This window comes from Candidatus Campbellbacteria bacterium (assembly GCA_016699465.1).
Taxonomy (GTDB): Bacteria; Patescibacteriota; Minisyncoccia; order Phycocordibacterales; family EsbW-18; genus EsbW-18.
Genome location: CP064977.1, coordinates 1 through 57,671, shown reverse-complemented (window position 1 = coordinate 57,671; position 57,671 = coordinate 1). Strand labels below are relative to the sequence as shown.

At 42.9% G+C, this 57,671-nt stretch carries 52 protein-coding genes and 9 tRNA genes (1 of these 61 running past the window's edge); 20 read left to right on the top strand and 41 right to left on the bottom strand.

Features of this window, described 5'->3' with window-relative positions:
* The 3 genes from IPJ70_00305 to IPJ70_00295 all read right to left on the bottom strand — a co-directional run.
* Positions 1 to 1,914: the 5' portion of a cation-translocating P-type ATPase gene (locus IPJ70_00305; protein QQR82549.1), read on the bottom strand. It extends 21 nt beyond the left edge of the window; 1,914 of the gene's 1,935 nt are visible here — the first part of the coding sequence; the start codon lies at positions 1,912 to 1,914; the stop codon falls past the left edge of the window.
* 14 nt (positions 1,915 to 1,928) lie between these two features.
* Positions 1,929 to 2,204: a metal-sensitive transcriptional regulator gene (locus IPJ70_00300; protein ID QQR82548.1), complete on the bottom strand. Its 276-nt coding sequence runs from the start codon at positions 2,202 to 2,204 to the stop codon at positions 1,929 to 1,931.
* A 63-nt stretch (positions 2,205 to 2,267) separates the two neighbouring features.
* Positions 2,268 to 3,587, bottom strand: a complete 1,320-nt coding sequence (locus IPJ70_00295) for a recombinase family protein (GenBank protein QQR82547.1) — start codon at positions 3,585 to 3,587, stop codon at positions 2,268 to 2,270.
* 354 nt (positions 3,588 to 3,941) lie between these two features.
* On the opposite strand from IPJ70_00295, the gene IPJ70_00290 reads away from it, so the two are divergent.
* Positions 3,942 to 4,859, top strand: coding sequence for a hypothetical protein (locus IPJ70_00290; protein ID QQR82546.1), 918 nt, complete (start codon positions 3,942 to 3,944; stop codon positions 4,857 to 4,859).
* Here IPJ70_00290 and terL read toward each other — a convergent pair.
* From terL to IPJ70_00270, 4 genes are all read right to left on the bottom strand, one after another.
* Entirely contained in the window at positions 4,843 to 6,372 is a 1,530-nt protein-coding gene (gene terL, locus IPJ70_00285) for a phage terminase large subunit (protein ID QQR82545.1), read from the bottom strand. The two genes, IPJ70_00290 and terL, sit on opposite strands and share 17 nt — an antisense overlap.
* Before the next feature lie 2 nt (positions 6,373 to 6,374).
* A complete protein-coding gene (locus IPJ70_00280; GenBank protein QQR82544.1) occupies positions 6,375 to 6,782 on the bottom strand; it encodes a hypothetical protein in 408 nt (135 codons plus the stop codon).
* Positions 6,769 to 8,043, bottom strand: coding sequence for a DNA modification methylase (locus tag IPJ70_00275; protein QQR82543.1), 1,275 nt, complete (start codon positions 8,041 to 8,043; stop codon positions 6,769 to 6,771). The genes IPJ70_00280 and IPJ70_00275 overlap by 14 nt, the downstream gene beginning before the upstream one ends.
* A 162-nt stretch (positions 8,044 to 8,205) precedes the next feature.
* A complete protein-coding gene (locus IPJ70_00270) occupies positions 8,206 to 8,619 on the bottom strand; it encodes a hypothetical protein (GenBank protein ID QQR82542.1) in 414 nt (137 codons plus the stop codon).
* A gap of 78 nt (positions 8,620 to 8,697) precedes the next feature.
* Between IPJ70_00270 and IPJ70_00265 the strand changes: the two genes are divergently transcribed.
* From IPJ70_00265 to tsaD, 5 genes are all read left to right on the top strand, one after another.
* Entirely contained in the window at positions 8,698 to 9,336 is a 639-nt protein-coding gene (locus IPJ70_00265; protein QQR82541.1) for a hypothetical protein, read from the top strand.
* Positions 9,337 to 9,349: 13 nt separating this feature from the next.
* A complete protein-coding gene (locus IPJ70_00260; protein QQR82540.1) occupies positions 9,350 to 9,577 on the top strand; it encodes a DUF2188 domain-containing protein in 228 nt (75 codons plus the stop codon).
* 2 nt (positions 9,578 to 9,579) lie between these two features.
* Positions 9,580 to 10,497 carry a nucleotidyltransferase gene (locus IPJ70_00255; protein ID QQR82539.1) on the top strand — a complete coding sequence of 306 codons (918 nt, stop codon included), beginning with the start codon at positions 9,580 to 9,582 and terminating at the stop codon, positions 10,495 to 10,497.
* A gap of 5 nt (positions 10,498 to 10,502) precedes the next feature.
* On the top strand, positions 10,503 to 11,093 hold the full coding sequence (locus IPJ70_00250) for a hypothetical protein (protein QQR82538.1): 591 nt from the start codon (positions 10,503 to 10,505) through the stop codon (positions 11,091 to 11,093).
* Positions 11,094 to 11,309: 216 nt separating this feature from the next.
* Positions 11,310 to 12,509 (top strand): tRNA (adenosine(37)-N6)-threonylcarbamoyltransferase complex transferase subunit TsaD, encoded by a 1,200-nt coding sequence (gene tsaD, locus IPJ70_00245; GenBank protein QQR82537.1) that lies wholly within the window; start codon positions 11,310 to 11,312, stop codon positions 12,507 to 12,509.
* On the opposite strand, the gene IPJ70_00240 is transcribed toward tsaD, so the two are convergent.
* From IPJ70_00240 to IPJ70_00230, 3 genes are all read right to left on the bottom strand, one after another.
* Positions 12,495 to 13,544 carry a CAP domain-containing protein gene (locus tag IPJ70_00240; GenBank protein ID QQR82536.1) on the bottom strand — a complete coding sequence of 350 codons (1,050 nt, stop codon included), beginning with the start codon at positions 13,542 to 13,544 and terminating at the stop codon, positions 12,495 to 12,497. The genes tsaD and IPJ70_00240 overlap by 15 nt on opposite strands.
* A 9-nt stretch (positions 13,545 to 13,553) precedes the next feature.
* The gene (locus tag IPJ70_00235; protein QQR82535.1) at positions 13,554 to 14,204 is read right to left on the bottom strand and encodes a class F sortase; all 651 of its coding nucleotides are present in this window, start codon (positions 14,202 to 14,204) and stop codon (positions 13,554 to 13,556) included.
* 151 nt (positions 14,205 to 14,355) lie between these two features.
* On the bottom strand, positions 14,356 to 17,964 hold the full coding sequence (locus IPJ70_00230) for a DUF642 domain-containing protein (GenBank protein QQR82534.1): 3,609 nt from the start codon (positions 17,962 to 17,964) through the stop codon (positions 14,356 to 14,358).
* Between the two features lie 570 nt (positions 17,965 to 18,534).
* Between IPJ70_00230 and IPJ70_00225 the strand changes: the two genes are divergently transcribed.
* The 3 genes from IPJ70_00225 (at position 18,535) to IPJ70_00215 (ending at position 22,018) form a co-directional block, all read left to right on the top strand.
* Entirely contained in the window at positions 18,535 to 20,733 is a 2,199-nt protein-coding gene (locus IPJ70_00225; protein ID QQR82533.1) for a valine--tRNA ligase, read from the top strand.
* Positions 20,734 to 20,788: 55 nt separating this feature from the next.
* A complete protein-coding gene (locus IPJ70_00220) occupies positions 20,789 to 21,475 on the top strand; it encodes a PrsW family intramembrane metalloprotease (GenBank protein ID QQR82532.1) in 687 nt (228 codons plus the stop codon).
* Between the two features lie 78 nt (positions 21,476 to 21,553).
* Positions 21,554 to 22,018 (top strand): Hsp20/alpha crystallin family protein, encoded by a 465-nt coding sequence (locus IPJ70_00215; GenBank protein QQR82531.1) that lies wholly within the window; start codon positions 21,554 to 21,556, stop codon positions 22,016 to 22,018.
* Between the two features lie 40 nt (positions 22,019 to 22,058).
* Here the strand turns inward: IPJ70_00215 and IPJ70_00210 are convergent, their stop codons facing one another.
* The 3 genes from IPJ70_00210 to IPJ70_00200 form a co-directional block, all read right to left on the bottom strand.
* On the bottom strand, positions 22,059 to 22,292 hold the full coding sequence (locus tag IPJ70_00210) for a hypothetical protein (protein ID QQR82530.1): 234 nt from the start codon (positions 22,290 to 22,292) through the stop codon (positions 22,059 to 22,061).
* Positions 22,293 to 22,499: 207 nt separating this feature from the next.
* Positions 22,500 to 22,572 (bottom strand) — tRNA-Phe (locus tag IPJ70_00205).
* A gap of 257 nt (positions 22,573 to 22,829) precedes the next feature.
* Complete coding sequence (locus IPJ70_00200) at positions 22,830 to 23,084, bottom strand: hypothetical protein (protein ID QQR82529.1); 255 nt, start codon at positions 23,082 to 23,084, stop codon at positions 22,830 to 22,832.
* Between the two features lie 52 nt (positions 23,085 to 23,136).
* Between IPJ70_00200 and IPJ70_00195 the strand changes: the two genes are divergently transcribed.
* Positions 23,137 to 23,208: transfer RNA gene (locus IPJ70_00195), tRNA-Arg, on the top strand.
* 222 nt (positions 23,209 to 23,430) lie between these two features.
* Here the strand turns inward: IPJ70_00195 and IPJ70_00190 are convergent.
* The 7 genes from IPJ70_00190 to rpmG all read right to left on the bottom strand — a co-directional run bounded on the left by IPJ70_00190 (position 23,431) and on the right by rpmG (position 29,291).
* A tRNA-Gly gene (locus IPJ70_00190) sits at positions 23,431 to 23,501 on the bottom strand.
* An 8-nt stretch (positions 23,502 to 23,509) separates the two neighbouring features.
* On the bottom strand, positions 23,510 to 23,881 hold the full coding sequence (locus tag IPJ70_00185; GenBank protein QQR82528.1) for a septum formation initiator family protein: 372 nt from the start codon (positions 23,879 to 23,881) through the stop codon (positions 23,510 to 23,512).
* 277 nt (positions 23,882 to 24,158) lie between these two features.
* A complete protein-coding gene (gene lepA / locus IPJ70_00180; protein QQR82527.1) occupies positions 24,159 to 25,946 on the bottom strand; it encodes an elongation factor 4 in 1,788 nt (595 codons plus the stop codon).
* A gap of 41 nt (positions 25,947 to 25,987) precedes the next feature.
* The gene (locus IPJ70_00175) at positions 25,988 to 27,667 is read right to left on the bottom strand and encodes a hypothetical protein (GenBank protein QQR82526.1); all 1,680 of its coding nucleotides are present in this window, start codon (positions 27,665 to 27,667) and stop codon (positions 25,988 to 25,990) included.
* Between the two features lie 781 nt (positions 27,668 to 28,448).
* Positions 28,449 to 28,898, bottom strand: coding sequence for a DUF192 domain-containing protein (locus tag IPJ70_00170; GenBank protein ID QQR82525.1), 450 nt, complete (start codon positions 28,896 to 28,898; stop codon positions 28,449 to 28,451).
* A 104-nt stretch (positions 28,899 to 29,002) separates the two neighbouring features.
* Positions 29,003 to 29,073 (bottom strand) — tRNA-Trp (locus tag IPJ70_00165).
* Positions 29,074 to 29,123: 50 nt separating this feature from the next.
* A complete protein-coding gene (rpmG, locus tag IPJ70_00160) occupies positions 29,124 to 29,291 on the bottom strand; it encodes a 50S ribosomal protein L33 (GenBank protein ID QQR82524.1) in 168 nt (55 codons plus the stop codon).
* Positions 29,292 to 29,368: 77 nt separating this feature from the next.
* Between rpmG and IPJ70_00155 the strand changes: the two genes are divergently transcribed.
* On the top strand, positions 29,369 to 30,124 hold the full coding sequence (locus IPJ70_00155; protein QQR82523.1) for a GGDEF domain-containing protein: 756 nt from the start codon (positions 29,369 to 29,371) through the stop codon (positions 30,122 to 30,124).
* Positions 30,125 to 30,202: 78 nt separating this feature from the next.
* The gene (locus IPJ70_00150) at positions 30,203 to 30,580 is read left to right on the top strand and encodes a cytidine deaminase (protein ID QQR82522.1); all 378 of its coding nucleotides are present in this window, start codon (positions 30,203 to 30,205) and stop codon (positions 30,578 to 30,580) included.
* Between the two features lie 115 nt (positions 30,581 to 30,695).
* Here IPJ70_00150 and IPJ70_00145 read toward each other — a convergent pair.
* From IPJ70_00145 to IPJ70_00130, 4 genes are all read right to left on the bottom strand, one after another.
* Positions 30,696 to 30,778 (bottom strand) — tRNA-Tyr (locus IPJ70_00145).
* Positions 30,779 to 30,819: 41 nt separating this feature from the next.
* Complete coding sequence (locus IPJ70_00140) at positions 30,820 to 33,537, bottom strand: AAA family ATPase (protein ID QQR82521.1); 2,718 nt, start codon at positions 33,535 to 33,537, stop codon at positions 30,820 to 30,822.
* 85 nt (positions 33,538 to 33,622) lie between these two features.
* Positions 33,623 to 34,381 carry a hypothetical protein gene (locus tag IPJ70_00135; protein ID QQR82520.1) on the bottom strand — a complete coding sequence of 253 codons (759 nt, stop codon included), beginning with the start codon at positions 34,379 to 34,381 and terminating at the stop codon, positions 33,623 to 33,625.
* 101 nt (positions 34,382 to 34,482) lie between these two features.
* The gene (locus tag IPJ70_00130) at positions 34,483 to 35,664 is read right to left on the bottom strand and encodes a cysteine desulfurase (protein ID QQR82519.1); all 1,182 of its coding nucleotides are present in this window, start codon (positions 35,662 to 35,664) and stop codon (positions 34,483 to 34,485) included.
* A gap of 108 nt (positions 35,665 to 35,772) precedes the next feature.
* On the opposite strand from IPJ70_00130, the gene IPJ70_00125 reads away from it, so the two are divergent.
* The 8 genes from IPJ70_00125 to IPJ70_00090 all read left to right on the top strand — a co-directional run bounded on the left by IPJ70_00125 (position 35,773) and on the right by IPJ70_00090 (position 40,616).
* On the top strand, positions 35,773 to 37,287 hold the full coding sequence (locus IPJ70_00125; GenBank protein ID QQR82518.1) for a GTP-binding protein: 1,515 nt from the start codon (positions 35,773 to 35,775) through the stop codon (positions 37,285 to 37,287).
* Between the two features lie 3 nt (positions 37,288 to 37,290).
* A complete protein-coding gene (locus IPJ70_00120) occupies positions 37,291 to 37,623 on the top strand; it encodes a hypothetical protein (GenBank protein QQR82517.1) in 333 nt (110 codons plus the stop codon).
* 8 nt (positions 37,624 to 37,631) lie between these two features.
* Positions 37,632 to 37,707 (top strand) — tRNA-Cys (locus IPJ70_00115).
* Between the two features lie 37 nt (positions 37,708 to 37,744).
* Positions 37,745 to 37,825 (top strand) — tRNA-Leu (locus tag IPJ70_00110).
* A 358-nt stretch (positions 37,826 to 38,183) separates the two neighbouring features.
* Positions 38,184 to 38,259, top strand: a tRNA-Lys gene (locus tag IPJ70_00105).
* Positions 38,260 to 38,420: 161 nt separating this feature from the next.
* Positions 38,421 to 38,502, top strand: a tRNA-Leu gene (locus tag IPJ70_00100).
* 705 nt (positions 38,503 to 39,207) lie between these two features.
* Complete coding sequence (locus IPJ70_00095) at positions 39,208 to 40,017, top strand: hypothetical protein (GenBank protein QQR82516.1); 810 nt, start codon at positions 39,208 to 39,210, stop codon at positions 40,015 to 40,017.
* Positions 40,014 to 40,616: a hypothetical protein gene (locus IPJ70_00090; GenBank protein QQR82515.1), complete on the top strand. Its 603-nt coding sequence runs from the start codon at positions 40,014 to 40,016 to the stop codon at positions 40,614 to 40,616. The genes IPJ70_00095 and IPJ70_00090 overlap by 4 nt, the downstream gene beginning before the upstream one ends.
* A gap of 90 nt (positions 40,617 to 40,706) precedes the next feature.
* On the opposite strand, the gene IPJ70_00085 is transcribed toward IPJ70_00090, so the two are convergent.
* The 17 genes from IPJ70_00085 to IPJ70_00005 all read right to left on the bottom strand — a co-directional run bounded on the left by IPJ70_00085 (position 40,707) and on the right by IPJ70_00005 (position 56,536).
* Positions 40,707 to 41,003, bottom strand: a complete 297-nt coding sequence (locus IPJ70_00085; GenBank protein QQR82514.1) for a hypothetical protein — start codon at positions 41,001 to 41,003, stop codon at positions 40,707 to 40,709.
* Between the two features lie 6 nt (positions 41,004 to 41,009).
* The gene (locus tag IPJ70_00080; GenBank protein QQR82513.1) at positions 41,010 to 41,357 is read right to left on the bottom strand and encodes a hypothetical protein; all 348 of its coding nucleotides are present in this window, start codon (positions 41,355 to 41,357) and stop codon (positions 41,010 to 41,012) included.
* A gap of 71 nt (positions 41,358 to 41,428) precedes the next feature.
* On the bottom strand, positions 41,429 to 41,851 hold the full coding sequence (locus tag IPJ70_00075; protein ID QQR82512.1) for a hypothetical protein: 423 nt from the start codon (positions 41,849 to 41,851) through the stop codon (positions 41,429 to 41,431).
* 16 nt (positions 41,852 to 41,867) lie between these two features.
* A complete protein-coding gene (locus tag IPJ70_00070; GenBank protein QQR82511.1) occupies positions 41,868 to 42,167 on the bottom strand; it encodes a hypothetical protein in 300 nt (99 codons plus the stop codon).
* A gap of 4 nt (positions 42,168 to 42,171) precedes the next feature.
* The gene (locus IPJ70_00065; GenBank protein ID QQR82510.1) at positions 42,172 to 42,591 is read right to left on the bottom strand and encodes a hypothetical protein; all 420 of its coding nucleotides are present in this window, start codon (positions 42,589 to 42,591) and stop codon (positions 42,172 to 42,174) included.
* An 11-nt stretch (positions 42,592 to 42,602) separates the two neighbouring features.
* Positions 42,603 to 43,028 carry a hypothetical protein gene (locus IPJ70_00060; GenBank protein QQR82509.1) on the bottom strand — a complete coding sequence of 142 codons (426 nt, stop codon included), beginning with the start codon at positions 43,026 to 43,028 and terminating at the stop codon, positions 42,603 to 42,605.
* A gap of 81 nt (positions 43,029 to 43,109) precedes the next feature.
* The gene (locus IPJ70_00055; protein QQR82508.1) at positions 43,110 to 44,405 is read right to left on the bottom strand and encodes an extracellular solute-binding protein; all 1,296 of its coding nucleotides are present in this window, start codon (positions 44,403 to 44,405) and stop codon (positions 43,110 to 43,112) included.
* A gap of 116 nt (positions 44,406 to 44,521) precedes the next feature.
* Positions 44,522 to 45,061: a methyltransferase domain-containing protein gene (locus tag IPJ70_00050; GenBank protein QQR82507.1), complete on the bottom strand. Its 540-nt coding sequence runs from the start codon at positions 45,059 to 45,061 to the stop codon at positions 44,522 to 44,524.
* 124 nt (positions 45,062 to 45,185) lie between these two features.
* Positions 45,186 to 47,654 (bottom strand): DNA gyrase subunit A, encoded by a 2,469-nt coding sequence (gene gyrA / locus IPJ70_00045; protein ID QQR82506.1) that lies wholly within the window; start codon positions 47,652 to 47,654, stop codon positions 45,186 to 45,188.
* A gap of 83 nt (positions 47,655 to 47,737) precedes the next feature.
* Positions 47,738 to 47,983, bottom strand: coding sequence for a hypothetical protein (locus tag IPJ70_00040; GenBank protein QQR82505.1), 246 nt, complete (start codon positions 47,981 to 47,983; stop codon positions 47,738 to 47,740).
* Between the two features lie 5 nt (positions 47,984 to 47,988).
* Positions 47,989 to 48,615 (bottom strand): MBL fold metallo-hydrolase, encoded by a 627-nt coding sequence (locus tag IPJ70_00035; protein QQR82504.1) that lies wholly within the window; start codon positions 48,613 to 48,615, stop codon positions 47,989 to 47,991.
* 68 nt (positions 48,616 to 48,683) lie between these two features.
* A complete protein-coding gene (locus tag IPJ70_00030) occupies positions 48,684 to 49,157 on the bottom strand; it encodes a hypothetical protein (GenBank protein ID QQR82503.1) in 474 nt (157 codons plus the stop codon).
* Positions 49,158 to 49,250: 93 nt separating this feature from the next.
* Positions 49,251 to 50,189, bottom strand: a complete 939-nt coding sequence (gene mltG, locus IPJ70_00025) for an endolytic transglycosylase MltG (protein QQR82502.1) — start codon at positions 50,187 to 50,189, stop codon at positions 49,251 to 49,253.
* Between the two features lies 1 nt (position 50,190).
* Positions 50,191 to 51,480: a hypothetical protein gene (locus IPJ70_00020; GenBank protein QQR82501.1), complete on the bottom strand. Its 1,290-nt coding sequence runs from the start codon at positions 51,478 to 51,480 to the stop codon at positions 50,191 to 50,193.
* A 62-nt stretch (positions 51,481 to 51,542) separates the two neighbouring features.
* Positions 51,543 to 52,613: a hypothetical protein gene (locus IPJ70_00015; protein QQR82500.1), complete on the bottom strand. Its 1,071-nt coding sequence runs from the start codon at positions 52,611 to 52,613 to the stop codon at positions 51,543 to 51,545.
* A gap of 60 nt (positions 52,614 to 52,673) precedes the next feature.
* The gene (locus tag IPJ70_00010; protein ID QQR82499.1) at positions 52,674 to 55,523 is read right to left on the bottom strand and encodes a leucine--tRNA ligase; all 2,850 of its coding nucleotides are present in this window, start codon (positions 55,521 to 55,523) and stop codon (positions 52,674 to 52,676) included.
* A 71-nt stretch (positions 55,524 to 55,594) separates the two neighbouring features.
* On the bottom strand, positions 55,595 to 56,536 hold the full coding sequence (locus IPJ70_00005; GenBank protein ID QQR82498.1) for a hypothetical protein: 942 nt from the start codon (positions 56,534 to 56,536) through the stop codon (positions 55,595 to 55,597).
* Positions 56,537 to 57,671: the final 1,135 nt, after the last annotated feature.

Sequence of the window (57,671 nt, the reverse complement as noted above, 5' to 3'; positions counted from 1 at the left end):
ATCAGAATGGTTATCTGCTACGGTTGTGCTGTCGTAGTTATAAAGACGCAACGAATTGATTACCACAAAGATCGTTACTCCAACATCCGCAACAATCGCCATAACAAGGTTAGCATTACCTGAAACAGCAAGTCCAAGGAATCCAACTTTAGTAATCAAGGCAAGCGCAATATTGAAGCGAATAATGCCATTTGATTTTTGTGCAATCGAGATAAGCTCTGGCAGAAGGGATAGTTTGTCGTTCATGATCGCAATATCAGCATTCTCAATTGCAACATCTGATCCAGTTGAAGCCATAGCAATACCAACAGATGACGTAGCCAATGCTGGAGCATCGTTGACCCCATCTCCAACCATGGCAACTGATCCGTATTTCTTTTTCAGCTCTTGTATTCGTGCAACTTTTTCTTCTGGTAGAAGTGACACATACACTTCATCAATACCAACGGTGTTCGCCACAGCCTGTGCCGGAGCAAGCGTATCGCCAGTAAGCATGATTGAAGTGATACCTATTTTCTTGAGTTCGCTAACTGCTCGCGCGCTGTCTTCTTTTATTTCATCACTCACTCCGACAATTCCTTTGATTTCTGCTCCATTGGAAACAAAAATAACAGTCTTTCCTTGTTTCTCAAGTCCCTCCGCCTTTTTAGTGATACTGTCGTCAATTGCTCCATGCTCATCTCTCATATATGCAAGCGTACCTGCACAGCGATGACTATCGGTACACACAAGACAAACTCCTTCTATGCCTTTGCCTGAAGTTGCTTTGTAAGAATCGAACGTATGCAAATCCATTTTCTTCTCTGTCGCATAGGCAATGATACTTTTTGAGATTGGATGTTCAGAAAATGTTTCAAGCCCTGAAAGGCATGAGATGACATCCTGCTCAGTATTCTCGCCAAAAGGAATAACATCAGTTACGATCGGCGTACCTTTGGTAATGGTGCGAGTCTTGTCGAATGCTATCGCTTTAATCTTACCCATTTCCTCCAAGAAGCGACCACCTTTAATCACAACTCCTCTGCGTGAGGCATTGCCTACTGCTGAGAATACGCTAACAGGAGTAGAGATGACTAAAGCACACGGGCAAGAAATAATAAGGAGGGTTAGAGCTTGAATAAACCACTTTTGAAATGGCTCGCCAAAAATGAGGACAGGAATGACCACTAAGAGCACAGAGGAAAGCAAGATGAGTGGCGTATAGTATTTAGCGAATTTTTCAATGAAGGCTTGAGCGTTTGATTTTCGTTCGGCTGCTTCATAGGTAAGATTTATTATCTTCTGCAACGTGCTTTCACCTGAAAGCTTTGTGACCCTTACTTCAAGATATCCATCACTTGCCACGCTTCCTGCGAACACAGCATCGCCAGCCACTTTTGTTTTTGGAAGCGGTTCTCCAGTGATTGATGATTCATCTACAAGCGAATTACCTGAAACAATCGTACCGTCAACGGGAATAATATCTCCGTGCTTTACGACAATGATCATATCTACTGCGAGTTCAGTTAGTGGCAAAACCGTTCCGTCCTTGAGAGTTGCTTGCTTCGGTGTCTTGTTTACCAACTCTTGAAGTGAAGATTTGCTACGGGAAATCCCAAAATCTTCAAGCACATTACCGAGAGAGAAGAGAATTATGACAATCGCTGCTTCTTCAAGCTCGCCAATTGCAACTGCGCCGATAACAGCAATAGTCATCAAAAGATTGATGCTTGAAAAACGGAGTCTCAAAAGGCTTATGATTCCTTTCTTGAAGACATCTCGACCGAATATAATGACAATCAGCCCCAATGCTCCCAGTTCAATAGGATACGGTAAGTGTTTTCCCGAAAGAGACAGGGCTTCAAAAGGAATAACCGCCACAAGAGCGATGAGTAAGTATTTAAATTTTTTGTTTTGTAAAAGTTGTTTAAACATATATGATTGTAGCTTTATTTCCTCTTAAGCTTGTAGACTTTCATGACCTCGCTTTTTGCTTTAACAAGCTTACCCGAAGACATATCATGTTCTACGCAATGATTCAGATGGTTTTCAAGCAACAAGTCTTCAATGTTGGAAAGACCTTGTTTGACTGCCGAAGTCTGCGTAATAACATCAATGCAATAAGTGTCATTGTCGACCATTTTTTGAAGGCCTCTGATTTGACCTTCAATAAGTTTGAGCCTGCGAACAATTTTTTCCTTACTCTTTTTGTCTAAGTATTCCATAGGCAAAAGTATACCCCTTAGGGGGTATACTTGTCAAAATGATGGGTCCTATTAGTTTTGTACTTATTCTTTCAAAGTAATCTTTTTATTCGCCAAACAGATCTTACTCTTCAAACATCCAAGTAGTTCTCGCTTTTCAATATCGGTTCCTTCTTTTAAGACATACTTCGCATATCCTCGTACGTCTATATTTGGGATATCAATTTTTTCTTTAGTCCCTAGTAAGAATTTTTGTAGTTTAGAAAATCGCTCAACATCATATTTTATCTTTTCTTTGACTTCTATTTCATTTAAATTTATCTTTTCGATTAGTTCGTTGAACTGCTTGAGCAATTCTCTTTCTTCTGTATACCCACATTTACAATCCACCCCGCGCGCTTTAGTACAGCCGTAATAGACGTATCGAGCAACACCACCATTCTTGATTTTCTTGAATTTCTCATCTGCTGATATGCCAGATCCGCATAATCCACAGAGCATCATTTTAGTAAAAGCAAACTCCTTGTTTTCTACTCTTAACACATTACTTTTTATCTGTGCTTGTACTAGATCAAACAATTCCTTAGTCACTATTGGTTCATGCTTTCCTGTATACCAATTACCTGATCGTCTTGGATACTCAAAAACTCCGTAATAAAAGGTGTTATCTAAAACTTTATAAATATTTCCTAAACTGAGATGTTTCTTTCCTACAGCGGTTCTGAGGTTTAAATCAAATTTGAGCCAATTATAGATTTTTCTACCACTCCAATGTTCATACGCCACTTTCTCAAACATCTTTTTAATAATTGGTGCTCGTTCTAGATCAAGGAGTGTCTCACACTTTCGATCCATTCGTTTCTCTTTCATATAGCCTGTTGGAGCAGGACCAGGCCATAATCCCATTTCTACTCTTGTTCGCAATCCTCGTTTTACGTTAATACTCTTGTTGTCGTTTTCAAGTTTTGCTTGAGAACACAAAATCATTAAAAGGAACTTTTCGTTCGGTGAGTTTTTAAACTGTTGACCGTATGTCCGAATCTCCATTAGTAGTTGCTGATCCATGAGATCGACAATACTTCCCAAGTCACCAGCGTTACGAGAAAGACGATCGGGTGCCCAAGTGAGGATTCCATTAAATCGTCCTCGTCGTACATCTTCTAAAATTTCCTTGTACACAGGTCGTTGTCCTGATTCTTTTGCACTATGCGATTCTCTTCGTATTTCTACGACTTCCAGTCCATCACGTTCGGCAAGCTCAAGCATTTCCTTTACTTGCGAATCAATCGAAAGAACTTGGCGTTCTTCTGATTCGGTTGATTTACGAGCATATAGAACGTACCTAATTTTTTGTACTGGTGCTATAACCTCCTTACCAATTCTGGCTGTGGTATATGTTTCCATACTATATTAATGACAGAGAACACTAGTCTTGCTAAGTCTATGCAGAACTAAAAAAACGTAGCGTACTCGCGTACTAGCCTTAGCAAAACTAGGGGTTTGCGATAGAATTTAAATTGAATAATAGGGTCAAAAATGTTATTATTCATTTACAAGTTAATACAGAGACCTAACCCCTGTAAGCAATTACAGGATATGGTCGCAAAATCCGTCCAAAGTAAAGAACTCCTAGTCAGAGTCTACTTTGGACGGTCATATCTGGAAACGGGTATGGGTATACCTCACGGGGTATATCGGATCTGGCTAGGAGCTTTTTGCTACCTATACGATCCTTCATAACAAAACCGTCCAAAGTTTATGAAAAATCTTTTAGAAAAGTTTAAACAATTATCTCTTTTTAAACAGATAATTATTGTTCTCGTTGTTCTTACTATTGTTATAGTTAATTTTGATTTATTTAAAAACCTCGTTTATATAGGTCTTATTGTCGGTGTAATCTATCTTTTATTTACCAAAGTATTCAGATCACCAAAAAGAAAAGGCTTAGATTTATATTCTCAGAAAATTAAAGAGCTATTAATTGACGGCAACCTCTCAGATGAAGAGAAAATAATTTTAGAAGAAATTAAAAAGGAGCATAATTTAACTGACAAGGATGTTGAGAAATACAACTTAGCAGGATTCAAAATTTTCTTTGACAAGATCACTGATGACTCACGAATTACAGAAGCAGAGCGAAAGGAACTAGTTAAAATTTATTCAGATCTAAATCTTTCAACTGATAATCTCGCTTACAATCAGAGTGATTTTAATAAATACCATACACTTTATCTAATCGACGAGGGTAAACTTCCAACTATTGATGTTCCTAATTTGAATGTTAATTTAAGTAATGGTGAAAAACTGCACTATGTTAGTAAGGCATTTATTATCAAAAACAAATCGATAACCAAGAGTTATAACTACAGTGGTTTTTCTGCATCTATAAAAATTGCCAAGGGGTTGAGATACCGAGTTGGTAATGTCAAAATTAATCCACAAAAAGTGAATGTCATGATGACAGACGATGCTGGTACTTTTTATCTAACAACAGAAAATCTTGGATATATTGGTCTTAATAAACACTTCAGTATTCCGTACGACAAAATATCCTCTCTAGATATTAGAGATGGATTTTTGTACCTATACAAGAAAGGTAAGGAAGGTCCATTCATTATCTCAATGGATGACTTTGAACTACCACTTGCGATTGTCTCTTTTAAGATAAACGAATAGGTTTTTCTACATCAACATAATCGCTGTAATATAAGATGTCATCGTCGTCACAGCCATAGTTACGATCTGTACTAACCCATGCCATAAGTACCGTACCGTCATGTGCGTGTTTGTCTAATGTCGAGTTAATAAGGAGCGAAAAAGCATCGGCTAAGTCATCATGCTTTTCAACACCGAATCCAACAAGCTCTTGGATCAGATCTTCACATCCGTGCCGCGGAAACTTAATGATTCCTGATTTGATAGAAGTCGAAGTGAGAGATAGTCTTGTTCTTTTGTCTCCTTTTGGCTTTACTGACTCTGCTTCAACACCGTTAAGTTCAAGCATTTGTGGTAAGGCTTCTTGATACGACACACTTTCAACAAACAGCGTATCTTGTCTTCTTGGCATTTGTGTATTCTTGAAGTTCTTCATGAGATCAACTTGTGCAGGAAAATTTAATTTCTGTTTTATTGGATTTGGAAGAATATAGATTCTCATTTTCTCCCGACGAGAATACACATGAGCAGACACGATAGCAGTATAGTCCGCTGAATCTTTGGTTGAGATTGCAAGATCCACTCCTGCATAGGTACCACGATAGCCCTTATGTTTTGTTCCAGGAAGTTCGTCATAGAATTGAATCCACTCTGGATAAATTACTTGATCGTCACTTGGAATAATACGGAGCAAGTATTCTCTCTGCCACGATATCTCACTCGCCACACTCATTTTCTGTTCTTCAACATCTTTGAGTTCTGGATATTTTCCAGGCCATAAACAAACATCTTGTTCATCTAAAAGTGGGTATTGTTTAAAGACACCTCTTGAGCGTTTGTTCTCAATATCATCCTTGATACGCATGAGAAGCGAATCTTCGTGTAAGAGGTTTCCAACAATGATCAATCGGGTCTTTCTATCTCCCGCAGGAATAACCTCGCCATAGAGCCATTGGTATGTCTTATCCCGCCCCTCGCGTGTTTTGGTGGACTGTACGTCTTCAACGTCGTCACAGATGATGAGATCGGGGCGGTGTTCATTGTGTCGTGACCCACGGATACTTTGTTCAGTTGAAGCAACTGTAATTCTGGCACCGCTTTTGTTGAACACAAGAGAATATGAACCCCATTCATCGCTCTCTTCTTGGAATGGTCCGAGGTCTTTCTTGAGCAGATCATTTCCCTCAAGTTCGTTTTTAATGTTCATCATGTGTTGCTTGGCTTGTATTCTGGTCTGACAGAAGATCATACAAAACTTCTTTTGTTGTTTTCCAAGGATCGCCCAGATCGGGTATGCAGTTGTCACCATGGTTGATTTTCCTGATCCACGAAATGCCACCACATACAAATTCTCTATGGCTGACTTTTCTAAATGGTGGATGATCTCTTTCTGGAAGTCCGCAGTCTCATACTTTACATAATGGGCATAATAGAAGTGGAAGAAGTACAAGAAGCTATCTTTAGTGATAGAGGTTCGCACTAACTTATCTTTCATCATTTTATTCACTAAACTGGTTTCAATTATTTTAGTCATAATTATTTTTCTTTGTTAATTCTTTTAATGGATTTGCTCTTGGTAATAGAAGCGAGTTTAAGAGCGTTGCGGACGATCTTTGCCTGTGACGGTGTGAGTGCTTCGCTTTCTTCTTTTGTCGTGATTTCGAGTTTATTTTTGTAGTTGTCATTGCGGTGACGGAGCCAGAAACTGATGGCGGGATAATTCTTTTCCTTAATCAAGGTGAGGAGCTGTGTCTCACTCATATCGTTCACCAACGCCACACCGTCTTTAAGTGCTTGATCCATTTTCTTGCAGAATGAAGCATCGTCTTTCCGCCAACGGTATACACTATTGCGAGAGACACCTGTTTTTTCACAAGCAACTTGTACAATCGGTACTTTTGTCAGTTCTTCAAAAAAATGATCTTGGAGTTTATTTTTCTTCATAGAAGTTTTTGATTATCTCTGCTTTCCGACCAGTCAGTTTTTCATAACGGCGAATTGCCAAATCACAAAATACTGGCTCGATTTCTAAGGAGTACACCTTGCGACCCAATTGTTCCGCACAGATCATGGTGCTAGCAGATCCCGAGAAGGCATCAAAAATAATGTCGCCAGGCTTAGTGCAACGCATAATGAACTTATGATGTAATTCTGGATTCTTGCTTGTTGGGTGCTCCATTTGATTCGATGGAAGTCGCTTCGTTGCCCAGAGGTTTGATATTTCTTCAAGCAATTGGTTTCCTGTGCTTAGATCTTTGTTTTGTATCTCATTGAGATTTTTTACCAAGTCAGACAAGTATGGAGATCCTTTACTTCCATAGACACAAAACTCTGTACATTTGTTGAAAGCAACCGTAGGGGTCGGTGATGAATTGTTCTTCACCCAGACATTCAAGCGTCTGTTCTTAATACCCAGTTCCATGTAGAGCGTTTGAAAAACCCACACCCAGGCTTCATCCGCCCAGAATGCGACATGCAAGTCTTCAACAGATACAGAAAGTGCAGACTTCAATACTTGTCGAATGAATTCAACGTACTCTTTTGGAGACTGGTTGTCGTCGAAAGATCCACCATAGTTTCTGGTGTTACCAACGCCTTTGTCATACGATAGCCCGATATTAAAAGGTGGATCGCTATAGATAGCCGTCGCCTTATGCTCTCCGAATAGTTTTTGTACGGCGTGTATGTCTGTTGAACTGGCACAGAGTAACTTGTGATCACCCATGATAATGAGATCACCTTTTTGCACCACAGGTGTCTTTATCTTTTTGATTTCCTTGTCGACGTCAAACTTATCGTCTTTTGTATCTTTGTCTTCATCCCAAAACTTTGCGATTTCCATGTCAGAAAATCCTGCAAATTTTATGAGATCTAAATCAAACGACTTAAGCTTTTCAAAATCCCACTCGCCATCGTTCACATTGCTTTCAAGTGCAATCTTGGTACGCTCATCATTAGTGAGTGTACGATCAGGAACGAGAACAGGGACTTCCTTGATTCCTAATTGAGTGAGAGCTACTTTTCTTTGGTTACCTGACAAAATAGTATTGTCGGTATCAACAACGATCACACTATGAAAACCACTTTGAATGATTTTGTCTTTTAATTTCTCAAGAGCGACCTTTGTTATTTTTCTCGGATTTTCTTTCCAAGGAACAAGATCTTTAACCTCTCGAATTTCTGCACGCCATTGTATTTTTTGCATAGCATTTTATTAATAATTTTTAATAAAATGTATGGACACAGGTATAGAAAAAGCCTATTCCACACACAAAATAAAAGAAGTTCGAAGCTTCTGCTATTTTTTGCGCGGAATAGGCATGTCCTAGGGAGCTACACTATTCGCTTGTTACTACGCATTATTGTTTTAAGCAATCTTTTCCTGTTTTTCTAATCTCCTTAAAATTCTTTGTCCCTTTATACTGTTTACGAATTCAACAGTATCTTTACCAGGAAGTAATGGTATTTTAGCTGTTGGTTTTTTAATAAAAACTCTTTTTCCTTGTTGATTATATTTTGTAACAAGAATTTTGAGTTGTTCGTAATCAAAAAATGGACCAGAAAACAACAATGTATTGTTTTCTATTATTTTCAACGAGCCTTGGCTCATTGGAGAAAATACTCGACCAGGCTTATTTGACTGCACGGAGCGATCAATAGTATTTGCTTGGGAAGTGGTCACACGAGCATTGGTGTGAAATTGAACATCGGTTATTTCGATGATAATATCACCCAATTTGGGTTCGTGAATCGCTTCGTGCAATACTAATTTCTGCTCCATGTCTCTATTCTATCAAGAGGGGGTGTAAAATGTCAAATCTTTATTTACACTTTACTTTGAACATGCTATACTACCCCTATGCATATCATACAAAAGCAACTTTTAGATCTTATTGCGACACACGAGGATTTTGGGTCATACAGCCTTAGAAAGATAGCTGAAATGGTTGGTGCAGAGGGAAAACCCCAGACTGCCAAGTACCACCTTCAGAAGCTTGCTGAGGGAGGATTGATCCAAATGAATCTTGAAGCTGGGGTTATAAAGCTCGTCAAAAGAGGTTATGCAAAAGCATCAGCAAGTCCGATCTACTCCCTCCCTGTTGTTGGGTCTGCCAACTGTGGTCCTGCCACAATATTCGCAGAGCAAAATATAGACCAGTATTTGAAAATTTCTTCTTCACTTCTTCCACGCAACAAAAGTAATTTGTATGCACTTATCGCTGACGGCGATAGTATGAACAAAGCAGAAATTGATGGAAAGACGATTGAAAGTGGAGATTTTGTTTTGGTTGATAGTGAATACAAGATTTATAAAAATACTGACATAGTTGTCGCTGTTATAGACGGTCTTGCTACGATCAAGCGATACAGAGAAGACAAGGTGAATAGAATGATTATTCTAGAAGCCGACTCAACTGAAAAATATCTACCAATATTTATTCACGAGGGTGATGACTTCCAGATAAGCGGAAAGGTTGTGGGTATTATTAAAAGTTAATCTTAAAAAACATATGGCAAAAAATATACATACAGTTTTCAATTCAGATCGTCACATGTGGGAAAATAAAGCAGAAAAATCTTCTACTCCACTTTCTTCACATCACACAAAAGAGAATGCTCTCAATAGAGCAGAAAATATTGCTGAAAAAGCAAAGGTTGAACATTTTATTCACGGTAAAGATGGAAAGATTCAGGAACGTAATAGTTACGGCAACGATCCATTCCCACCTAGGGGCTAAATATGTCTATACCTCTTTCTCAATTAGAAACATGGTCGAACCAAGGTGCTACTGTGTCATCTAAAACAACTCACGAATCTATACGTTGTGCACTTACTCACGATCTTTCGCCACTGAAAGATCGTATTAGTAGTGGTTCTGTAAAAATTTATTTACAAGGTTCTTATAAAAACGACACAAATATTAGGGCGGATAGCGATGTTGATGTTGTCGTTGAGCTTACAACTACGTTTGGTCATAATGCACATGAACTTCCTTATGAACAAAAAACTGCTCATGATCAAGCATACAGTAGCGCTATTTACGATTGGCAAGATTTGCGACGAGATGTTATTTCGGCACTCGAAAGCTACTATGCTGTAGCTAATGTTGATACAAGCGGAAATAAATCTATTAAAATTCTACCAACATCGGGTCGCTTAAAAGCGGATGTGGTACCAGTAATTAATTATCGTAAGTATGACTATTTTTTCGGATCTGACACACATAGTTCAGAGGAAGGTGTAAAATTTTATCACCGAACAACCAATAGAGCCATTGTAAATTACCCTGAACATCATTTCAAAAATGGTGCACAAAAACATCAAAATACTCAAAATCAATTTAAGCAGGTTGTAAGAATTATAAAAAACGCTCGAAATTATCTTGTTGACAAAGGTCTTCTAGATAAAGAAAAGGCACCATCGTATTTTTTACAAAGCTTAATTTACAATGTACCAAACTCTTGTTTCTCTAACGATTTATCTGCGTCAACAAGATCTGTTTTAAATTATTTATACACTAACCCAATTGACGATTTCATGTGTCAAAATGGTCTTATACCACTTTTTGGCACGTCAGGAGAGCAATGGAATACTGACGATGCTGTAGCGACAATAGTTGCACTTGTTGATCTTTGGGATAATTGGTACGAAAGATAATCTATATGCACCCATATTCAATAAATTCAGAAGAACATAAAAAGGCATCTTTCTACTTGGCAGTATTTGCAATATTGCTTGCTTGGGGGCTGTATTTATTCTCCAAGAACGTAATATCCCTGCCTTGGTGGATAGAAGCGCCATCAGTAATAGGGTTCTACGGAATTCTGTATAAATGGTTTGATACTAAGCTTTGGAGAAACAAACATATTCGTAAGCTACTTGGAATTAGAACGCCTATAGTTGATGGCTCATGGTCGGGTGAAATAAACTCGGCTTCTGTTTACTCAAAAGGACCGATACCAACAAAAAAGTTTTGTATTAAACAAACATGGACACATGTCAGTATTTACCTAGAAACAGAGACATCGGAATCTCATAGTTTTGAGACATCAATGAATGTGGATCAATTTGATACAGCCAGAATTCATTATCAGTATATGAATGTCCCAAAGGATAGTGCGCCTGAGACTATGCATATTCACTATGGATCTGCGACAGCCAAACTTACTGATGAAAATAGCCTTGAAACAGAATACTATTCTGGCAGAGATAGAAATAACACAGGTTCATTTAAAGTTATAAAGTTACAGTAGGGTGTAACTTTATATACCCCAAGTAGTGTAACTTTTGTCACTTTTTAGTCCGCACGAGACGCGTCGATTTAGTTTCTGAAAAAGTGCTAAAATAACCTTACTGGTCTTGTCCGACTTTGGTTCTAACACGAGACCGCCCGCATGAAAATACTAGCAATAGAAACAAGTTGTGACGAGACAGCGGTGAGCATCCTAGAATGCTCTGGAGAGGCGCATATGCCCTCCTGTAGCGTTTTAGGCACAGGACTCTACTCGCAGGCCTCAAAACACGCCGAATTTGGTGGTGTCTTCCCTAACCTTGCAAAACGGGAGCACCAGCTCAACTTGGTACCAATGCTTACACTTGCCCTTCAAAACGCAGGGGGCAATATCAAATATCAAATAACAAATGAAAAACACGACGCTTCCACATTCGACATTTTATCTTCCATCCTCGATCGTGAACCAGAGCTCCTCATTCAACTCAAACAATACTTCACAGAGCATCCTGAAAATCCTGGGTTTGATGCGATAGCGGTTACACAAGGTCCCGGTCTTGAACCCGCACTTTGGGTTGGTATTAGTTTTGCAAAAGCACTTTCTTTCTTTTGGAATATTCCACTTGTTCCTGTTAACCACATGGAAGGACACATCCTCTCCGTGTTGATGAACGGAGAAAAAAATCCGAAATCCGAAATCCGAAATCCGAAAATAGAATTTCCTACGGTTGCGCTTCTTGTGTCGGGTGGACACACGGAACTTGTTTGTGTGCGCGACTGGGGCACCTACGAACTCATAGGACAAACACGCGATGACGCCGTGGGAGAGGCGTTTGATAAAGTCGCACGTCTCCTCGGACTTCCCTATCCTGGCGGACCTCAGATTTCGGCTCTTGCCGAAATCTCGCGAACGAACGCACAAAAAACACAAATAAACACCAATACAAATTCGCGTGTATCTGCGTCTGATTCGCGTACATCTGCGATTCATCTCCCTCGTCCCATGATCAATTCTGAAGATTTTGACTTTTCTTTTGCAGGACTCAAAACCGCAGTACTCTACACTGTCAAAAAAATCGGCGAACTCTCCGATGATCAAAAAAAAGAAATTGCGAGAGAATTTGAAGACGCCGCTATTGAAGTGCTCGTTGCAAAAACAAAAAAAGCTCTCGAGCTCTACAATGCACCAACACTCATTATTGGTGGCGGTGTTGTCGCAAACACCTACCTGCGTGACGAGATGAAAAAAATGCTCGCACAAGAATTTCCTGATGTTACCCTACTTCTCCCTACGCACGAACTCTCGACTGACAACGCAGTTATGATAGGTATTGCTGGCTATATTGCCTATACAAAAAACTCCAATGGGTATGGAGTTTTTCTACCCGCACACGACACACTTCGTGCACACGGCACACTACGTTTACATAATGAGTAACTCTTTTGCAAGAAGTAGGTAGTTGAAGTACGACAAAAAGACAATCAAAATAATGAGTGCAATACCGTGTGAAAATTCACGCGAGTGCCTACGATGTACCTGATACCACACCATAAGCATCGTAACGAATGCGAGAGCGAGTCCAATGATAATGTATCCCCATCGAACAATGGCTCGTGGCTGTGATAAAAAGGTATCCCACGCATTTGCATGTACTATACGCTCCACAGGCATTACTTCATTTTGCGCCGATGCGCCCGCTGTGTTTGTTCCCTGTGCAGGTATACGCTCTTGAGCCAACGAAATGTCTTGTGTTGCCACAGGAGCAGATTCCGTTGGTTGTACTGACGCACTCGATGTGTTCGATTCAACTTGCACAACTGTTGCCCCTTGAACTTCTTGAGTATTTCCCAACGTTGACTGTGGCAGTGGTTCTTGCGCACTTAACGGCGTAGCAACACGTGCAGGTGTTCCAAAAAGTTGTACGACAAAAATAGTTTTTTTACCTTTGTAGTGTCCCGGAACAGCAGCAATACCAATTTCAGTAAACAATCCATTCATGATGTTTGCACGGTGCCCTGGAGAATTCATCCACGCTTTTTCAACATCACCTGAATCAACAAAGTTAACTGCCAAATTTTCTCCAGCATTCACAAAATTGTATCCTGCTCGATAAAACCAGTACCAGGGATTCAAACCATCAGGACTTGTGTGGGCAAAATACTCATTCGCCGCCATGTGCTCTGCTTTCATGCGTGCTGCTTCTTCCAAAATAGGACTTACAGTTAAGTCAGAGAGCCCATCTCCTTCTCGATCTTTATTTGCTAAATCAACAAGTACTGCAGGAACAACAGCTGCAGTAAACTCTGTACTTGTACGAATAAGCAGTGCCTGAAAAACAGAAAATCCAAACGTAAGAACCAACACGGTTGTCAACGCAACAATACTTACATCACGAACCATGTGTGGCTTGTGATCATTGCCCTGATGTGGAATAAAATAATCTTTGAGATGTTTTCGCATAGTATGTAGCATTAGTATATCCTACTTCGTACCATCGTTATCAACAAGTGTCGCATACACCACGAGTACTCGGTCATATTCGTGTGTCTCATGATTGTAGGTCCCTGAACACGTGATAAGACGCAACCCAGAAAAATCTATATCACCATAGACATCCTTCGTTGGAAACTCATTCCTATTGTATCGTTCAAGTGCTGTTACACGAAATAGTGCTGTCGTTCCATCAGCGCGATCAATGTACACATACTCACCCTGTGTGAGTTGTCCGAGTGACATAAACACACCAGGTCCTTCATATGAATCAACGTGCCCAAGAACAACTGCTGGTCCTAATTCACCGGGAGTTGGACCATACGTATACCATCCCACTTCTGTATATCCTTTTGGAATTTCAATTTCTCCAGTGTCTTGTAATCCAAGCGGAACAAAATTTGTATCTACATATATTTTTGGTATACGGATACGTACTGGCACTGATTCAGTAAGTGGTTGTGCTGGATCAAACATTGGTCGTGAAGATGTAGCACGATCGCTCGTAAGACTTTTTGAGAAACGGCCCTCCTGCACACCTTGTTTTGAGACAAGGAGAATTCCACACCCAACAACGAGAACTAGAATTCCTACAGATACGAGTAGTTGTTTTGTGTGTGTTTCTAGAGTAAAAGAAATCATATACGTTATATATGATAACTCTTTTTAGAGTTTATGTCAATCCCGTCCAAATACTGTATCTACAGCACAAAACCCGCCTAGATGGCGGGTTTTGTTTGATTTCTAGAAGCGAGGCTTCCCTTTCGGAGGCCGTGCTTCGTATCTTACATTTTTAGTAGAAACACATCTTGAGTCCTCCAAAACCTGTGTTTGGTGCTCCAACAGGGGCAAGGGCAACCTGATCGCCGAGCACTTGTTCACCAAGCACTTCTCCTGTGCTTGAAGACCTGTTTCGGTGACTGCGTCCTCCACCACCACTGCTTTGTCCTCCACCATCATCATCTCCATTATTTTTCTTATCTTGATCGTTTATGAAGGTGCATGTCACCACTTCACCATCGTGGAGAGTAATGTCTGATGTGATTTGTGTTTGTATCTCAGAGAATACCTTTGTTGGAGTTGGGTTGTCAGACACACATGATTCATTCGTGAGAGTCCAACCAAGCTTTTGAGCCTCATCAACACCGTATTCACCAGGGGCAAGAACGTAGGACTTTTCATCGCCACCAGTGAGACTGAATGTTCCCTCTTCTCCCAACCATGTTGCGTTGAAGAAGAAGTTTACATCACTGTCACTACCATCAGTTACCTCTTTTTTAATGATGATTGTTCCGCGTTGTTCGTCACCACCACCACCCTGCTCATCATTGTCTGATGGCCCGCCGCATGTTGTGTCTGATGGCCAGTCAGTGAATCCATCTTCGTCGTTGTCGATACCGTCTGAACACTGTGGAAGTGGATCTGGCGTACACGATCCATCTTCACCAGTAAGTGTAAGCTTGTAGAGTGCTCCGGCAGGATTTGTTTCTGCAGTAGAACCACCCAATGCCCAGTTCTTTACTTCAACAGTAATCTTGTTTGTACCATTCACGAGAAGTGATTTCACATCGTATGAATCTGCTGCGCTAAAGTTATTTTCATCTGTACTTGTACTTACTCCTTGATCATTGACCCATACGCGGTATGAGTTATCTGTTGCAAGATCAAGATTTGCACTTACGAGCTTTGTTGTATCTGTCCAGTTGAAATACTTTGTGAACGTGTATATTTCGTCACTTGTAGGATTCTCAACGTTGAGTGATTTCCAAATCCATGTTGCACCAGGAATTGATGTTGTCCATCCTGGGTGTACCCATGTTGCAACTGCATTAAGTCCTGTTTCAACAACAACGTTTGTTGTATCACTTACGACGTCAAGGCTACATGTCTTTGGTTCTGGGTTCTTCGTTGGAACCAAACAAACTGAGTCAATAAATGTTCCAAGAGAATCTGCCGACGAACCAATATCTTTAAATGCAAGGTTTGTCAATGATGATGTTGCAATAAAAGTAACTTCTGGAGACATATACCAGTCAGGATTACTTGATGTTACCCCAAAAACGTTACTATCAATTTGTTCGCCATTTTGTGTGACCCATACTGCGTTGTTTTCTGGAAGCGTTCCGGGACGTGTCGCACGCCAGTAGGTTAATTTGTATGCTTGTCCTGGAGTTGTCACAACATTTTGAGAAATCGTTGTTGGTGCTGTTGAGTCGAGTTCTGCATATTGGTCACCATTCTGCGCAACCCACCCTGAGTAACCTGCCTGAATCTCTAGAGGAGCATCTGTTTCTGTGTCTACCAGCTTTGCAATCCACTCAAGTCCCGGAGTAAGGTTTGCAAAAAGTTGCCAGTCGCCTCCGTTGTCAGTAACAATCGGTGCCTCAAAACTTCCGTTTTTGATGAGATTTCCTTCACAGAAAGGTGCTTCATCTTTTGTGTTTGTGAATGTACACGTGATGTCGTCGCCGTGTGAGAAGTCGAGCTCAATGCCACTTTCACCCATATCCGTTCCCACAAGTTGTTCCGCGTCGTTGCGACACTCCCAACCAGTGAGACCCCAATCCGGAAGACCGATTTCTGCAAGAAGGTGTGTTCCTGTTGCAACAGGTATTGCACCTGAGCCGTCGTCGTTGTCCTGAAGAGTCGCGAATGCCTCGCTATCGAGTGTGAAGTCAAAAGGCTGTGTAGATCCGTCAGGGTTCGTCATTTTGATGACGGTGAGTGTTGTGTCGTCAGCTGGTGGTTGCTCACACACACCTTCTTCACGTCCATTCACCACAAGCTGGTAGATTCCAGCAGCTGGATTTATTTCTGGGTTCAATTCACCATTTGCAATGTTTTCAATCTTAAATTCAATGGTATTCCATCCTGAGACAACGTTTGTTGTCACATCAGTAGGACCAGTGACTGCTCCATAGTTGAATTCACCTGTGTTTGAGATGATTGGATTGCCGTTGATAGTAACCCAGTAGCGATTGTCTGCTGCAAGGTTTAGTGTTGCGTCATTGACAGGACCGTCAACGTAGAAGTCTTTCGTGAATGTTTTTGATTCATCTACTGCAAGATTTTGTATCTGGTATGAATCCCAAATCCATGTGGCAACACTGTTGAGTGCTGTGGTCCAGCCAGAGTGAATCCATGCTGCAACAGCGTTTCCATTGCCAACACCTTGGTCACCGACTGCACTCACAACATCTACGCGGCAAGCTTGAACTGGAATACAACTGTATGGATATCCTGGGTCAGTGCCCGGTTCTTGTCCAGGTTCACACCAATTGCGAATCGCAATTTGGTAATCTTCCACTTCTCCATCAGAAGCAAGCCCGCTTGGAAGAAGTGCGCCATCTGTTGTGTGGAATCGAACTCGCAAGAAACTTTCAACATAGTTGGAGGCATTTCCATCAATTGGAACGGCGAATGTAAGCGTGTTGAGACCTGCAACAACAGGCTGGTTGTTGAAAATCCTATCGGTTGGTTCGAAGACACCGCTCGTACTCCAATCAACCCATGCATCAATGTATCCTGCAACTGATGCGGTTACTTCCATAGTTGCTGTCGTGCCCGTTACAAGGATACACCCGTGATTGGTTGGGCATGCCACAGGAGAGGATGTAATGAGAACCCCATCTTCGTCATCAATACCAAAGTTATCATCTTCAAGTGCGTCTGACCCGGGAACTACATCTGTCTCTGCATCAATAAGAGTTCCGAGGTATACGCCAGGAACAATCACGTGTCGTGCCCCGTCAGAAACAAGCCGTGTTGGGTAGCTGTGTCCTGGGTCTGGTGCATCACCAAAATCAAGATCTGGTGGGCACACTTCGCTATTCACGGTGAGCTTGTAGAGCAAGCCCGCGGGATTTCCCGGCCCATCTGGTCCGTCGTTGGTTGCTACAATCGTCAGTGTGTTTGTACCTGATAGAAGATCGCCCGCAGGAATGACGTATGATTCAACCGACTGCCAGGTGCCATCAGAACCAATCGCATGACCATTTATTGTTGCAACGTAACTATTGTCTGTAGTTATATCAAGAGTTGCTCCTGTTGGAGTATCTGTGATAGTAAACGTTCTCGTGAAAGTAAGTGTTCCTGCTGGATTTGAACCCGTATCATTCGCGGGTGTCTTGTCCGCATCCCAAACCCATGTCGCTCCTGGAATTGACACTGTTGATAGCCACACAGAGTGAGGAGTAACAGCTACTGCAGAACCACCACCTTCTACTTGTGTATCTGAATCACTGTAAATAATGTCTGGGTTATTTGGTTCACACAGGGGTGCGACCAGTGCATTTGCATTCAGTGCATTAAAAGAAAACACTCCAACAATAAGGAGCGCTGCCATGAACGTAAGACCGATACCTCGATATGTTTTATACGATGCGTTAGTAATGAAATTCATATATACGATTAATAACTTGCTGTATACGCAAGTTTAAAAATTACAAATAAAATTAATAAAGACTTTTCATCCTACTTTTTCCACAATTTAAAAATGTCTCCACCACAGAGATCAAATTTATATAAACACTACTTTACACTTACCCTTTGGTCAATATTGCTTTTTAAAGACATTATTTTGAAATTTGTAGATATCGCATATCACGCTATAAAACTATCTTTAAACATAGTCAATACTTACCATCACAATACTTTTACTTTTTTATCACACACCCCACGAATATCTCTGTCCAATACACACCACATATTCTGCAATACCAGCAAAACGAATACACCAAACCACCCAACCCATATCGTAAATGTCCTTTATAAAAGACATCATACTTATACCAGTGGACGCCGCAATCGTCGCGCATGTCCTTTATGTACAAAAAATGTCCTTTATACATGCTCGTCTTATTTTTATTGAACTCACAGGACTGAGTGTCCTTTATCCACACGTGTAGTTACATTCCCGTAAATGTATATATTCGATTTCTCTGTTTTCACTTCTGTTGCTAGAATAGCAAGTATGCCTCACGAGAAATTCCTCAAACCGTACGACCCAACACACACAGAAAAAGAAACCTATACAAAATGGGAAAAGAGTGGTTATTTTAATCCTGATGTATGTGTGGAAAAAAGTATTACATCTCCTAACGCAACTCCATTTTCCGTAGTCCTTCCTCCACCTAATGTTACTGGAACACTACACACAGGCCACGCCCTCATGCTTGCAATTCAAGACACAATTATTCGCTTTGAACGCATGCGTGGCAAAAAAGCTCTTTGGGTTCCAGGGACAGACCACGCTGCAATCGCGACACAAAGCAAGGTTGAAAAAATACTAGAAAAAGAAGGGGTGAAGAAACACGAACTAGGACGTGAAGCATTTCTTGAACGTGTGAACGCTTTTGCTCAAGAATCACACGACACCATTGTGGGTCAAGTCCGTTCAATGGGTTCGTCTATTGATTGGTCACGTGAAGCCTTTACGCTCGACACTGTTCGCACAAAAGCCGTGCAAACAGCATTTGTGCGTATGTACAACGATGGACTCATTTATCGCGGACACAAGGTGGTGAACTGGGATCCAAAAGGTCAAACGGTGATTTCCGATGACGAAGTTGTGTATGAGGAACGACAAGCAACGATGTACACATTCCGATACTCAAAAGACTTCCCTTTTGCAATTTCAACTACACGACCAGAAACGAAATTAGGCGATACCGCTGTGGCAGTACATCCCGACGACGCACGATACAAAGAATATATTGGAAAAACATACAACCTCACCTTTGCAGGTGCCCCACTCTCAATCAAAATTATTGCTGACGAAAGTGTTGACCCTGAGTTTGGTACTGGCGCACTTGGTGTGACTCCCGCACACTCACAAATAGATGCAGACATCGCACTGCGTCACAACCTTTCTTCAATACAAGTCATTGATGAGTTTGCAAAAATGGTTATTGGTAATGAAACAATCAAAGGGAAGAAAACAACCGAGGCACGCGAAAATGTTGTCGCGTGGTTACGTACAGAAGGTCTCATCGAGAAAGAAGAAACGGTCACACAGAATGTGTCAAAGGCAGAACGCTCAGGAGGCATCATTGAACCGATTCCAAAGATGCAGTGGTTCATCAGCGTTACCAAACCATTTACTCTCAAGCACTCAAACATTCCTAGTATCGCATCTGGAAGTGAAACCACACTCAAGAACATCATGCGGGCATCTGTTGAAAGTAAGGCTGTGACAGTTCTCCCAGAACGATTTGAGAAAACGTATTTCCATTGGATTGATAACCTCCGTGATTGGTGTATCAGCCGACAGATTTGGTACGGACACCGCATTCCGGTTTGGTACAAGGGCTCAGAAACATACGTTGGCCTAGAGGCACCAACGGGCGATGGGTGGGCCCAAGACGAAGATACACTTGATACGTGGTTTTCATCTGGTTTGTGGACATTCTCAACACTTGGCTGGCCCGAAGAAACTGCCGACTTCAAAACGTATCACCCGACTGCGCTTCTTGAAACTGGGTATGACATTCTCTTTTTCTGGGTTGCACGCATGATTCTCATGTCTGGATACTTACTTGGCGATGTTCCCTTCCGTACTGTGTACCTTCACGGCCTTGTTCGTGACGAGAAAGGACGAAAGATGTCAAAATCTCTCGGTAACATTGTCGATCCATTGAGCCTCATTGAAAAATATGGTGCCGATTCACTTCGCATGGCAATGATAGTCGCCGTTGGCCCTGGAAACGATAGCAACCTTTCGGAAGAAAAAGTGAAGGCGTACAAAAAGTTTGGAAACAAAATGTGGAACATGACACGTTTTATTCTTTCAAATACTGAAGATGCACCAACCGAACAACCAACCCTCACCGACGCGGATAACTCTCGCATCAAGGAGTTGGACGCACTCGTACAAGAGGTGACTGATGATATGGAAACGTATCGTCTGTACCTCGCATCTGAAAAACTGTATCACTACATTTGGCACACGTTTGCCGATATCATTCTTGAAGAAGCGAAACCAGCACTTATGGGGGAAGGTGGACACATAAAACAGAGCGCACAGTGGACACTAACACACATTCTCAAAACATCACTCAAACTACTCCACCCATTCATGCCATTTATCACCGAAGAAATTTGGAGCTCACTTCCCCACACAGAAACTGATATGATTATGGTAGCGTTGTGGCCAAAAAGTAGTAGGTGTTAGGAGTTGGGGGTGAGAAGTTAGTGATTAGTTTGGAAATTGATGTAAATACAAAATAATGTCGCTCTTTCAAACAGTTATCTTTGCATTCTTGGGAGGTTCTATTCCGGCCTTTTTCTGGTTGTGGTTTTGGCTACGCGAAGATCGTCGTCATCCCGAACCTCGTCATCTCCTTGTCGCATGTTTTGTACTCGGTATGGCGGGAGTAGCGCTCGCTGTTCCGCTTGAACGGGCCGTGGAGTTTATTTCAACAGCTCCATTGTTTATTTTCATTGCGTGGGCACTTATCGAAGAAACACTCAAGTATGGCGCTGCGTACATCGGTGGCATGCACACACAGGCAGAGGATGAACCGATTGACGCAATGGTGTACCTGCTTACCGCAGCACTCGGATTTGCAGCTGCGGAAAACATGCTTTTTCTTCTCAATCCCCTTATTGAAGGTGACGCATTTACGGGAATTCTCACAGGAAATATTCGCTTCATTGGCACATCGCTCCTCCATGTTGTGGCCTCATCGGTCATTGGGGGCATGATTGCGCTTTCATTTTATAAAAAGAAAAAAGTGCAACATGAATATTTTTGGCTTGGCCTCATTGGCGCGGTGCTTCTTCATGCCGGGTTCAATTATTTTATTGTACAAGGAGGCACAGACGGTATTTTCTATGTTTTTGCCATGTTGTGGATACTCGTTATTGGACTCATGTTGCTCTTTGAAGATGTTAAACATGTTCGTCCACAGTAACTACTCTGGCGAGTTGTGCCACGGATGATACAATACAAGATACGATGTTATAAAAATAATTGCCCCCTACTACTTATCATGAAAAAACAATCATTCTTTCAACGACTAACAGGCGCAATCAATACTGATGACGATTTTCTTGATGACGACGAGAGTCCAAAAGATCTCATGCGCAAAGATAGTATTAGTACACTCGCCGAAGATCGAGAGCAAGAAGCGGAACTCGCTGTTGACGTAAGCCAAACACCAACTGAAATCATCATAAAAACGATGGTGGCAGGGGTAGGTCTCGACGATCTCGATGTGTCCATTAGTCAAGAGATGGTGACCATTAAGGGTTCACGTAGAGAAATGTACGAGGCCGACGACAGCGACTACTTCCATCGTGAATTGTACTGGGGTACATTTGCTCGAACAATACTGCTCCCAGCAGAGGTCAAAGCAGAAGATGCAGTGGCAGAACTTAAAAACGGACTTCTCACCATTCGACTTCCAAAGATTGATAAACAACGACAAACAAAACTCCGTATTCGAACAATCTAATACAAAAAACCGCCTTCGGGCGGTTTTTTATTCGCGCTACTTACAACACATTCTTTTTAAAGTTTTTTTGGTAAATATATATCGTCATAACAACTCCGAGAACAAGTCCAACACACTGTCCTATGAAACCAGTAGCTTCATACCCACGCAAACCGAAAGCAATGAAATCTTCTGCGTAGTTACCTCCATACGTTGCTAAAACAACCCATCCAATAAGACCCAGGAGACACGTTCCCACTAGTGCTAGAAAGAAAAAAGCTATTTTATTTCCCATACGTCATACAGGTTACGCTAGTTTTAAAAATAAATTGACGGATTGCTCAGAGAATCATCCCAGCGCCAAAAACATCTCGAATACGTTCCAGCCATTTCATCAAACTTACACACACGCAACACTGATGAGTGATTCGTACCCAAAGGCATCAAAAGTACCACGCCAAGGACAACCAACACTCCAACGATTATGAGACCGATTTTCATGTGCCGAGGACCAGGTTCGAACTGGTGACCCCCGCCTCTTCAGGGCGATGCTCTACCAACTGAGCTACCTCGGCAAGTGAGGATTGTACGCGAATGCGAGCGCGTATTTTCGAAGAAAAAGAGAAAAGAAAAGCTCGCTTTTGTTTTCTCTTGACTCTGAGAAAATGGGGAGCGTGAGCATCCACGTTCTCCGAGTGCCACCGAGGCAAGAAAACAACGTTTTCTTACTCCGGCAAATAAACATCCATATCCACCGAGACAAAAAGGCTTTGACCCGATTACCTCGACAGGTGAAAACAGAATACCACATTCTTTTGTCCTCATCCACCCACTAAAAATTCAAATAGTTTTCAATCAGACTATTTTGTGTAGTTCCATTTTCACCACCGAACGAATCCTTAAGTACGTCAATATACGGTTGTATAAGATAGAATGCACCGACAGAAGCACCAATAATAACCACCCAATACCCCACACGTATAACACTTCCCCACATAATATGTGTGTGTATTTTTTTTACAAGCCCATGTGTTTCTTTTACAAGAGCTGCAGTTTCTTCAAGAAGTTTTTTTTCTTCGGGGTTCATATAAGTAGTATATCGTATGTTGAATATAGTATATAGTATGAATACGTGTATAGCCCCCATAGCTCAACGGATAGAGCAGTTCCGTCCTAAGGAAACGATCTGGGTTCAATTCCTGGTGGGGGCACATTGAAAATGTGACCCCATGCGCACAAACAGTTTTGTGCGCATCCGGTTCCCCTGTTTTGTGCGGGCACCGAGAATCGGTCACGAGTTACTAATTCGCTTTGCTCATAAGTACTCGCGACCCCAACTCGTCCCGCTCTGCGGGACTGCGTCTTTCGATTCTCGTTTCCATGCTACAAAACAATCGTCACCGAATATTGACACATCCGGTTCCCTTGTTTTGTGCGGGCACCGAGAATCGAACTCGGGTCTCAACCTTGGGAAGGTCGTATTCTACCACTAAACTATGCCCGCTCTTTGTGTTACCACAGCCACCCCCACAACCTACTCCACCACCCCACTTTAACGGCCTCCGTACTTGTTGCCTTTTCATCAGCAACAAGAACAATCACTTTTTCTCCCGACTTGGCAATACTATATCGTCCGCGTAATTTTGATTCAATACCCTCAGGTGTTTCCAGTGACTGTATTTCTGATGAGAGAAATTCTTTTCGTTGAAGTAAATCTTGATAGTGTGCTTGTACACGCGCAAGCCCATCTTCCGCCTGCTGTCTCTTTTTAAAAATATCCCACAGCTCTTTTCCGGTGATCAGCAGCAACATACTCAACACAACAAGCGTTACGTTGGAATAGAGAAGTCGTCGAGCCTTTTGTTTTTGTTTAAAATCTGCCATAACGTCACCTTAGTATATCCAGAGCCCGCTTCATTTGAAAGTGCTGTGACACAATCGCTAAGACACATCACGTGCTGGATATACCCCACAAAGCTGTGCTACAATCCCACATGTCATATGTTATTCCACAAGAAAACACAAAAAGTTGTAAAAGTCGTTTGGATAGTGATCGTCGTCTTGGTTATCATCAGCATGATTGCCTTGTACACCCCTGCCCTTTTTAGATAGTGGTACCAGTGCTCACAAGCCCCGAACGACATACCAAAGACCCAGTCTTTTACTCTTTGACCATTTTGAGAAAAACCTCATGGGGAATGTTTACTTTTGCATTCTTGAGCATTTTCTTCTTTCCCCTCTTTTGTTTTTCAAGGAGTTTCATTTTTCGTGTAATATCACCTCCATACAAATACCCCGTCACATCTTTACGCATCGCCTTAAGCGTTTCTGAGGCAATAATACGTCCCTTGGCTCGTGCCTGAATTTTTGTTACGAACAACTGACGAGGAAGAGCTGCGGCGAGTTTTTCAACCGCCTTTCGCGCTTCTTCTTCAAGTGTTCGATGAGATACTACACGTGAAAATGCAGTCACCACATCATCAGCAACAAGAATATCAAGACGTAGTACGTCCGCATCTTTCATATCAGTAAGCTCATATGACAATGACGCGTATCCGGCTGTCACACTTTTTATCGCATCAAAAAATCCACGCATGAGTTCACGCAACGGCATAGTGATTGAAAGTGATATACGCCCATCACGAAACGTCCTTGAATCTTGTAACGATGCTTCGTGATCATAGAGCAACTGCATAATTGCATTCATGTATTCTGACGGCGTAATAAGATGCACCGCAACCCACGGTTCACGTATGCGCACAGCAGTGCCATAATCAGGAAAAAACGCTGGTGAATAAATCATTTCTGTTTCACCATTTTTATATGTTACCTCATACGTAATAGACGGTGTCGTTACGACAAGAGAAAGATTTGACTCACGACGCAATCGCTCTGTCACAATTTCAAGATGCAACATTCCCAAAAAACCACATCGAAACCCTCGCCCGAGCGTACCAGACGCCTCTTCTTCATATGATAAAGACGAATCAGAAAGACGTAATCGTTCAAGAGCTTGACGCAATAACGCAAAATCATCTTGTCCTTCAGGAAAAATACTTGCCCACACAACAGGTCGCGGTTGTTGGTACCCGTGGAGCGGTTCGGCAGGATCTTTTGGTTTTGTTAATGTGTCTCCGACAGATGCAATACCTGGTTTTTTAATTCCTGTCACAATATACCCAATTTCTCCAGGACCAAGTGACTCCATCGCATGCTCTTGTGGAGTAAACACACCGACCTCACCCGCAAAACATTCTTCTCGAGCAGCACTAAATAACAAGCGATCTTTTGCAGACACCCGACCGTTCATAATTCGCGTGTGCACAATAATGCCGCGATGATTTGAATACGTAAAATCAAACACAAGTGCTTGCAGCGATTCACCTGTTTCTTGTGTTGGTGGCGGAACACGCTTCACTATTTCTTGTAACAGCGCCTCAACACCTTCACCTGTTCTACCAGACACTTTCATAATAGATTCTGGATCACAGTCGAGTATTTCAATAATTTCTAATGCAATATCATCAACGCGAGCAAGTGGTGAATCAATTTTTGAAAGCACTGGAATAATAGCGAGACCCTGCTCACGTGCCATCGCAAGTGTGGTAAGTGTTTGTGCTTGAACACCCTGCGTTGCATCAACAAGCAGAAGTGTTCCCTCAACAGCCTTCAGTGCCCGCGACACTTCGTATGAGAAATCAATGTGCCCTGGAGTATCAATGAGGTTGAGAACGTACTTCTCACCCCCTGTGGCAAAATCCATACGCACAGGAGCCATTTTGATAGTAATGCCTCTTTCACGCTCAAGATCCATAGAATCAAGCACCTGCTCACGCATTTTGCGTTTTTCTATGGTGTGCGTTACCTCAAGCATCCGATCAGCCAGCGTGGACTTCCCGTGATCAATATGCGCAATAATACTGAAATTTCGTATGAGACGTGAGTGCATGGTGTGTCAATACTACCAGAAAAACAAACTTGTGAAAGGAGCTACAGTTCCTCAGGGTTTGGAATAATTGTTTTCTCGCGCCAGAACTTCGCGTGAAGCGTGTGCCACATCTCGGCAACTTCTTGGTTATGTAGCCCAACAAGTATGACAATATAAATACCAAATCCAACGAAGGCTGCACTCATACCCTGCGACAAAACACCCATAAACGAATCGAGGTGCACGAACGGCTCCAATACCCTAAGCGTAATGTACGCACTGGCACCAGCAATAACCGAGGCGGCAAAACTTTGCCAAAACGTTCTATATACAGACTCAGGTAAATGTCCGCCAAAATCTTTTCTAAAAAGAAGCACGTACCCAATGGCATTTGCTATCATCCCAACGCTATATCCAAGCGAAAGCATAATAACAATAGTGCCCGGCACATCATCAACACGAAAGAGTGACTCAATAAAATAACGCACCCAATCAACGTGTTGATACAAGACAACACTTCCATAGGAAGCACAGAGGGTCAGAGCTGATGTCGATACATTCACCCAAAACGGTCGCGCCGTCTTTCCCGCAGCATAATATCCACGCACAAAGAGAAGCACGATGCAGTGTGCTGTAAGTGACACCACGAGCATTGCCATTGCAGCTGCGGTCAAACGCGTTGCCGACCAATCAAAAGCTCCCGATCCAAAAAGGAGTCGAACAATGTGTGCTCGAAGCACAATAAATAACATTGTTGCTGGTAACGACCAAAAAAGAATATGTCGAACTGCGGTTAATAGGTGTTCAACAAACACATCCTTCTTTCCACTTGAAAAAAGATGTACCAACGTAGGAAACGCCGCCACAGAATACGAAACACCAATAATGGTAAGCGGAGCTAAATTCACATTAAGGGCAAACGTGAATACCGTAATAGAACCCGCAGGAAACCGTGACGCTATACCAATAAGTATCATTAAAATAATTTGATCAAATGCGAGCGCCATCGTTCTCGGTATAGAAACATATACCAACGATGCAATATCTGACCACACAATGGATGTTGTTATTTGCGGAACAAGTCGTTCAGTGATGAGTGTTGGAATTTGAATACCGAGATGTAAGAGAGCACCCAAGACAACTCCGTATGTTAACCCTGACATACCAAAGAGTGGATAAAAAACAACAACACCAACGATAATGCCGGCGTTATACAAAATGGGTGAAAGAGCATATACAAAAAACTTTTTTGTTACCTGCGTCACGCTTGCAACAATATTGGACAACCCAAGAAGAATTGGTGACAACAAGAGTATCCGCGTGAGTGAAACAAGAACGTGCAATTCATTGATAGAAAATCCTGGATACAAAAAATGTGAGAGTGAAGGAACGAGAAACCATAGTATGGCACTACTACCAACCATGAAAAGCGTAAATACTGTCGTCACTTCAGAAAGAAACTGACGCGCATCCCTCCGATCTGTTTCCAATCTTTTAGTAAGAAACGGAATGAGGACAAACAAAGACACAAATGAGGCAATTGACGCAAATATAACATCGGGAATCCTAAAAGATGCATAGTACACATCGAGGGATGCACTCGCGCCAAACGTGTGTGCCAATAGCCGATCTCGTATGAGACCTAATAGTTGTGATGTAAGAGCAAAAAAAGCGATGACGTACGCCGCATTATGGAGACTTTCTATCTTTGTTGAGAAAAGTGCAAAAAACCTTTGTATCATAACAATCTATATGCACTACAAATGATAGCAGGTTCGTATGAAAGAGTCACTAAAACAAGGTTGTGCTCTAGGCTTGCTTTTGTTTAAAATTACACGTATACCCAGCACTAAACATAAAATACGGGGTAATTGTGGACTTGCCCAACACTAAAATTTAGTGTTGGGCTTGCAAAACATTTAGTGCTGGGTATACTTCTCCTGCTTGTACAGGGCAATCGCGCCTGTGTTCTTTCACAGAGTGAGGAAAGTCCGAACATGTGCCAATTTTGCCTACCGAAGGTAGTTGCAACAATTGAGCATCCCGCCGAAACACTTTAGTGTGAAGGCGGGGCCCTGTAATTTCTTAAAGTTACAACGGGGCGCTTAAATGTGCAAACATCTTCGGTGGGTGAGATTAGCAGGACGGTAGTGGGTAACGCCCATCATACGCAAGTATAGAGGTGCGAGCAGTGACGGTTTGTGTGGCAACGCACAAACAATCCCTTGTGGATTATTTCGATGGCAACATCGAAGTGAAACGGCAAAATCCTTACCTACATGCAAGGTCGTGTCCAGCACACAATTTACCATTGTTGTCCTATCGAAGGGGTTTTCAAAAAACTCTACGCAACAACAAAAGAGATAATGGTAAATTGTGTGCTGGAAGAACCGCAAAGACCCCTTCAGTAATGACTGGGGCAAGATAAATGATTGTCGGTCGCGAAAAACGACTACAGAATTCGGCTTACACGTACAAGCGTTATCACAAAAACCTGCTTCACGCGGGTTTTTGTGCACATGCTTACTTGAACACAATATCGAGCCGTGTCCCCTTCTCAATAAGTAATTCGCTTGCAACGCCAGCATTCACTTCTAATACATAGAGCGCTTTTTCATTTGGTGTAAGAACACTTGGGTATGTTTCTGGAGCGACATTATATTCAATATGTACAACAACACCTTGTTCATCAAGCCAAATAATATCCAAAGGAAAACGCATATCTTTCATCCAAAAACCATACGTATCTGATTCATCAAATACAAACAACATTCCCGTGGTAGATGCGAGCGATTCGCGACCACTCAATCCTTGTGTTCTTAATACGTCCGTGTCAGCTACTTCGAGATTAATGTTTGTCTTACCAATTGATATCGCCGCCTTTTTTTGATTACTAGATGGTATACGCACAAAAAAAGCCAGTGCAAGTGCACCTATCACGATGCCAATAATAATCCATAGAGTAGGCTTCATATGTGGGCAATGTGGGAATCGGTCACGGATAATTTTTTGTCAAAAATTTCTGCGACCCCACCTCACACTGTCGCGCTCCGGCATTCGATTCCTTCTTGAGCCAGCGGGCGATGAGGGAATCGAACCCCCAATAGTGGTTTTGGAGACCACTGTTATACCATTTAACTAATCGCCCGTGAGATTACAATACCACAAGGCACCCTAATCAAAAAATAGCCCAGAAGGCTATTTTTTTACTTGTTTATAGGCAACGTGCTCCCTCAGTGTGGGATCAAATTTCTTAAATTCAAGACGCTCTTTATTTTGAGCACCCTTACTCTTTTTGTTGCGACGAGTCCAATACATGTGATCAGACTTGGTCGATTTCATTTTTACCAATGCATCTTGTGACATAGTGGAAGCATAATAGCACGAGATATGTCCCCATGCAACAGTCGACTTTTTGATGTTCAGTGCGATATACTAGTGGTATGTTTGAAGAAAAAGAAGACCTAAAAAAGCTCTCTGCACAAGATTTTCACAAAGCACTTGTGCACATAAAAACACTCATTCTTGATGAAGATCGTATTTTTGATGACATGGGGCATTTGAAAAAAATCCTAACAGAGGCCTCCATCACATTTGACGAGTCCGAGGATGATGTCCTCGTTGAAAAACTTCGATCTCAGCTCCACCAACTACGAACCATGGTCTACAAGGACGAGTTGACCGGTATTCTTAACCGACGTGGTATCTATGAAGAATTTTCAGCGTTCTTTGATGAAGCTCGATTTAGTAACACGAGAAAAGAAAAGCGTGCAGGTGTTACTATTGACGACTTCTCAATCATCTTTATTGATTTGGATAATTTTAAAAAAATTAACGACACTCTCGGACACGATGCAGGAGATGAGGCTCTACAAAAGGTTAGTTCCTTGCTAAAAAAAGAAATGCGCGACATTGATGCAGTTGGGCGCTTTGGCGGCGAAGAGTTTGTTGTTGCCATGCTTGGTGCAACTGAGCAATCTGCTTTTACTAAAGCAGAAGAAATCAGAAAAAAAATCGAGCAGACGCCTTGTGTCCACGGCTCACACTGTCTCACAGCAAGTATTGGAGTTGCGTCCCTACATTCCTCACAAGCAGACAGTTTGGAACAACTTATTACATTTGCTGACCATGCCATGTACGAAGCAAAAACGAATCGAGGAAAAAATACTGTTGTGAAATATAGCGAGTTGGGGAAATAAAAAGTCGGAGAGGACCATGGGTGCGCTTTTTACCCTCGACTAAACTTTTTACGTGATTTTGTTATTTATAATAAAAATATGACCAATCAAGAAATAATTAAAAAGGCATCAGAATTGGTGAGTATAAAAAAGTTAAATGGCGGTGCTGTTTCTGGAGAAGTTGGTAGTGTTTTAGTTACAGAAAGTGGAAATATTTATGGGGGTGTTAGTATAGATGCTCCTTGTGGAATAGGTGTTTGTGGAGAACATACCGCGATAGGAAATATGCTTACAGGAGGAGAAACAAGAATAAAAAAGATTGTTGCCGTTGCTACCGAAGGGATTCTTAGTCCATGTGGTAGATGCCGTGAATTGATGTATCAAGTAGACAAAGGAAACGCTGAGACAGAGGTTATTTTAAGTGAAAATAAAGTTATGAAATTAAAAGACTTGCTTCCTGAGTATTGGCAAAAATAATAGTTCAACAGCATCAGGAATATTTTACTCACTGGATACGGCCTTCGAATCCTCCTCTCCCAATAGCATCAGAATGAAAAATACACCAGGCATTGCTGGTGTATTTTTCATTCTGTGCGCCGGGGAGGATTCGAACCTCCGTAGCCCGAAGGCGCTAGATTTACAGTCTAGTGCGATTGACCGCTCCGCCACCGACGCAACGAGATATACAGTACAACAAAAAAACACTGGATGCAAAACTACACTCGAACCGTTTCGTGTTGTTTTTTTGAAGTGCGAGATTTGATAACCTTACTTGTTCCTTTTTTTGTGAGTGAAAAAACAATATCTATCTCACCATTTTCCTGTTTTTGCGCATCAACAGCAACAACACCACCCTGGAAAATACCCCGAGAGACCATGAGTTGTGCAACACGGGTCAAGATTTTATCTTGAATCAAACGCTTCAACGGTCGGGCACCATACGTCGGGTTGTATCCCTTCTCTGCCAAAAACGCAACAGCTGCAGGAGAAACCTCGAGTGTAATCTCTTTTTCAGCAAGACGTTTCTTCACGATATCCAATTGAATAGACACAATGTTACCAATTGCTTCTTTTGAAAGCACATTGAAAACAACCATTTCATCGAGGCGGTTCAAAAATTCAGGACGGAATTGATCACGAAGCGCTTCCATCACCTTGTCATGAATGTTTTTACTTGACTGTTCATCTTCATCACTAGAACCAAAACCAATACCATGCATACGATCGAGATACTGAGCACCAATATTAGACGTCATAATCAAAATTGAATTTTTGAAATTTACCGTACGTCCTTTTGCATCGGTTAAATGTCCATCATCTAACACCTGCAATAGAATATTGAACACTTCTGGATGTGCTTTTTCAATCTCATCAAAGAGAATCACGGAGTATGGTCGGTGGCGAATACGCTCAGTGAGCGCACCTCCCTCTTCATGACCAACATATCCCGGAGGTGCACCGATAACTTTCGATACTGAGTGCTTTTCCATAAACTCTGACATATCAACACGAATAAGTGCCTTCTCATCATCAAACATAAATTCAGCGAGAGCTTTCGCTAATTCGGTTTTACCTACGCCTGTCGGACCAAGAAACATAAACGAACCAATCGGTCGATTTGGATCCGCAATACCCGCACGTGAACGTTTCACTGCATTTGATACTTTTTCAATTGCAGTATCTTGTCCAACAACTCGCTTACGAAGTTCATCTTCCATACGAAACAATTTCTGTGCCTCTCCTTCCAACATGCGTGATACAGGAATGCCTGTCCAGCGCGAAACAATTTCAGCAATGTCTGGTTCAGTCACGTCTTCTTTGAGAATACGTCGCGATTTTTGAAGTCGTTTCAGACGAGCACTTCGAGTTTCGAACTCTTTTTCAAGTGTAGGAATGTGTCCGTAGCGAATTTCTGCGGCACGTGCCAAATCAGCTGTTGCTTCAGCAGCTTCAGCATCAAGACGCGCACGCTCTAATTGTTTTTTGATTTCTTTTATTTCAGTAATTGTTTCTTTTTCGTTTTTCCATTTCAATTCTATCTCTTCAATTGTTTCCTTGAGATCGGCAATTTCTTTATCAATAATTTTCATTCGTCCTTTTACTTTCAACGATTTTTCACCCTTTCCAGACGCCTCACTTTTAAGCGCCTCCTTCTCAATCTCGAGCATCATTATTTTTCTATGTGTTTCTTCAAGAATTGGCGGCTTGTTTTCAAGTGAAATACGCAATGACGATGACGCTTCATCAATAAGGTCAACTGCCTTATCAGGTAAAAATCGATCAGAAATATATCGACTTGAGAGACCGACTGCCGCAATAATGGCATCGTCAGTAATCTTTACTCCGTGGAATAGTTCATACTTCTCTTTTAATCCACGCAAAATAGCAACCGCATCTTCCTCATTTGGCTCATTAATGAATACTGGTTGAAATCGTCGTGTGAGTGCAGGATCTTTTTCAATGTGTTTTTGGTATTCCTTCAATGTTGTTGCACCAATGGCACGTAGTTCTCCTCGAGCAAGAGCTGGTTTCAACATGTTGGATGCATCCATCGCACCTTCCGCAGCCCCAGCACCCACAATAGTGTGAATCTCATCAATAAACAAAATGATATTTCCGTTTGAATTCTCAATATCTTTTACAATTGCTTTGAGACGTTCTTCAAACTCACCACGGTATTTTGTTCCTGCAATCAGTGAACCGAGATCAAGCGAGACAAGGTCTTTACCTTTAAGTGATTCAGGAATATCTCCAGATGCAATACGTTGTGCAAGTCCTTCAACCACAGCAGTTTTTCCCACACCCGCTTCTCCAATAAGAATCGGATTATTTTTTGTGCGACGAGAGAGTATCTGAATAATGCGCTGAATTTCTTTATCACGTCCAATAACCGGGTCAAGTTTGTTTTCTTTTGCCTGAACGGTAAGACTTCGTGTGTATCGAGCAATCGCGCGTGGTTTTTTTGGACCACCTTCCGCAGTTTCAGGATTTTCACGAAGTTCTTTAAGTACGTGCATGACGGCATCGCGACGCACTTTAAATTGATTCAAAATTTCTTGCGCGTCACCCGGACTATCAATAGCGCTGATAAAGAGGTGTTCCGTAGAAACAAATTTATCTGAAAGAGATGCTGCAACCTTGAGTGAGTGCTCAAGAGTTTTTGCAAGCTCCGGAGTAAGGTACATTTGGTACGCTGGAGAAACCGTCTGATTTGTATCAGATGGTTCAAGAGCATCAAGAAGTGAATCCGTGAGAGCAATAGTATCAACTTCAAGTTTATCCAAAATAGACGCAACCATACTTTCCTCTTGGAGAATGAGCGACGTCAATAAATGCAAAACGCCCACGTTACTTTGACCACGCTCAATGGCGAGCTCGTGTGCCCGCTTGATTGCCTCTTTTGCTTTTGTTGTAAATTTACCAAATGGTGGCATATATGTTTGTATAATAACCTATATTTTGATTATAGTCAACCCATTGGGCATACATTAGACGATAGTATTGAAACCCACGAAAAACCTAAAAAAGCGATCTAAAGAGCCCTGATTCAGTTGGATATATAACCCCGACAAATTCTCCTTTATTCGTCACCAGAGGCGTTCCAACAGCCATTCCGACGGTGTCTATAGTTGTCCTAATCATACTAATCCCTGTCGGATTGTCTGCCTCGGGTAAAGATATGTTAGTAACAACACCGGGAGACACGGTGTATGATTCACTTCCACTCAAAGCAATGACAGTTTGACCGAGTTTTACATTGATACTTGCTATACGAGAAATTGGTTTAAATCCAGTCGGTACCCCTCCCTCTTGTGTGGTATCGGGAGTAAAAGTCGTCATTCCTCCAGTAACGGATTGAGCAATCATTTTGAATGACACCCCATCATCACGTACTGCAACGTATGTTTTTTTCTGCGCAAATGATGCAGTGCTGGACACAATGGTTCCTGACTCATCCGTAACAAAACCAAACGCTATAAATACATTCTTTGGACGCTTTATTTCATACACACGCACAACACTTGGACGAATCATTTCAACAGATTTTGCAATAAGTTCACTTTCCTGAACAACGACAGTATTCGTCACCACCTCTTTTGCTCCTGGTACAATAGTCTCGATTGGCTTCTCCACAATTCTATCAATAACACGCATCACATCAGTTGGCGCTCTTTCCATAAGCGACACTGTTGCAATACCTGTGGCAATTGATGTCACAAACGACATAAGTAGGGCTAAGAGGATGATTTGTGTTTTGTTGAGTCGCTCGATATCCATAAAAAATAATAGGAGTTGGAAGTTAGAGATTGGTTTGGGGATTGGAATAAGAGAAAACGATACTCTTAGTATAAATGAAAATCCACACAGCAACAAGAATCCTACGAGAGAATATCAACCAACACACTAATCATGTATTCAATATCCTCATGCGTCGTTTCTTTGCCAAGCGTAATGCGTAATGCATTATTCTTTCGCTCTGGATCAAGTGCCGCAATAACATACGAACCTTCCCCACCACCAGATAAACACGCGCTCTTTGCAGAAACAGAAATACCGTACAGTGAAAGTTGGGTCACGAGAAACTCGGCTTCACTATCTGGAAAAGATACGTTTATATTGTTTGCAATACGTTGCGTCACACTCCCATGGATACGCGCCTCAGGAAAACGCGCACGAAGTTGTTCAATACAGTAATCTCTAATCTTAGTGACACGTTTCGTTGCTTCAACGCGATTTTCTTCACACGCCCGAAACGCCTCTGCAAAGCCAACAATTGCGGGAACATTTGGTGTACCGCCTTCGTCTGTATCTTTTTTGTGAAGTATGCCACAGATACCAGCATACGGAGTACCATTTCGTATAACGAGTGCCCCGACACCTTTTGGACCATACATTTTATGCGCATCAAGTGTCATTAAATCAACACCAAGTTGCGGCACCACCACGGGAAGCCACAACGGAGCCTGGCTCGCATCAGTGTGCACAATAATCTGATTTTTTCTTGTTGTATTTAATTCGCGAACACGTGAAGCAAGTTCGGTGATTGGTTGAAGTGTTCCGATCTCATTGTTCACCAACATGTGTGAAATAAAAACGGTGTTGTCATGTATCAACGCAAGCGTTTTTTCAATATCCAAAATGCCTTCCTGAGTTACCGGCGCATACGACACAGACATACCACGGCGCGAAAGTGTTTCTGCACACGAACGAACCGATGAGTGTTCAATACTTCCCACAATACAATGCATGTTCGAGAGTTGCATACCATTATCCTGTAATGCATTTGTCACACCAACAATTGCACGAGTATTTCCGTCAGTACCACTGTGCGTAAAATACACTTCATCAGCAGTCACCCCAATGTACGCCGCCACCTGAGAACGAGCAGACTCAACAACACGTCGCACTTCCACACCAGATGCATGTAACGAGCGTGGATTCGCAAATATATCAGTTTCATACGGAGACATCGCTTCTCGCGCACGAACATCCAACGGTGTCGCCGCAGCATAATCGAGATACACGTTGTGGTGAGATTTTTGTGTGCGTAATTCAGACATACGAATAGACACATAATACGCCGATACACCACGTCCATCATCCTTTCATATATCATAAAAACATTGTATAATGCTCTACCTGCGTCACCAGACGCTTTTTCTTTCCCTATGACCACCAACCAACACAACAGCATAGAGCGTCCTCCCATTGTTGTGGTTCTTGGTCACGTCGATCACGGCAAATCAAGCTTGCTTGACTACATCAGGAAAACAAACATCGTCGCTTCAGAGGCCGGTGGTATTACACAACACACCGCCGCGTATGAGGTAGTGCACAAAGACGCAACAGGAACACATAAAAAAATTACATTCATCGACACTCCGGGGCATGAGGCATTTAGAGCTCAACGACAACGCGGAGCATCAGTTGCCGACATCGCCATTCTTGTTGTTTCTGCAGAAGACGGTGTCAAAGCACAAACAAAAGAAGCCGTACATGCCATTGAAAGCGCCGGTATCCCTTACATTGTCGCAATAAATAAAATAGATGCTCCAAACGCAAATGTTGAGCGCACTGTCGCTAACCTTATCGAAAACAGTATTTTTCTTGAAGGACACGGGGGCTCAACTCCATACATTCCTATCAGCGCAAAAAAAGGAACGGGTATCAATGAACTCCTTGAGATGATTTTGCTTGTCGCGTCACTTGAGGAATTAACCACACAACCAGATGGTCCTGCAGAAGGCGTTGTCATTGAAGCACACCGAGATGCGCAAAAAGGTATCTCCGCAACATTCATCATCACAAATGGACACCTTTCGAAGGGTTCCGCGGTAGCCGCTGGAAAAAGTTGCTCACCAGTACGAGCTATTTACGATTTCAAGGGTGAACAAATAGAAACCGCAGAAGCGTGTGCTCCTGTCACCATCATTGGATGGAACACTTTGCCTGAAGTTGGAATTAACGTGCATACATTTGACACAAAGAAAAACGCCGAGAATTTCTGTGCCAACAGTGTCACTGTGCACGCAGACATACCTACACGTGCCACACTTTCACCAGACGACACCGCCGAACACGCACTCGTTCCTGTCATCATCAAAGCAGATGTGTCAGGATCACTCGATGCCATTGCTCACGAAATTGCAAAAATCCAGGAAGAAAAAGTTGATCTTAAAATTATTCTTGCAGACGTTGGACCTATTTCAGAAAACGATATTAAACGTGCCGGCGGAGATGCGCGAACAGTCATTATTGGTTTCAATACAAGCGTCGAAACGGAGGCACGTCTCAGCGCTGAGCGTATTGGTATGGCAGTACACACAGAAACCATTATCTATAAATTAACCGAGTGGCTCACCGAACTTGTGGCAGAACGCCGACCAAAGGAAACCGTTCAAGAAATTCGAGGACAAGCACGTGTACTCAAGTTTTTCAGTGCAGTCAAAACAAAACAGGTTATTGGAGCACGAGTTGATGAAGGCGCATTCCATGTTGGTGATACTGTTACGATTGTACGTCGCGATGAAGAAATTGGAACAGGACGTATTGTGGGACTCCAGAAAGATCGCGACCAAGTAAAACAAGTTCCTGTTGGCACCGAATTTGGAGGACGTATTGACGCATCTGTTACTATCGCATCCGGAGACACACTTATTTCGTACACATCTGTAACACGTTAATTTATGTCACACCGAGAACAAAAAGAAGAATTGTTCGCACATATTGCTGCAGACTTCATAAATCTCGAATCAAACCGACAATCACTCGTTACTGTGACACGATCGGTTTTGTCGTCCGATGAAAAACGTCTTACTATTTTTATCAGTGTCCTTCCCGATTCGTACGAAGACACAGCTCTTGATTTTTTGAAACGAAAACGAAAAGAGTTTCGTGCATTTGCACAGAAACGTGCACGAACACGCATTCTCCCATTCTTCGATTTTGAAATCGACTACGGCGAAAAAAACCGTATTGAACTTGAGGCATTGTCAGATGATAATAAACCTTTAGAATAGGGTGAAGTGGCACGGTGGCGAAGTGGTAACGCGACGGTCTGCAAAACCGTTATTGCGCGGGTTCAATTCCCGCCCGTGCCTCCAGGAAAATTTATAGTAAAGGAATTGAAAGCCGGACCAGGGGCCAGTGGTGGAATGGTATACACGCACGACTTAAGATCGTGTCTCGTATGAGATGTGGGTTCGAGTCCCACCTGGCCCACAAAAACAAAGAACCGGATGCAAAGCATTCGGTGATTTTGTTTTGTAGGTACAAGATGGGACGAGAAAGCGAGCGCGGATACGCCGTCAGTAGGCGGTGTCGCGCGAGCAGGACCGAGAAATTTTTACGAGCGACGGCGAGTAAAAATGTTCTTGGTCGAGTCTCTTACAAAAATACTTTGTAATTCGTGACCGAGTCCCACCTGGCCCACACTAGAAAAATTCTTTTTTATTGGTACAATGACGCAATGAGGCTTCTATGTTAGCCTCACTTCACCACCCATATCTTCGCCCCTCTCGATATGGATGGCTCGATCGGCGTAAAGCAGAAACGGGGCTTCTGCTTTAGCCTCACTTCACCACCCATAGCTCAGCTGGTAGAGCAGCTCCCTCTTAAGGAGACGGTCGTAGGTCCGATTCCTACTGGGTGGACCACATATGCAAACAGCCCCTGCGGGCTGTTTGCATATGTGGTCCAAGGCGCAGCGTTGTTGCACAGCGACCGCGAGCCGGGATCGCGAGTACTTTGGATTTTTTCGCGAATGCGTAAAAATCCTTAGTAACTCGTGATGACTTGTAGTATTGTTATTCTTAACGGGCGAGTGGCGAAATTGGTAGACGCGCTAGCCTTAGGAGCTAGTGTCGCAAGACTTGGAGGTTCGAGTCCTCTCTCGCCCACACATATACAAAACAACACCGTTTAAATGGTGTTGTTTTGTATATGCTGATTGTTGATGAGAGAGGACTCGAAAGCGAGCGCGGATACGCCGTCAGTAGGCGGTGTCGCGCGAGCATGGCTAAGCGGAACAAGGAACGGCGGCGGCGAGTGAGCGCTTAGCCGAGTCCTCCCATGAAATCTTTATGACCGAGTTATCTCATAAAATCATCGTGATCAAATCATCATAATATGGCCTTACAAAGCCGTATTTTTGAATACGCACCACTTGACTTTTTGACTCTTTATGATATACTATATCTCAGAAGTACTTTAACATTATGAATTTGGAAATTCGTCCCGCAAGGGATTGAATATATCAGGAAACCAAACAACTTCCCTCTCGAAAGGAGAACGGTATGGAGTGGGTGAGTTCGTGGTGGTTCGGACTGATGTGCATCGGCGGAGGAACACTCCTGTTCCTCCTTGCCATGTTGAAGTTCCGCGACAACGACATATTCTTTACGAGCGTTCCGGAAGGGACGATTCGTTTTGTCGTCGCGGGTAGTAAGGTCGTCCGGTACCTTGGCAACATCCAAGGTCGTCGAGTCGACGAGGAGACTGGGGCGATTGGCGAGGACCTAACGTACAAGCCAAGGTTTCTCGCACGAACGTTTGGGCTCTTCTGGGTGGGAATCTACCCCATCCGTAAGGTCTACGAGTTTCAAGTGAAGTCAATCGCACGGCTCAAGGACCAGTTGGGTGACGGAGAAAACGTGGAGTCCTGGGTTACCTACGAGGACTCAAAGAGTGTACGCGAGCTTCGTTGGAAGATCGCGCGCCCTTCGTTTGTCCCCGACGTTGAGCTTGGTGGTGACCAGACACAAGTCAACTTTGTCGTGATGGTCATCTTGCAGGTGACGAACGTCTACAAGCCCGTCTTTGAGTACGGTGGTAACTTCCTCCGTGCCGTTGACGGTATCGTCGCCAACGCCGTGATGGACTTCGCGTCAAGCGAAGATGCCCATGGCGAGAAACTGACCTACAAGAAGCTCACCGGCATGAAGAAGGGGTCTTCAGCCGGCGGTGGAGGTGAAAACCTCATCGACCGGATGAAGACACAGGCTGACAGACAGCTTGCAGAGTACGGCCTGAGCATGGTCGTGGCATATCTCCATGACTACGACCTCTCTAAGGATTTTCGTGACATCGAAGAAGCAAACCGAGCCAACGAACTCGCGAAGCTCCAAGGTGACGCGAAGATTACTGCCGCCAAGAAGCAAGCAGAGGCAGCAGTGGAAGCCGCGAAGGGCGCACTAGAAGCTCGCAAGCTCGAGGCAGAAGGTGAAGCGGCCTTCTGGAACTTCGCGTCCGAAGCGCACCGCAACATCGGTGGTGACCCAAACGTTCTCGTCGCCGTACGAGCGCAGGTCGCCGAAGCTCAAGCACTCGCGAGTGAAAAGTCGAAGGTAACAACACTTGTCCAGCGAGGGCAGGTTGCCCTTCAAATCTCTCCCGAGAAGAAGGTGGCGTCATGAAGTACGTCGCCGTTGTCTTTTTCCTTGTCTGCCTCTTGCTGTACGGAATCTCCGCGCTCATCGGAAGACGGAGAGTAGTGGTCACCAAGAGAGAGACGCCATCCTCCGAAAGGAGTGCACGTCCAATCTCTAAGTGGGTAAGGAATTTTCTTTTTTCTTTACTTGCTTCTGCTGCGCTGTTGACTGTGCTCTGGATGGTGTTCAACTACTACATCCAAAAGAGGGAGAGGACGCGTGAGACCACCGCACCCGCCCCCGTCGAGCTCCAGTTCTGCTGGAGCAAGCCGGAGGACGTCACTGGAGGCATGTCTGGAATTCGAGGCACGTGTTGCCCCGCCCAGTTCAACGCCTTCAACAGCGGTCTCATAAACTTCTCCGTGTTTCACTTCTACGGAGGGGCACGTGAGGAACAAGTGTACACGCTGAATCGCGCTGAGAAAGTCGGCACGTGGAAGAACAATGGTAAGCTTCCGGGACGTGGGACGTGGGAGGAAATGCCCACGCCCGTAGGTACGTCTGTGAAGCTTATCGGGCGGTACCGAGACGAGACGGAGGACAATCAATGGATCAGCTTCATGATCCTCGAAAAGTCTTCCTGATTCCATTCATGATGTTGACGTTGGTGGTTGCACAAACAACCAACGTCAAAGGGCGCCCCGAAGGGCGCCCTTTTTTTATACATTATTTCTCTATAGAGAATTTGTCACATTTGGCGCAACATTCACGTTTGGTTGTGGTGGATTTTCGACACCAATAGTACCCGTAATAATCCGTATAATTCCAAATACTGAAATCATAATGACCATTCCAAGAATTCCCCAGAGAATACTTTGTTTTCCCTTGGCTCTTTCCTTCTCATCTTCTGAATCTCGTATTGACGTAACAATACCCCAGAAGAATATAACAAATGCGACCGCAAACAACAGAAAAATAATCGGCTGAAGGATCACACGATACCCATTTGCAAGAAGAACCTGAAGAGACATACGGAATTAACCTTGTACTCCAGGAACCGGCAAGCTACCGCCCGTTGTCACACCAACCTGTGCTGCAATGAAGTTGATAATACCCACGATTGCAACCATCACAAAGAGTGCAATGATACCACCAATCATGAGACCCTTTGCATTCTTTCGAGCGTCTTCGTCATCAGAAGATATAATGAACTTAACCAATCCCCAGAAGAACACGAGGAGCGCAAGACCAATAACGATAGGTGTTGCTGTTGAAATTAATCGTCCGATAGCTGAAAGCATATTTGAGATGCCTCCAAATTGTGCAAACGCAAACAATGGTGCGAATGCCGATGCAACAACGATACCTTGTACTAGTTTTTTCATACTATGTTTTATTTTACTTTTTAAATAACTCTACTAACGTATTAATAATATCATCAATGACTCAAAATAAACTACGGTAAATACTCTATATCACCAGCACCTCTCGGTGGGATTGTACTTCCGCCCGTATTTCCACCTCCAGTACTTCCGCCACTCAAACCTCCAACCACAGGTGGTGTCATAGGACCCCCTCGATCAATCTGAAAAGATTCTCCAATAAACGCAATGAGACCAGCAACCGAAAACATCACAAAAAGCGCAATAACCCCATAAATCATAATACTCTTTCCCTCCTTTGCCTTATCTTCATCCCCAGCGCTCATAATGTACTTCACAATACCCCACATAAACACAAGAAGCGCTAGTGACGCAAGTATTGGAATAAGTATACTAATCCACCCTCTAAACAACTCTATAACGGAGGTAATTGATGCGGCAAACACAAATAAAGGCGCAAATAAGAAAATAATACTAATTGGAATATATTTTTGCATACGTAAAATTAAATTACTAAAATATTGAATTATGAAGCAACTGGACAAGTCCCCAAAACGAAAAGAGAACAAACAGCGCAAGAATCCCATATCCCATAATGTCCTTTCCGCTTTTCTTTGCCTTTTCGTCTCCCGCATAATAAATATACTTCACAATACCCCATACAAAGAATAACACCGCGAGTCCTGTGAGCAAGCTGATGATCGGATTCAAAAGTCCGATAAAGATACCAATTAAACTTGCCAAATCAGTTGCCTGCGCAAAAGAAACGAGAGGTACAGACAAAAACGACACAAATAGTAGTGTTTTTTTCATAGGTTTATACAGTGTCATGTTGGGTTATAGGCACGTCATTGCGTGTCTGACCAACTTGGGTAACAGTATTTTTAATAACATCTGAAAGAATTTGTGCCCCAAGAAGAACTGCCGCACCAACAACTGTCCACAAGAGCATATTCTTTGCGTCAGTAACAGCTTTTTCATCACCGCGTGCTTTCACAAAAGAAAATCCAGAGTAAATAATGAAGAACACGATAACAAAGTACCCAATATTTTTCATTGCATCAACAATAACGGTTATGAGTGTTGGAATGTCGTTTATATTCTGTTGAGCAAGAGGGTTTATGATAGTAGCCCCTGTCCCAGCGCTATTTGCAAAAAGAAGAACTGGAAGCACTAAAACAAATAACGCACAAAATGCCCCGAGTATCTTTTTATTTTTTTTCAAAAATATTTTCATGTGGTATTGATTTAATGCGCTCCACCACTTACTCCGGCTGGAACTGGATCTGCAAAAGGATTTGCTGCCCATCCTGTACCCGTAAGTGTCATTGTAACGAAATTAACAATTAAAAATCCTGCTAATGCCAGTATAAGCCCCCAAAAGACATTTTGAAATATATCGTGCGCCTTCTTTATTTTACCCTGATCACCTGCAGCCGTTAGGTACAAAATACCCGCCCATGCGAAAAGTCCTGCTGAAACGGGAAATGCAACGATATATAAAAGAAAATTAATAATTCTGTTTACGAGAAGAACAAGGTCATTAAACGTACACGTTGCACCCTCACATGGAACAAGCCCGCCTGGATCAACAGCAAACACACATATAGGCACGAGTACAACCACAAGAGAGAGCATGAGTGCAACCATATTTCGTTTCTGTTCCTGTGTCATACTTCTATTGTACGGTTTTTTTAAAAAAAGTTATCCCCACCCAATATTCCCTGTTTCTTTTTGCCATTTGCTATTTCACCCTTATTTCAACAACAGCTCCATTCTTCCATTTGCCAAATTCACACTCTCACTTATCGACCTCTTTCCCGACGTAACATCTTCAATGAGTGCCCCGAAGAGAGCATTTGTCTGGATTGGATTTGGATCAAAAAAACCTCGAGCAATGAGTGCGTCTCTATAAAACACAGCTTTATATGGATCCGTAGGCACCTGTGATAAAGCATCACGTCGTGCTGGCGGAAGCCCAAGCTCATCAACCCAAAACGGAGCCATAGTTGCACCCGTCAAGAGAGAGACCGCCTGAAACGCATTTGCCTTTGTTGTCGATTGATTGAGAATACCGATTGCATAGATAGTACCGAATGTATTTTTTTGAATTGCATCACGAACCTGTGGCATGTGGGTCACATCAAAATTAAGATTTGGATTTTGTTCTCGTATACCAAAAAGTTCACTTGAAAAACCAAGGTACATGGCAAGAGTTCCTCTCACAAACGCATCATGTGATGATGCCAATGAACGATTCCATGAATAGGATGGTTTTACCGGATTTGCAAATTCTGTATAAAAACGAACAGCTGAATCTGCAGGAACCTCAGGAAGACCGAGCCGATCACTAATACTACTCATAAAACCATTTTGTGTACGAATGGTAATAGGATTGCCTGCCTGCATCATCAAAAGCGCAAGAATTTCTTTTGCGTGGGAAATATTTTGATACTCACCAAGAGCAATCGTACTTTGAAGCACATTACGTGACGCATCCACCTTTGTTAATTTTGGCACGAGCGCCATCACATCCTCCCACTGCGTTGGTGGAGTCGCAATGCCAGCAGCATTAAAGAGTGTCCTGTTCCAATAAAGTACCATTGGATCAATTACCAGCGGAAGAGCGTAGATCCCCGTCGAGCCAATATATAATTCAGACCCTTCAACAAAGGTATCACGGAACGTACGTTCGGGAACATTCTGAAAAGGAATTGGGTAGAGTTTTTTCTCGTGTCTCAACAATCGTTCTTGGGTAAGGATAATGGCATCAGGACCACGATTTTCTGCCAGTGCTTCTGTAAGTTTTGAATCAAACTCTGTTTCAGAAAATTGTACGTACGTAACTTCAAGAATGTTGTCATTTTTTTCATTAAAAAGCTGTATAGATTTTTCAACCATGGCCGAATCAAGCGTACCCCAGAGCACCGCCTTTGCCGCAACACCCCCTGAACCCGAGGAACCAAATTTACCAAATGATGCAATTGCGATAACACCAGCAACAATAAAGAAACCGAAAATACCGAGAATAATTGTTGGAAAGGATTTCATGGTAATGGGAGTTAGGGGTTAGAAGTTGGGAGTTAGTGATTAGTTTTAGTTTTGGTTTGGTTTAGCTTGTTCGATTTGGTATCTTGCCACATGTTACATGTTTCGTGTTACACGCTTCATGCTGCATCCTTCGGTTTTCTCAAAATCATCCCGTAATGGTGTGAACCTGCATCAATATCCTTTTCAAAAACAAAGCCAGCACTCTCAGCTAGTGTCTGTGCTGTATGACGCTTCAATATGTGTGCCGCATGTGGACCAATACCCCCATACGAATCATTCCAATCAACAATAAGTATTTTTCCTCCAGGGCGCGTGATACGAAATACCTCCTTCAAAAAACGCTCTTTGTGTTCAATTTGAAAAAGTATAGTACTTACTATCACTGCGTGCACCGATGCATCAGCAAGCGTCGTACCACGTTCTTCTTCAAGATCCACCCACATTGTGTGCACATTTGAAAAACCAGCGTGACGAGCTTCCGCATGCACCTTCTGTACAAGCTCTTTCTGAAGATCACATGCATACACAACACCATCTTTTCCAACATCGCGAGCCGCAGCAAAAGTGTACACACCCGAACCAACACCGAGATCTGCAACATGCATCCCTTCTCCTAGTTGAAACTGTTCAATAATTTTTTCAGGACGTGCAAACATGAAAAGTTGATACTAGATACTAGATACTAGATACTAGATACTAGATACTAGATACTAGATACTAGAAGTATAGTATACCTTTTTCAAAAATCTAATCTCTAATATCTAATATCTAATCTCCACCTTAGAGGCACACAAATGATGCAATGGAATCACCTTCGCGAAGTTTCATAATACGAACACCTTGTGTCACACGACCAAGGAGAGATATTTCAGAGAGCGCAACGCGGATGACTTGTCCTTTTTGAGAAATAACCACTAGCTCACCTTCTTCTGACGAAACAATTTGTGACGCCATAACTCGTCCTGTTTTTGCTGTGACATTTGCCGTTTTCACACCACCACCACCTCTTTTTTGTACCTTATATTCATCAACCGCAGTTCGTTTTCCGTATCCATTTGAAAGAAGAATGAGAAGCGCCGACTGTTCATCTACTTTACTCAATACACTCGTCCCAACAATGCTATCTTTTGCAGATAAACGCATCGCCCGAACGCCACCCGCAGTTCGTCCCATTGCTCGTATATCTGATTCTTTAAAGCGAATTGATTGACCGCTTTGTGACACAAGAAGCGTCTCGTCACCGGGAGAAACAAGCACTGCTGCAATAAGTTCATCACTTGCATCAAGTGAAATTGCGATAATACCACTTCGGCGAACATCGTGGAAATTAGCAACTGCGACTTTCTTCGCGACACCACGACGTGTCACCATCATAACGGCACCCTTTGATTCCTTTGAAACTTTTGAAAGTGGCAAAATAGATGTCACACGCTCTCCATCTGAAAGTTGTAGAAAGTTCATAACCGACTTCCCTTTTGTTGCACGTTTTCCTTCAGGAAGTTCATACATTTTAAGTTGGTATACCTTACCTTTATCCGTAAAGAACAGGAGGTCGTCATGAGTACTTGCACCAACGAGCATCGTAACAAAGTCCTCTTCTTTTGTATTCAAATCAATCACACCCACACCTCCACGCTTCTGGGCTTTGTACTCAGTTGGATTTGTACGCTTAATGTATCCACCAGCAGTAAACACCACGACATTTTCTTCATTTGGAATAAGATCTTCGACTGAAAGATTTTCAACACCACCTCGAACCACTTTTGTCTTTCGATCATCACCATACTTCTGTTCAATGGCAGTAAGCTCTTCTTTAATAACCTCGCGCATCTTCTTCTCACTCTTGAGGAGCGCCGTGAGTTCCGTAATAAGTTTCTGAATTTCAGCAAGTTCGTCCTCAATTTTCTTGCGTTCAAGACCTGCAAGCTTCTGCAACTTCATGTCTAATATCGCAATCGCTTGCAACTCTGAAAATCCAAATTTTTTCTTGAGAGACTCTTTTGCATCTGCGGCATCCTTTGATTTTTTAATCACCGCAATCACCTCATCAATATGATCAAGTGCTTTTGAAAGACCCAAAAGAATGTGTTCACGGGCTTGAGCAACAGAAAGATCAAATTGCGTTCGTCGGCGAACCACAATAAGGCGGTGTTTAATAAACTCCTGCAAAATACTCTTTAACGAGAGTGTTTGTGGAACACCGTCAACGAGACACACCGTGTTGATGTGGAACGTTTCCTCCAATTGTGTGTGTTTGTAGAGGAAGTTGAGAATCTTTTGCGGGTGTGCTCCCGTTTTGAGCTCAACAACAACCCGAATATCTTTTGTTGATTCATCACGAATGTCCCTGATGCCATCAATCTTTTTTTCACGAACAAGATCTGCCACCTTCATAATGAGATCTGCCTTGTTCACACGGAATGGGATTGAGGTAATAACAATGTAAAATTGTCCCTTCTTTCCTTCAACAATTTCTGCCTCGCCGCGCGTGACAATACCACCCTTACCACTGGTATATGCGTGTTTTATATCTTTTTCACCAAAAATAACACCACCTGTTGGAAAGTCGGGGCCCTTCACAAACGAAAGGAGATCGTCGTTTGTTGCTTCGGGATTATCAGCAAGATGCACCGTCGCATGTACCACTTCACGAAGATTGTGTGGAGGAATATTTGTTGCCATACCAACCGCAATACCCAATGTTCCGTTGAGTAAAATACCTGGGACAGATGCCGGAAACACAGTTGGCTCTTTACGCGTACCATCATAGTTTGGACGCCAATCAACTGTATCTTTTTCAAGATCCTGCATGAGCTCAGCAGCCACGCGAGACATACGTGCCTCGGTATAACGCATTGCAGCTGGAGGATCGCCATCTATTGAACCGAAGTTTCCTTGACCGATAACTAGCGGATATCGATATGAAAATGTTTGTGCCATACCAACCATTGCATCGTACACAGACGCATCACCATGTGGATGGTATTTACCCAATACTTCACCGACAACGAGTGCCGATTTACGAGCCTTTGACGTTGCCGTCAAATTCATACTGTACATCGCATACAAAATACGACGGTGCACAGGCTTCAAACCATCACGCACATCAGGAAGTGCGCGAGCAGTAATAACCGACATCGCGTAGTCCAAAAAGGACTCCTTCATTTCAGTTGAGATACTACGAGAAACCGTTCCCGAACCTGAACGTTGTGGTATGTCTTCTTCTTTTTTTGGTGCTCGTGAAGTCATGAATACCTATACTTTTACCCTACCAGTATACACCAAAAAGACATACAAATACAGGGGATTTCTTTGTTTTTAGGTGTTTATAATCAATTCTGTAGAACACCTTTGATCGAGTTCCACAATAACAAAAGTGTCTCTTTTGATGAATTAAGCGGAGACACTTTTTCTAAAATTGCCGTATCTGAAACCGACGAAAGTTGGTTGAGATGCGCAAAAAATGAAATAAGCCAAATACCAAAAATACCTGCCGTAATCCAAAAAGCAGTCCACAACGCTATCGTCCGACGCTCCTGTTCTGGACGTTGTTGTATTTTTCGTAAAAAAGTGAACATACGTATTACGCCTGCGGAGACAATACGACAACCTCACCATCTTTCTCACTTACCTCTTTTTTTCGTAACGTTACTTTTTCCACCGCAGTACCACCGATCTCTCCCTCTTCTTTGAGAAACGCTTTGAGGGAACTTTCCGTGTAGTGCATTGGAATAATAATGTGTGGTTCAAGAGAAACGGAAAGTTTGTGGGCAGCAGATGCATCAAGTACTCCATCACCACCAACAGGAAGAAAGAGAATATCGACATCATCCAACACCTCATAGAGCTCCGTTGGAAGTTGTGTTTCAGACAACGCCCCACAAAAACACATCTTCATGTCTTCGAGCGTCACGAGGTACACTGTATTGAGTCGTTTTTTTCCGTCATACATACTCTGTGATGAGTATCCACGTACGACAATACCATCGAGCTCATATTCTCCGGGGCCAGTAATAACAAGAGGATTTGCTTCTCCGCGCGCAACCGTCTCGGTACCGTTCATGTCTGGATGATTCACTGACACAAGAACAATATCCGCACCAAATGACGTTGCGGTATGCTTTGACTTTTTCGACACAGGATTAAATGCGAGAACAGTATCTCCAAACTGCACCTTAAACGACTCGAGTGTATTGTATGTAATTATCATAGATAGAGACAGTATACCAAAAAAAAGCCACTCCGAGGAGTGGGCAAAAGAACATCTGGTGGCTACAACTACACCCTCGAAAGCTGATCCATTCTCTCCTCAATCATCTCGATACTGAAACGAAGAGCCCGCGCATTCGACTCAAAATCCTCTCGGAGACACCTCTTGAAGCTCTCGACGAGCTTTTTGAAAAACTCCTCCGTGGTCTGTGAATCGGGTTTTGGATACTTGGCGCTTCTCTCCTTATCAGCCACGAGTATTCCACGATACCTCATATCGGTGAATACACGCGACGTTCCAAGAACAGTATTCACCTGCACCCGTACAATTACCGCAACGTACCCGTGGAAGCAATCCCGCGACGACGGTGGTTCAAACGTCACATCGATCCCTTCAAGTGGTGCGAAACTTCGTATCTCCGTGTAAAACCTATGAAGCACACGGACAATCTCAACGTACGACTCTTCGTCAAACCACCCCACATCACCAAACGAAGTACGCTCAACATCAAGGGCAATATTCAATTTGGTCGTTTTTCCCATACACATCTCCTTTCTGGGATGCACTGGACCCCGAAGCGTACCGACGTTCATCTATACGCTCTCCGGCCGTCGTGTTATAGCATGGACACAATACTACTGTAAATATAGTTCTTTATTTTTCTTATGTTCCTCAAATGTTTTAGCAAAATGTGTTACGCCATCGGTACCCGTGAGGTAGTACCAGTATGGTGTTTTTGTTGGAAAAAGTGCCGCCTCAAGTGCACCTCTACCTGGATTACTAATAGGTGTCGGTGGAAGCCCCGTTCGTGTATAGGTGTTATACGGAGAATCAGTTTGAAGATCGTCGTGAGTTAATTCACTTGATGTTTTTCCAAGAGTGTACGCAAATGTCGCATCAACCTGCAATGCCATATCAACATCAAAGCGCTTCCACAAAATACCTGATACAACACGCTGGTCTTCTGCCCCACGAGCCTCCTCCTCAATGATAGACGCCATCGTTACAATTTCTTCCCTACTTCGAGTGGATGAAGCGATCGCGTCAGCGTATTCTGCAAGAACACTGTCTGATTTTTTTGAGAGTGTTGCAATAACATCATCTGGTCGGGCGTTCACAAAAAAGAAATACGTGTCAGGAAATAGGTATCCTTCCCTGTCGTGTGCTTGAGACAGAAAAGTGTCTGTATCAAATGAGGGAAGTTTTTTTGAAATACTATCTGCCATCATGGCATTTGTACTACCTTCAGGAAGCACCACCTTAACTTGTTCAAGATGATATTCTCCATGTATGAGACGATATGCAACAGTAAGAACGCCAATCGGTTTTTCAAACAGATACTCACCTGCACGAATGTTCTCTGCACCTCCAATAATTCCCGCGCTCAAACGCAAAAGTGTCGTCGACGAAATAATGTGTGCCGATTTCAGTAGTGCTGATGCCTCAGCAAAAGAAACTCCTTCCGGAATTGCCACGAGCGAACGTGTAGGAAAAGGTTGTGGATACTGCAAAAACGCCAGTGCAAGCACACCAATACACACAGCACTCGCCATATGCTTCGCATACGCCGCCATACTAAATAGGAAGATTCATTGGTGGCTCTGCCTTCTGTGATTCAATTCGACCAAATGTTGGCGTTTCGACGACTCCTCCAGGGAAGTGGAAGATCGTAGCTAGTTCTTCAGTATTAAGCACAAATGGTTTTCGTTTATATGGCGGATGAAAGTATCCTCGCAATCGATACGCTTCAAATATTTTTCGCTTCATCTTTGGCAATCGCGTATTGAAAGGATCTTGAATTGGATAATCAAAACTTGTTCCATTTACTTTTTTGAAACCATTCAAATGCGAGGTATTGTACTGAGCCAACACACCATTGAGCGCCCCTTTGTGAGATTTGTTAAAGTACTCTTTTTCAGCGAGGTAGAGCGCACGAATACCGGCATCAAATCCCAATTTTGTTACGCTTCTCTCAAGAGCTGTGACAATTGTTTTTTCAAGATCAGTAAATACAATAGGGCCTTCTTTCCCGTCTTCTGATTTCCCTTTCAATGTACGCTTGTCGATAATCTTTTTTATTTCTGTCTTAACATTATCCTTCCACTTATCTGTTTTTTCAAAATACTCTTTTGTCTTTTTTCCTACATCAAACACATCTTCAACAGATTTGAATCCACTCAAAAATGAACCGCCTTTAGGATCTTCTTTTTTGTGCGCACGAACAATAATCTGTATCCATGCTTGCTCACCCTTTCCTAAACCACCGAGATACTCCAGTACTGGCGCGATAGGATCAATTTTAAACTCCTCCTTCGGATCTTTATCTAAACCGTAGTCAATGTATGTTTTTATTGGATACGGATCTGGTTTCGTAAGTATAAACTCAGCGCCAGACAAATCAGCGGCGTCAGGATCATACAAAAATGCCAACGTGTAATCAGGAACTTCAATGACTTCTGTTTTTGGGTACTGTGCGTAAATATTATTTTGAATACTTTTTACACTTCCCTTCCACGTCCAAATAAAAAACTTCACTTGCCCCTCAAGAGACACGAGTTCAAGTGAAAACCATGGACGCACACCACCGTCCCAATACTTTTCAACAACATTTCCTTCACCACCAGTTGCATACAAAGCATTCAATGCCATTTCCATCGCAGCTGGAGATTTACTTACTTCTTTTGGAACTTTTATTTCAAGAAGAACGGGCTCCTGTTTTGCAAGATACTGAGCGCGTCGATACCGCATCCATCCACGCCATCCAGCATATCCACAGAAAAACGGCGCCCACAGAGGAGCAAATGAAAAAACAAGACGTGCCACTTCCCATGCAGGTTTAAAGAGTTCTAAAACATACGAGAACATACATCTATCATAGCACAGCCCCCGCCTTCGAAACGAAGTGCGGGGGCTGTGGATTACGCAAGTTATGCGAGGACGTAGGTACCATCAGGATTCTTAGAAAAATATTTTGAATCCTGGAGGTTTACTAAAATAGTATTTGGCTTTACGTATCGCTCTTTGAGTACTTTCGCAATAACCTCATCTTTCGTAAGCGCCCCATTTTCTTTGAGCACTTTCGTAATGACATCACGCACAACTCCTTGTATGTATCCCCATTCAGAAAGCGCATAGAGTCCGCGACCTACCAATACAAATCGATCATCTTTAATGAGTTCGTTATGTGTTGTTGCAACATGTGCTTTCTTTTCAAAAAGTTCATTAATTCGTTTAGCAACTTCGCTAAAGTGTAATGGTGATCCGTGATTGCGAATAGCAAGGTATGCAAAGTCTCGAACACCTTTTGGCGTTACGCTTGGAGATGCAGAGTGTCCCCATTCACCAAGTGGATTACTCGATACAACCTTTGACATAGAAAGCCATCGGCGTGCCATTTCTTCTGTACGATATTCTTCAGCGACATCTTTTAAATGTCCGAGAAATGCTGCAATAATATCTGGCTCAGATACCAGTTCTTCATACGTAAGTGAGGCATACAATTTTTTTAATGCATCCTCTACCTTTCCGGCCAATGAGCTATCTGCGTGCCAGCGGTGTGTAAAGTGTTCATCTTCTTTTCGCTTTTCAAACTCTTCTCCAACTACCAACAGAAAGTGAAAATGATTTCGTATTCCTGCATCAGCTGAAAGATGCACAAGAAAATGCTCTTCAGAAACAATACTACCAAAAAAGATGAGCTCTTCTTTAAGTTCTACAAAAACATCCTTTTCTTTTTTGTACGCATCTGATTTTCGGATACTTGCAATGGCATAATTTTCAATCTGTCGTACTCGCTCACGAGTAATACCATACTGTTCACCAATTGCTTCAAGCGTCATGCGCTTTACCTTATCGCCGAGTCCATATCGCTTCGTCAACACGTCTTGTGCACGTGTAGAAAGAGCACCGAGAAGGCGTTTGGTAACCTGCTTCGGGTTGAAAGAAATTGCTGACTTTCGACCAGTCGCTGGTGATGCTTTTTTTGACGTTTTTGACATAACAGTATTGGTTAAAAAATTGATTGGTACTGACCAGTCTATCACTCTTACGGGGTATCGTCAAGCCTTTCGGGTAACAATACTTATTAAACGATTGGGAATAAAAATAACCTTTTCAAGTGGTACTCCGTTAATATATCGAGATAGCTTTTCATCCTTATAAATTAAGGCTAAAACGTCATCTTGAGACACCCCAGGGACCGTCGAAATCTTGCCCCGAACCTTACCGTCGACCTGCATTATGACATATATTTCTTTTTCCGCAATAGTCGCCTCGTTATACTTAGGCCAAGCCTCTTTATGGATAGAGGTCTGGTGTCCAAGAGTATACCAAAGCTCTTCGGTCACATGCGGAGCAAACGGTGCAAGTATCCGTAAAAATGTCTCAAAAGCCTCTCGTGATATTCCCTGTTCCTTTTCAAGGGCATTAAGACAAATCATGAATGCTGAAACAGCGGTGTTGAACTTAAACGACTCAATCTCCTCAGTTACTTTTTTAATTGTCTGATGAAGTATTCGTTCTCCACTCTCAGACAGCTCTCCTGAACCAGTCTTATCTTTCATTTTCCATACTCGTTCGATAAAACGACGTACACCAATAATGCCATCGGGACTCCATGGATATGAACCAACTTCATTGTATGGGCCGATGAACGCAAGGTACATACGCACTGTGTCTGAACCAAGTTGTGCAACAACTGCATCTGGATCAATAACATTCCCTTTACTCTTACTCATCTTATTTCCATCAGGACCAAGAATGAGACCGCGGTTTGTGCGCTTGAGATATGGTTCAGTATCACGCACCAGTCCTAAATCAAATAATACTTTGTGCCAAAAACGAGAGTAGAGTAAGTGCATCGTCGTGTGTTCTGCTCCGCCAGAGTAGAACGCAACCGGCATCCACATATCCTGTTTTGTGTGTGATGCGAATTCATTTTCATTCTTTGGATCAGTGTAGCGAAGAAAGTACCACGAGGAATCAATGAACGTATCAAGGGTATCTGTTTCGCGTTGCGCATCTCCACCGCACTTTGGACACTTCACATTTACCCAGTCTATTGCTTTTGCAAGGGGTGATTTCCCATCCCCCGTTGGAAGATAATCATCAATTTCAGGAAGTACCACTGGTAAATCATTGTCAGGTACAGGAACGGGTCCACATGTTTTGCAGTGGATGATAGGAATCGGACAACCCCAATAACGTTGACGCGACACAATCCAATCACGCATGCGGTATGTTGTTTTCAGTTCTCCGCCAACAAATTCAGTAATCCTCTTTCGCGCATCAGCACTATTCATACCACTAAAGTCACCTGAGTTAACAAGAAGCCCCTCACTCGCATACACTACCCGTTCTTCTTGTAACGTTTTCCAAGAAAATCGGTGAGACTCGGGAAGGTGGAAGTTTTCCATTTCCTCTTTAGAAAGCCAGTGTACCTCATGATTTTCTTGTTCTTCCTTGGATATTTCTTCGTGTGTACCATCTTGAAGTTCAAAGTAAAAAACATGGAAGTGAGCGAAGCGATTCTGATTCTTCGGAACATGGAAAAATTGCGCGTGCGTTGGTGGTAGTTGTGAAATAAGTTTTGGGTTTTGATATCCCGTCTCTTCTCGTATTTCAGCAATAGCTGCTGATTCAGGAGTTTGGCCTTCCTCCACACCACCTGTAATCAAAGTTTCCCAGTCAACCTTCCTCCAACGAAGACCAATGTACTTTTCTTCACTCCAATGTTTAACAATTGCTGTAATTGCTTCTCGTTCGACGAATGGAAGCCCTTCTTTAACTTTTCCTGGTTCTGTTTTTTGAACAAACACAGGTTCTACAACTGTCTTAATCGGCAAATTAAATTTCTTTGCAAACTCCCAGTCGCGTTCGTCGTGTGCAGGAACTGCCATAATTGCCCCTGTTCCATATGATGCGAGCACGTAGTCAGCAATAAACACCGGAATCTCTTCTTGGTTCGCTGGGTTAACTGCAACAATACCTTCGAGTTTTACCCCGGTCTTCTCTCGTCCTTCTGCCATACGATCAATCTCGGCCTTCTTTCGTGATTCTGCTGCGTATTTCTGTGCCTCTATAAAATTAGAAATACGACCTTGGAGCTTTTCTACCAATTCATGTTCAGGAGCTAACACAACATACGTTGCTCCAAAAAGAGTATCTGGTCTCGTTGTGAATACGCGTATCTTCTCTTCTGTTCCCTTAATAGTAAACTCCAACTCGGCCCCTTCGGATGCGCCAATCCAGTTACGTTGTGCTTCTTTGATTGCTTCCGGATACTGGAGTGCATCTAAGTCAGAGAGAAGTCGTGGCGCATAGTCAGTAATTTTAAGATTCCACTGCTTCATCAAACGCTTTTCAACTTCTGTACTACAACGTTCACACTGTCCGGCAACCACTTGTTCATTTGCAAGCACTGTCTGACAGGAAGGACACCAGTTCACTTCTGTTTCTTTTTGATATGCGAGACCTTTATTGTAGATTTGCAAAAAGAGCCACTGTGTCCACTTGTAGTATGAAGGATCACAGGTAACTACTTCGCGCGACCAATCAAATGATGCGCCCATTGAACGAAGCTGTGAACGCATGTACTCAATATTTCCCAATGTCCATTCCCGTGGATTGAGTTTGTTTTTAATTGCAGCGTTTTCTGCAGGTAAACCGAATGCGTCAAATCCAATTGGATAGAGCACATTGAACCCTTTCATTCGTTTATACCGTGCAAAAATATCAGGAACAGAAAATGCATACCAGTGTCCTACATGCAAATTTCCTGACGGGTATGGAAACTCAATCAATGAGTAATACTTCGGTCGTTCATCATCGTCACGCGCACGAAAAAGCTCTTGCTTCTCCCACTCTGTACGCCACTTTTCCTCAATATTTTTGTGATCGTAGGCTTCCATATACAGCAACTATACTACACCGCTCGCACATAGAAAACAGCCCCGCCAAAGGCGGGGCTGTTTTGATTTTTCTACTGTTTAAATACTGGGTACGCCTTTGGATCTACAACACGCTCAAAACATACTCGTCCCGCAGCATGTGTAAAGTTCCCACTCATGCCACCCATGTCATAGTACATAGGCGCTGTTTTTGTCGTATCAAGATTTTCTTGAGTAAATGTTGCACAAAGTTCAAATGAAAGAGGTGCAAGCATCTTGTACTCATACGCATTCTTTGTTTCGGGATCAAGAGGTGCAGTATACCCGCTGATAGTATCCGTAAGAACAGACAGCTGTCCCGGCAACACGGCATGGTATTGATAGTACTGTATTACCTGCGATTGAATATTCGACAAATCATTCACCCGCTGTTCATCAAAACGTATCGCACGTGCTTGAGATGGTGAACCGGCAACAACAATTCCACTAACAATCGCAGCAACCACACCGATACTAGCAATAATGATGAGCGTTTTGTTTACCTTTGTGTCTTTTGATTCCGCACGGCGTAAATCGTAGAAATAGTAGACAAAAACAACAGTAGCAACGACAAATACGGAAAGTACTTTCCAAATGAAGCGTGCTGGAATTTCTCCACCAAGGTATGTATTCACTAACGCAATCACATCACCTGCAACAGTAGCACCAGCGATGAAAAGTGTGAGGTACACAAACCATTTTCGAATTGAGAGCTGATACTTTTGAATATCCTTTGCGATATCTTTTCGGATGAGCCACGACAACACAATGTACAGAGGAAATGCAACAATTAATGTTGAAATAGAGAATCGCATGCCATCCATTGACCACGAAGATGTATACTGCGGATTAAGAACATCGGGAAGAAGCGTGTTGATGATACTAAACAAAAGTGCAAGAAGTGCTCCTGCAGATACATACAGCGATACCGCTGTACCAAAGTACATAAAGAAATCCTTCGGTGTCATTTTTGCTTTTTCAATTGTTAGTTCCATATAAAGTAGAGGTTAGAAGTTGGTAGTTAGAGGTTAGTAATTAGTTTGGTTATATGTGAAGTATACCTCGTTTTTTGCCCAAAAGACACAAAAATAGAGGTTCAAAGAAACGCTTGACAAACAAATTGAGATGTGTATAATGTGTCCCAGATGGAAGCCGCCAGAGCGTCGCACATTGACTCCACACATCGGGTGTGAGGGCAATGTCCGACAGCACGGGCCAAACGGGAGGTGCCAAAATGGCCGTAGGAGGTATGGGCGAGAAACGCCCGTGAGTGCGTTAGTCACCGGTCTAGGTGAGGCCGGTGCCGAGAAAGAAAACCCCTCGTAGGCCATTGTGGCAGGGTTTTCCGGCGGTTGCGACGTCCGCAACTTCGTTCACCTCGCGTCTGTCGCCCCCGCACAAAAGCGGAAAGGAGAAACTCACTCGGTCCCCTGTTGTAGTAAGACCGATAAGGTCTTCTCAATTGGGCTGGTCAAAGCAGACACAGAAATCCGGTAGGAGCTCACGCCGAACTCCCGCCGGGACCCCCAACTAACGGACGCCCCTAAAAAACAATGGGCGCCCACCAGGCCTCAACACTTCGGTGTTGAGGCCTTTTCTATTGACATAAAAAACCATTTTTGATATAAAGGCAGTAGATTAGTTCCCTGAAGTATTCACTCACCGTGGGCGGCGTGCCCACATGTCGGCCCTAAAGGGGCAGAGGAGGTGCTTAAAACACGTGTACAGCCCGATCCTGACCTGACCACGAACCGACGAAGCCAGAAGGGGGGACACACCATCCCTCAAAAAATGGGACTCACCGGCCCTGGAGGCCGGAAACAGACCTGACGGTCTGTCCCTCGGATAGAGTGGCTCCTCGAGCCACTCGCCAAAGCTGAGTAGTACCTTCAGTAAAAAAATGATCGCTCCCCCGGAGTGATCGGGCTCTGTCCGTTAGAAAGGGCGAGAACCAGTAGTGTCTACGGAGGCAAGTGGCCAAGAGGTAGACCAAGCCCTGGTTATAACCTAATCAACAGACAAATCCCACCCAGGCGCCGTTACTCCCAGGAGTCGGCGCCTTTTTCTATGGTACCAAGCACGCGTATTGCCTCTTTGTTATTTGATATTTGTCATTTGTTATTGAATTTT

Excerpts from the sequence above, each read along its gene's own strand:
- IPJ70_00270 (QQR82542.1), bottom strand. The coding sequence starts at position 8,619 with ATGGAGCAGAAATTAGTATTGCACGAAGCGATTCACGAACCCAAATTG.
- lepA (QQR82527.1), bottom strand. The coding sequence starts at position 25,946 with ATGCACTCACGTCTCATACGAAATTTCAGTATTATTGCGCATATTGAT.
- IPJ70_00170 (QQR82525.1), bottom strand. The coding sequence starts at position 28,898 with ATGAAGCCTACTCTATGGATTATTATTGGCATCGTGATAGGTGCACTT.
- IPJ70_00255 (QQR82539.1), top strand. The coding sequence starts at position 9,580 with ATGTCTATACCTCTTTCTCAATTAGAAACATGGTCGAACCAAGGTGCT.
- IPJ70_00265 (QQR82541.1), top strand. The coding sequence starts at position 8,698 with ATGCATATCATACAAAAGCAACTTTTAGATCTTATTGCGACACACGAG.
- IPJ70_00035 (QQR82504.1), bottom strand. The coding sequence starts at position 48,615 with ATGATAATTACATACAATACACTCGAGTCGTTTAAGGTGCAGTTTGGA.
- IPJ70_00015 (QQR82500.1), bottom strand. The coding sequence starts at position 52,613 with ATGTCAAAAACGTCAAAAAAAGCATCACCAGCGACTGGTCGAAAGTCA.
- IPJ70_00130 (QQR82519.1), bottom strand. The coding sequence starts at position 35,664 with ATGTCTGAATTACGCACACAAAAATCTCACCACAACGTGTATCTCGAT.
- IPJ70_00220 (QQR82532.1), top strand. The coding sequence starts at position 20,789 with ATGTCGCTCTTTCAAACAGTTATCTTTGCATTCTTGGGAGGTTCTATT.
- IPJ70_00215 (QQR82531.1), top strand. The coding sequence starts at position 21,554 with ATGAAAAAACAATCATTCTTTCAACGACTAACAGGCGCAATCAATACT.
- IPJ70_00040 (QQR82505.1), bottom strand. The coding sequence starts at position 47,983 with ATGTTCACTTTTTTACGAAAAATACAACAACGTCCAGAACAGGAGCGT.
- IPJ70_00085 (QQR82514.1), bottom strand. The coding sequence starts at position 41,003 with ATGTCTCTTCAGGTTCTTCTTGCAAATGGGTATCGTGTGATCCTTCAG.
- IPJ70_00050 (QQR82507.1), bottom strand. The coding sequence starts at position 45,061 with ATGTTTGCACGTCCTGAAAAAATTATTGAACAGTTTCAACTAGGAGAA.
- IPJ70_00260 (QQR82540.1), top strand. The coding sequence starts at position 9,350 with ATGGCAAAAAATATACATACAGTTTTCAATTCAGATCGTCACATGTGG.
- IPJ70_00275 (QQR82543.1), bottom strand. The coding sequence starts at position 8,043 with ATGCAAAAAATACAATGGCGTGCAGAAATTCGAGAGGTTAAAGATCTT.
- IPJ70_00070 (QQR82511.1), bottom strand. The coding sequence starts at position 42,167 with ATGAAAAAAACACTACTATTTGTGTCGTTTTTGTCTGTACCTCTCGTT.
- IPJ70_00210 (QQR82530.1), bottom strand. The coding sequence starts at position 22,292 with ATGGGAAATAAAATAGCTTTTTTCTTTCTAGCACTAGTGGGAACGTGT.
- IPJ70_00235 (QQR82535.1), bottom strand. The coding sequence starts at position 14,204 with ATGATTTCTTTTACTCTAGAAACACACACAAAACAACTACTCGTATCT.
- IPJ70_00090 (QQR82515.1), top strand. The coding sequence starts at position 40,014 with ATGAAGTACGTCGCCGTTGTCTTTTTCCTTGTCTGCCTCTTGCTGTAC.
- IPJ70_00155 (QQR82523.1), top strand. The coding sequence starts at position 29,369 with ATGTTTGAAGAAAAAGAAGACCTAAAAAAGCTCTCTGCACAAGATTTT.
- IPJ70_00230 (QQR82534.1), bottom strand. The coding sequence starts at position 17,964 with ATGAATTTCATTACTAACGCATCGTATAAAACATATCGAGGTATCGGT.
- IPJ70_00135 (QQR82520.1), bottom strand. The coding sequence starts at position 34,381 with ATGGATATCGAGCGACTCAACAAAACACAAATCATCCTCTTAGCCCTA.
- IPJ70_00055 (QQR82508.1), bottom strand. The coding sequence starts at position 44,405 with ATGAAATCCTTTCCAACAATTATTCTCGGTATTTTCGGTTTCTTTATT.
- IPJ70_00060 (QQR82509.1), bottom strand. The coding sequence starts at position 43,028 with ATGACACAGGAACAGAAACGAAATATGGTTGCACTCATGCTCTCTCTT.
- rpmG (QQR82524.1), bottom strand. The coding sequence starts at position 29,291 with ATGTCACAAGATGCATTGGTAAAAATGAAATCGACCAAGTCTGATCAC.
- IPJ70_00005 (QQR82498.1), bottom strand. The coding sequence starts at position 56,536 with ATGGAACTAACAATTGAAAAAGCAAAAATGACACCGAAGGATTTCTTT.
- IPJ70_00020 (QQR82501.1), bottom strand. The coding sequence starts at position 51,480 with ATGTTCTCGTATGTTTTAGAACTCTTTAAACCTGCATGGGAAGTGGCA.
- IPJ70_00010 (QQR82499.1), bottom strand. The coding sequence starts at position 55,523 with ATGGAAGCCTACGATCACAAAAATATTGAGGAAAAGTGGCGTACAGAG.
- IPJ70_00075 (QQR82512.1), bottom strand. The coding sequence starts at position 41,851 with ATGCAAAAATATATTCCAATTAGTATTATTTTCTTATTTGCGCCTTTA.
- IPJ70_00250 (QQR82538.1), top strand. The coding sequence starts at position 10,503 with ATGCACCCATATTCAATAAATTCAGAAGAACATAAAAAGGCATCTTTC.
- IPJ70_00175 (QQR82526.1), bottom strand. The coding sequence starts at position 27,667 with ATGATACAAAGGTTTTTTGCACTTTTCTCAACAAAGATAGAAAGTCTC.
- gyrA (QQR82506.1), bottom strand. The coding sequence starts at position 47,654 with ATGACTTCACGAGCACCAAAAAAAGAAGAAGACATACCACAACGTTCA.
- IPJ70_00185 (QQR82528.1), bottom strand. The coding sequence starts at position 23,881 with ATGGCAGATTTTAAACAAAAACAAAAGGCTCGACGACTTCTCTATTCC.
- IPJ70_00295 (QQR82547.1), bottom strand. The coding sequence starts at position 3,587 with ATGGAAACATATACCACAGCCAGAATTGGTAAGGAGGTTATAGCACCA.
- IPJ70_00290 (QQR82546.1), top strand. The coding sequence starts at position 3,942 with ATGAAAAATCTTTTAGAAAAGTTTAAACAATTATCTCTTTTTAAACAG.
- IPJ70_00225 (QQR82533.1), top strand. The coding sequence starts at position 18,535 with ATGCCTCACGAGAAATTCCTCAAACCGTACGACCCAACACACACAGAA.
- IPJ70_00120 (QQR82517.1), top strand. The coding sequence starts at position 37,291 with ATGTCACACCGAGAACAAAAAGAAGAATTGTTCGCACATATTGCTGCA.
- IPJ70_00300 (QQR82548.1), bottom strand. The coding sequence starts at position 2,204 with ATGGAATACTTAGACAAAAAGAGTAAGGAAAAAATTGTTCGCAGGCTC.
- IPJ70_00150 (QQR82522.1), top strand. The coding sequence starts at position 30,203 with ATGACCAATCAAGAAATAATTAAAAAGGCATCAGAATTGGTGAGTATA.
- IPJ70_00140 (QQR82521.1), bottom strand. The coding sequence starts at position 33,537 with ATGCCACCATTTGGTAAATTTACAACAAAAGCAAAAGAGGCAATCAAG.
- IPJ70_00240 (QQR82536.1), bottom strand. The coding sequence starts at position 13,544 with ATGCTACATACTATGCGAAAACATCTCAAAGATTATTTTATTCCACAT.
- mltG (QQR82502.1), bottom strand. The coding sequence starts at position 50,189 with ATGGCGGCGTATGCGAAGCATATGGCGAGTGCTGTGTGTATTGGTGTG.
- IPJ70_00030 (QQR82503.1), bottom strand. The coding sequence starts at position 49,157 with ATGGGAAAAACGACCAAATTGAATATTGCCCTTGATGTTGAGCGTACT.
- terL (QQR82545.1), bottom strand. The coding sequence starts at position 6,372 with ATGACTAAAATAATTGAAACCAGTTTAGTGAATAAAATGATGAAAGAT.
- IPJ70_00065 (QQR82510.1), bottom strand. The coding sequence starts at position 42,591 with ATGAAAATATTTTTGAAAAAAAATAAAAAGATACTCGGGGCATTTTGT.
- IPJ70_00200 (QQR82529.1), bottom strand. The coding sequence starts at position 23,084 with ATGAACCCCGAAGAAAAAAAACTTCTTGAAGAAACTGCAGCTCTTGTA.
- IPJ70_00125 (QQR82518.1), top strand. The coding sequence starts at position 35,773 with ATGACCACCAACCAACACAACAGCATAGAGCGTCCTCCCATTGTTGTG.
- IPJ70_00280 (QQR82544.1), bottom strand. The coding sequence starts at position 6,782 with ATGAAGAAAAATAAACTCCAAGATCATTTTTTTGAAGAACTGACAAAA.
- tsaD (QQR82537.1), top strand. The coding sequence starts at position 11,310 with ATGCCCTCCTGTAGCGTTTTAGGCACAGGACTCTACTCGCAGGCCTCA.
- IPJ70_00080 (QQR82513.1), bottom strand. The coding sequence starts at position 41,357 with ATGAAAAAACTAGTACAAGGTATCGTTGTTGCATCGGCATTCGCACCA.